General features: G+C 40.3%; 56 protein-coding genes and 1 pseudogene. 3 read left to right on the top strand and 54 right to left on the bottom strand.

Annotated features, from left to right (window positions below):
* Window positions 1-256 precede the first annotated feature (256 nt).
* The 18 genes and pseudogenes from WKT17_RS06430 to xerA form a co-directional block, all read right to left on the bottom strand.
* Window positions 257-742: pseudogene (locus WKT17_RS06430) on the bottom strand (lysine--tRNA ligase); the annotation flags it as partial.
* Between the two features lie 274 nt (window positions 743-1,016).
* Window positions 1,017-2,258, bottom strand: a complete 1,242-nt coding sequence (locus WKT17_RS06435; protein WP_022146408.1) for a tyrosine-type recombinase/integrase — start codon at window positions 2,256-2,258, stop codon at window positions 1,017-1,019.
* A gap of 11 nt (window positions 2,259-2,269) precedes the next feature.
* Window positions 2,270-2,524 carry an excisionase gene (locus WKT17_RS06440; protein ID WP_024853349.1) on the bottom strand — a complete coding sequence of 85 codons (255 nt, stop codon included), beginning with the start codon at window positions 2,522-2,524 and terminating at the stop codon, window positions 2,270-2,272.
* 11 nt (window positions 2,525-2,535) lie between these two features.
* Window positions 2,536-2,754: an excisionase gene (locus tag WKT17_RS06445; protein WP_022146406.1), complete on the bottom strand. Its 219-nt coding sequence runs from the start codon at window positions 2,752-2,754 to the stop codon at window positions 2,536-2,538.
* Window positions 2,755-2,766: 12 nt separating this feature from the next.
* Entirely contained in the window at window positions 2,767-2,985 is a 219-nt protein-coding gene (locus WKT17_RS06450; protein ID WP_022146405.1) for an excisionase, read from the bottom strand.
* A 93-nt stretch (window positions 2,986-3,078) separates the two neighbouring features.
* Window positions 3,079-3,300 carry an excisionase gene (locus tag WKT17_RS06455; protein ID WP_022146404.1) on the bottom strand — a complete coding sequence of 74 codons (222 nt, stop codon included), beginning with the start codon at window positions 3,298-3,300 and terminating at the stop codon, window positions 3,079-3,081.
* A complete protein-coding gene (locus WKT17_RS06460) occupies window positions 3,293-3,853 on the bottom strand; it encodes a type II toxin-antitoxin system PemK/MazF family toxin (RefSeq protein ID WP_066559579.1) in 561 nt (186 codons plus the stop codon). The genes WKT17_RS06455 and WKT17_RS06460 overlap by 8 nt, the downstream gene beginning before the upstream one ends.
* A gap of 105 nt (window positions 3,854-3,958) precedes the next feature.
* On the bottom strand, window positions 3,959-4,546 hold the full coding sequence (locus WKT17_RS06465; RefSeq protein ID WP_118048425.1) for a sigma-70 family RNA polymerase sigma factor: 588 nt from the start codon (window positions 4,544-4,546) through the stop codon (window positions 3,959-3,961).
* 556 nt (window positions 4,547-5,102) lie between these two features.
* A complete protein-coding gene (locus WKT17_RS06470; RefSeq protein WP_118048424.1) occupies window positions 5,103-5,828 on the bottom strand; it encodes an ImmA/IrrE family metallo-endopeptidase in 726 nt (241 codons plus the stop codon).
* 130 nt (window positions 5,829-5,958) lie between these two features.
* Window positions 5,959-6,534, bottom strand: coding sequence for a transcriptional repressor LexA (gene lexA / locus WKT17_RS06475; RefSeq protein ID WP_227572943.1), 576 nt, complete (start codon window positions 6,532-6,534; stop codon window positions 5,959-5,961).
* Between the two features lie 251 nt (window positions 6,535-6,785).
* A complete protein-coding gene (locus WKT17_RS06480; protein WP_118048423.1) occupies window positions 6,786-7,886 on the bottom strand; it encodes a PDDEXK nuclease domain-containing protein in 1,101 nt (366 codons plus the stop codon).
* A gap of 31 nt (window positions 7,887-7,917) precedes the next feature.
* The gene (locus WKT17_RS06485) at window positions 7,918-8,901 is read right to left on the bottom strand and encodes a helix-turn-helix transcriptional regulator (RefSeq protein WP_118048422.1); all 984 of its coding nucleotides are present in this window, start codon (window positions 8,899-8,901) and stop codon (window positions 7,918-7,920) included.
* A gap of 38 nt (window positions 8,902-8,939) precedes the next feature.
* Window positions 8,940-9,260 (bottom strand): TfoX/Sxy family protein, encoded by a 321-nt coding sequence (locus WKT17_RS06490; protein ID WP_118048421.1) that lies wholly within the window; start codon window positions 9,258-9,260, stop codon window positions 8,940-8,942.
* Window positions 9,261-9,286: 26 nt separating this feature from the next.
* Window positions 9,287-9,763 (bottom strand): hypothetical protein, encoded by a 477-nt coding sequence (locus tag WKT17_RS06495; RefSeq protein ID WP_087203444.1) that lies wholly within the window; start codon window positions 9,761-9,763, stop codon window positions 9,287-9,289.
* The gene (locus tag WKT17_RS06500) at window positions 9,763-10,419 is read right to left on the bottom strand and encodes a GyrI-like domain-containing protein (protein WP_087203443.1); all 657 of its coding nucleotides are present in this window, start codon (window positions 10,417-10,419) and stop codon (window positions 9,763-9,765) included. The genes WKT17_RS06495 and WKT17_RS06500 overlap by 1 nt, the downstream gene beginning before the upstream one ends.
* 48 nt (window positions 10,420-10,467) lie before the next feature.
* Window positions 10,468-11,262, bottom strand: a complete 795-nt coding sequence (locus WKT17_RS06505; RefSeq protein WP_173867650.1) for a hypothetical protein — start codon at window positions 11,260-11,262, stop codon at window positions 10,468-10,470.
* Between the two features lie 38 nt (window positions 11,263-11,300).
* Window positions 11,301-12,596, bottom strand: coding sequence for a restriction endonuclease subunit S (locus WKT17_RS06510; protein WP_340271958.1), 1,296 nt, complete (start codon window positions 12,594-12,596; stop codon window positions 11,301-11,303).
* 9 nt (window positions 12,597-12,605) lie between these two features.
* Window positions 12,606-13,589: a site-specific tyrosine recombinase/integron integrase gene (xerA, locus tag WKT17_RS06515; protein WP_087203441.1), complete on the bottom strand. Its 984-nt coding sequence runs from the start codon at window positions 13,587-13,589 to the stop codon at window positions 12,606-12,608.
* A 200-nt stretch (window positions 13,590-13,789) separates the two neighbouring features.
* Between xerA and WKT17_RS06520 the strand changes: the two genes are divergently transcribed.
* Window positions 13,790-14,413, top strand: coding sequence for a restriction endonuclease subunit S (locus tag WKT17_RS06520; protein ID WP_087203440.1), 624 nt, complete (start codon window positions 13,790-13,792; stop codon window positions 14,411-14,413).
* Here WKT17_RS06520 and WKT17_RS06525 read toward each other — a convergent pair.
* The 6 genes from WKT17_RS06525 to WKT17_RS06550 form a co-directional block, all read right to left on the bottom strand.
* Entirely contained in the window at window positions 14,392-14,967 is a 576-nt protein-coding gene (locus WKT17_RS06525; protein ID WP_262624093.1) for a restriction endonuclease subunit S, read from the bottom strand. The genes WKT17_RS06520 and WKT17_RS06525 overlap by 22 nt on opposite strands.
* Window positions 14,960-16,594: an HsdM family class I SAM-dependent methyltransferase gene (locus WKT17_RS06530; protein ID WP_118048417.1), complete on the bottom strand. Its 1,635-nt coding sequence runs from the start codon at window positions 16,592-16,594 to the stop codon at window positions 14,960-14,962. Before WKT17_RS06530 ends, WKT17_RS06525 begins: the two co-directional genes overlap by 8 nt.
* Window positions 16,595-16,605: 11 nt before the next feature.
* Window positions 16,606-19,791: a type I restriction endonuclease subunit R gene (locus WKT17_RS06535; protein WP_182279737.1), complete on the bottom strand. Its 3,186-nt coding sequence runs from the start codon at window positions 19,789-19,791 to the stop codon at window positions 16,606-16,608.
* A 17-nt stretch (window positions 19,792-19,808) separates the two neighbouring features.
* Window positions 19,809-20,015 carry a helix-turn-helix domain-containing protein gene (locus WKT17_RS06540; protein WP_008789334.1) on the bottom strand — a complete coding sequence of 69 codons (207 nt, stop codon included), beginning with the start codon at window positions 20,013-20,015 and terminating at the stop codon, window positions 19,809-19,811.
* Window positions 20,016-20,202: 187 nt separating this feature from the next.
* The gene (locus tag WKT17_RS06545; protein ID WP_117537645.1) at window positions 20,203-20,418 is read right to left on the bottom strand and encodes a hypothetical protein; all 216 of its coding nucleotides are present in this window, start codon (window positions 20,416-20,418) and stop codon (window positions 20,203-20,205) included.
* A 155-nt stretch (window positions 20,419-20,573) separates the two neighbouring features.
* Window positions 20,574-20,909, bottom strand: a complete 336-nt coding sequence (locus WKT17_RS06550; RefSeq protein ID WP_002594686.1) for a helix-turn-helix domain-containing protein — start codon at window positions 20,907-20,909, stop codon at window positions 20,574-20,576.
* A 226-nt stretch (window positions 20,910-21,135) separates the two neighbouring features.
* Here WKT17_RS06550 and WKT17_RS06555 point away from each other — a divergent pair, with 226 nt between their 5' ends.
* Window positions 21,136-21,588 (top strand): hypothetical protein, encoded by a 453-nt coding sequence (locus WKT17_RS06555; RefSeq protein WP_008118497.1) that lies wholly within the window; start codon window positions 21,136-21,138, stop codon window positions 21,586-21,588.
* 64 nt (window positions 21,589-21,652) lie between these two features.
* Here the strand turns inward: WKT17_RS06555 and WKT17_RS06560 are convergent, their stop codons facing one another.
* From WKT17_RS06560 to WKT17_RS06640, 17 genes are all read right to left on the bottom strand, one after another.
* Window positions 21,653-23,356 (bottom strand): lysozyme family protein, encoded by a 1,704-nt coding sequence (locus tag WKT17_RS06560; protein ID WP_221710506.1) that lies wholly within the window; start codon window positions 23,354-23,356, stop codon window positions 21,653-21,655.
* Between the two features lie 39 nt (window positions 23,357-23,395).
* Window positions 23,396-24,163 (bottom strand): class B sortase, encoded by a 768-nt coding sequence (gene srtB / locus WKT17_RS06565; protein WP_340271975.1) that lies wholly within the window; start codon window positions 24,161-24,163, stop codon window positions 23,396-23,398.
* A gap of 6 nt (window positions 24,164-24,169) precedes the next feature.
* Entirely contained in the window at window positions 24,170-24,571 is a 402-nt protein-coding gene (locus WKT17_RS06570) for a DUF6075 family protein (RefSeq protein WP_002594682.1), read from the bottom strand.
* Window positions 24,572-24,584: 13 nt separating this feature from the next.
* Window positions 24,585-26,915: a VirB4-like conjugal transfer ATPase, CD1110 family gene (locus tag WKT17_RS06575; RefSeq protein ID WP_340271978.1), complete on the bottom strand. Its 2,331-nt coding sequence runs from the start codon at window positions 26,913-26,915 to the stop codon at window positions 24,585-24,587.
* Window positions 26,908-27,273, bottom strand: coding sequence for a PrgI family protein (locus WKT17_RS06580; RefSeq protein ID WP_161209649.1), 366 nt, complete (start codon window positions 27,271-27,273; stop codon window positions 26,908-26,910). Before WKT17_RS06580 ends, WKT17_RS06575 begins: the two co-directional genes overlap by 8 nt.
* A 135-nt stretch (window positions 27,274-27,408) precedes the next feature.
* Entirely contained in the window at window positions 27,409-28,245 is an 837-nt protein-coding gene (locus tag WKT17_RS06585) for a hypothetical protein (protein ID WP_002594677.1), read from the bottom strand.
* Window positions 28,246-28,318: 73 nt separating this feature from the next.
* The gene (locus WKT17_RS06590; RefSeq protein WP_340271984.1) at window positions 28,319-28,681 is read right to left on the bottom strand and encodes a glutamyl-tRNA amidotransferase; all 363 of its coding nucleotides are present in this window, start codon (window positions 28,679-28,681) and stop codon (window positions 28,319-28,321) included.
* Window positions 28,682-28,700: 19 nt separating this feature from the next.
* Window positions 28,701-30,509, bottom strand: a complete 1,809-nt coding sequence (locus WKT17_RS06595) for a VirD4-like conjugal transfer protein, CD1115 family (RefSeq protein WP_055303987.1) — start codon at window positions 30,507-30,509, stop codon at window positions 28,701-28,703.
* Window positions 30,496-30,699 (bottom strand): hypothetical protein, encoded by a 204-nt coding sequence (locus tag WKT17_RS06600; RefSeq protein ID WP_008789327.1) that lies wholly within the window; start codon window positions 30,697-30,699, stop codon window positions 30,496-30,498. Before WKT17_RS06600 ends, WKT17_RS06595 begins: the two co-directional genes overlap by 14 nt.
* A gap of 12 nt (window positions 30,700-30,711) precedes the next feature.
* Complete coding sequence (locus WKT17_RS06605) at window positions 30,712-31,596, bottom strand: LtrC-like protein (protein ID WP_340271990.1); 885 nt, start codon at window positions 31,594-31,596, stop codon at window positions 30,712-30,714.
* A 6-nt stretch (window positions 31,597-31,602) separates the two neighbouring features.
* A complete protein-coding gene (locus WKT17_RS06610) occupies window positions 31,603-32,397 on the bottom strand; it encodes a PcfB family protein (RefSeq protein WP_118143150.1) in 795 nt (264 codons plus the stop codon).
* The gene (locus tag WKT17_RS06615; RefSeq protein WP_340271998.1) at window positions 32,381-33,766 is read right to left on the bottom strand and encodes a relaxase/mobilization nuclease domain-containing protein; all 1,386 of its coding nucleotides are present in this window, start codon (window positions 33,764-33,766) and stop codon (window positions 32,381-32,383) included. Before WKT17_RS06615 ends, WKT17_RS06610 begins: the two co-directional genes overlap by 17 nt.
* Window positions 33,757-34,098: a plasmid mobilization protein gene (locus tag WKT17_RS06620; protein WP_340272000.1), complete on the bottom strand. Its 342-nt coding sequence runs from the start codon at window positions 34,096-34,098 to the stop codon at window positions 33,757-33,759. The genes WKT17_RS06615 and WKT17_RS06620 overlap by 10 nt, the downstream gene beginning before the upstream one ends.
* The gene (locus WKT17_RS06625) at window positions 34,061-34,219 is read right to left on the bottom strand and encodes a DUF3789 domain-containing protein (protein WP_087203228.1); all 159 of its coding nucleotides are present in this window, start codon (window positions 34,217-34,219) and stop codon (window positions 34,061-34,063) included. The genes WKT17_RS06620 and WKT17_RS06625 overlap by 38 nt, the downstream gene beginning before the upstream one ends.
* 135 nt (window positions 34,220-34,354) lie before the next feature.
* Window positions 34,355-34,774: a DUF3846 domain-containing protein gene (locus WKT17_RS06630; RefSeq protein ID WP_118175063.1), complete on the bottom strand. Its 420-nt coding sequence runs from the start codon at window positions 34,772-34,774 to the stop codon at window positions 34,355-34,357.
* Entirely contained in the window at window positions 34,771-35,733 is a 963-nt protein-coding gene (locus WKT17_RS06635; RefSeq protein ID WP_109710634.1) for a DUF3991 and toprim domain-containing protein, read from the bottom strand. Before WKT17_RS06635 ends, WKT17_RS06630 begins: the two co-directional genes overlap by 4 nt.
* A 129-nt stretch (window positions 35,734-35,862) precedes the next feature.
* Window positions 35,863-36,429 (bottom strand): flavin reductase family protein, encoded by a 567-nt coding sequence (locus WKT17_RS06640; protein ID WP_054754268.1) that lies wholly within the window; start codon window positions 36,427-36,429, stop codon window positions 35,863-35,865.
* A gap of 120 nt (window positions 36,430-36,549) precedes the next feature.
* Here WKT17_RS06640 and WKT17_RS06645 point away from each other — a divergent pair, with 120 nt between their 5' ends.
* Entirely contained in the window at window positions 36,550-36,888 is a 339-nt protein-coding gene (locus tag WKT17_RS06645) for a winged helix-turn-helix transcriptional regulator (RefSeq protein WP_054754266.1), read from the top strand.
* A gap of 107 nt (window positions 36,889-36,995) precedes the next feature.
* Here the strand turns inward: WKT17_RS06645 and WKT17_RS06650 are convergent, their stop codons facing one another.
* The 13 genes from WKT17_RS06650 to greA form a co-directional block, all read right to left on the bottom strand.
* On the bottom strand, window positions 36,996-44,180 hold the full coding sequence (locus tag WKT17_RS06650) for an N-6 DNA methylase (protein ID WP_445291965.1): 7,185 nt from the start codon (window positions 44,178-44,180) through the stop codon (window positions 36,996-36,998).
* 15 nt (window positions 44,181-44,195) lie between these two features.
* Window positions 44,196-44,495: a hypothetical protein gene (locus tag WKT17_RS06660; RefSeq protein WP_023920502.1), complete on the bottom strand. Its 300-nt coding sequence runs from the start codon at window positions 44,493-44,495 to the stop codon at window positions 44,196-44,198.
* Window positions 44,476-44,736, bottom strand: a complete 261-nt coding sequence (locus WKT17_RS06665) for a hypothetical protein (RefSeq protein WP_023920501.1) — start codon at window positions 44,734-44,736, stop codon at window positions 44,476-44,478. Before WKT17_RS06665 ends, WKT17_RS06660 begins: the two co-directional genes overlap by 20 nt.
* A 12-nt stretch (window positions 44,737-44,748) precedes the next feature.
* The gene (locus tag WKT17_RS06670) at window positions 44,749-45,045 is read right to left on the bottom strand and encodes a hypothetical protein (protein WP_055062735.1); all 297 of its coding nucleotides are present in this window, start codon (window positions 45,043-45,045) and stop codon (window positions 44,749-44,751) included.
* A 161-nt stretch (window positions 45,046-45,206) separates the two neighbouring features.
* Window positions 45,207-49,457 (bottom strand): SpaA isopeptide-forming pilin-related protein, encoded by a 4,251-nt coding sequence (locus WKT17_RS06675; protein ID WP_340272024.1) that lies wholly within the window; start codon window positions 49,455-49,457, stop codon window positions 45,207-45,209.
* A 284-nt stretch (window positions 49,458-49,741) separates the two neighbouring features.
* Entirely contained in the window at window positions 49,742-50,689 is a 948-nt protein-coding gene (locus WKT17_RS06680) for a ParB/RepB/Spo0J family partition protein (RefSeq protein ID WP_055215103.1), read from the bottom strand.
* Window positions 50,646-51,470 (bottom strand): ParA family protein, encoded by an 825-nt coding sequence (locus tag WKT17_RS06685; protein WP_054754259.1) that lies wholly within the window; start codon window positions 51,468-51,470, stop codon window positions 50,646-50,648. Before WKT17_RS06685 ends, WKT17_RS06680 begins: the two co-directional genes overlap by 44 nt.
* A gap of 534 nt (window positions 51,471-52,004) precedes the next feature.
* Window positions 52,005-52,184 (bottom strand): hypothetical protein, encoded by a 180-nt coding sequence (locus WKT17_RS06690; RefSeq protein WP_087203436.1) that lies wholly within the window; start codon window positions 52,182-52,184, stop codon window positions 52,005-52,007.
* Entirely contained in the window at window positions 52,181-53,566 is a 1,386-nt protein-coding gene (locus WKT17_RS06695) for a zinc-ribbon domain-containing protein (protein ID WP_117525932.1), read from the bottom strand. Before WKT17_RS06695 ends, WKT17_RS06690 begins: the two co-directional genes overlap by 4 nt.
* Before the next feature lie 145 nt (window positions 53,567-53,711).
* On the bottom strand, window positions 53,712-54,140 hold the full coding sequence (locus tag WKT17_RS06700; RefSeq protein ID WP_055291182.1) for a hypothetical protein: 429 nt from the start codon (window positions 54,138-54,140) through the stop codon (window positions 53,712-53,714).
* A 49-nt stretch (window positions 54,141-54,189) separates the two neighbouring features.
* A complete protein-coding gene (locus tag WKT17_RS06705) occupies window positions 54,190-54,726 on the bottom strand; it encodes a VanZ family protein (RefSeq protein ID WP_049946793.1) in 537 nt (178 codons plus the stop codon).
* A gap of 292 nt (window positions 54,727-55,018) precedes the next feature.
* On the bottom strand, window positions 55,019-56,962 hold the full coding sequence (gene lysS / locus WKT17_RS06710) for a lysine--tRNA ligase (RefSeq protein ID WP_340272048.1): 1,944 nt from the start codon (window positions 56,960-56,962) through the stop codon (window positions 55,019-55,021).
* A 37-nt stretch (window positions 56,963-56,999) separates the two neighbouring features.
* On the bottom strand, window positions 57,000-57,482 hold the full coding sequence (greA, locus tag WKT17_RS06715; protein WP_173749266.1) for a transcription elongation factor GreA: 483 nt from the start codon (window positions 57,480-57,482) through the stop codon (window positions 57,000-57,002).
* Between the last annotated feature and the right edge of the window lie 189 nt (window positions 57,483-57,671).

Here is a 57,671-nt window from a genome sequence, read left to right on the forward strand (position 1 = left end):
TATTTTCTGTTTTCAAATCTGTTTCTCCTTTCAGCTTTTACTCAACCACAGCGGACATTGTTAATGAATAAAAAAAAGGGCACTCTCTGAAAGTTTTTTCTTTCAAAAAGTGCCCTCAACAATCCATATTGTTGGAGTAGTATTACTGACAACTAATCACCATTCTTCATGATGATTCATGTTGGAATACGAATTTGTTGTCAAATTGTTGTCAAAGAAAATTTTTGTTGTCAAATTGCGAAGTGTTTTTACTCACTTAGTACAGTTTTGCTCCTGCTGGAATCTTATCATCAAGAATCAAAACATTGAGTCCTTCTCTTCCTTCTACAAGGTGTGTCGCGGAGATGATCATACCGCAAGAATCAATTCCCATCATCTTACGTGGTGGAAGGTTTGTGATTGCAAGTAATGTCTTTCCTACTAAGAATTCTGGCTCATAGTAGTCGTGAATTCCGCTTAAAATCACACGATCTACGCCACTTCCGTCGTCTAATACGAACTTCAGAAGCTTCTTAGATTTTGGAACTGCTTCACATTCTTTTACCTTTACAGCACGGAAATCTGACTTGCTGAATGTGTCAAAATCAACCATATCTTTGAATAATGGTTCCACTTCTACATTAGAGAAATCATATGTTTCTTTCACTTCAGCGATTGCTTTTTCCACTGTTTTTTCAACCGGCGCAGACTGTGCAGCATTATTAGCTTCATTCTTTGCAGCGCCCATGCTCTTCATTGTCGGGACTTTCTCCGACGCAATTCCGAAGCCACTCATATTCCTGAGCAACTCCCTACTTTGCTTTTTTCAACCAGATAAAAAGCCTTGTTTACCTTTAAAATTGATTACTTTCCGCATAAGCAGTTGTATTATTTGATGTATTTGATGTAAATCCCGATTGAGAGAATGGGTTTTTCAATCGGATTGCTTACTAAATTATAATCTTTATGATTGAATAAGTCAATCAGACCCAAAAAAGCAGCGTACCAATTTTCATTTTAAAGTACGCCACTTTTTCCTACGCTATTGAATTATTAAAGTATTTATCCAATCCATCAAACTCGGTTCTTTTTAGTTCCTTTGTTACATCAGTATAGATATTTAAGGTTGTTGTTATATCCTTATGTCCGAGTGTATCCTGAATAACTTTTATATTTACACCTGCTTCACACATTCTTGTTGTAAATGTATGTCTGAGCGAATGACAACTAAAATGTGGTAAAAGCACTTCTGGGTTTTCTGTTTTCAAAAACTGCTCATCGTTGCAATCACGGATTATGCGTCGGATTGCCTTATTCAAAGTCGATTGATGTTGTGGCTGTCCGAAGCGATTGAGAAATATAAAATCTGTATATCCATCTATGGTCGCTTCGCAGTGAACCCCTAGCAGTTCTTGTCTTTCTTTTTCCATAACAAATGCTTCTTTAACAAAATCGAGCATCGGAACTTGTCTATTTCCTGCTTCTGTCTTTGGAGTATTCACATTGAAATAGCAGCCCTTTTTTCCTTCAGAAGTTCTGTGGTCATAATAAACCAACGTGTGATTAACATCTATAATCCCATCTTCCAAATCAATATCACACCATCTGAGTCCAGTAACTTCTCCAACTCTTAACCCCGTTCCAAGCATTACTGCAAACACCGGATACCAATACACTGCTGTATTAGAGTTCTTCAGATAATCCATAAACAATTCCTGCTCAGGTCGAGTAAGTCCCCTGCGTTTCTCTGTCTTGAAGCAATGAGCTTTTTTCAATTCCCTTAAAACATTATTTGTCGGATTGTTTCTGATATAGTTATCATCAACCGCCATATCAAATATCTGATGAAGAATGTTGTGGACACCATCAACCGTTGCTGGCTTCAATCCTCGCTCATCAACCAGATAATTATAAAATCTCTTAATGTCAGATTTCAAAAATGTTGAAACTCTCTTAGAACCAATTTGCCGACGTACAAAGGTTTCATAAATATATTTGTAATTCTCAAAAGTGTTGTTTTTCAATCCTCTCTTCAGGTCTTTCCACAACTCATATAAATCATCGAGTGTAACATATCGTGCTTCCGCTTTTATGCCATCACTTTTGTCTTTCTCAATCGCTTCCTCTTTAATCCTGAGTGCTTCAAGCGTTTTTGAATAAACATATCTTCTTTTATGGTTTTCATCAGTCCAACTGTACTGATAACTTCCATCACTTCTTTGAAGTTCTCCCGTGCGAAGAACTGTCCTTGTTTTATCTTTTCGTTTTGGTCTTGCCACGGCTGTTCCTCCTATATTTCATTCCTGCTATTTAAAAATTCCACAAATTTGTCGATGATGACATACACCTGATAACCGTCTGTCGTCATAAAATTGCAGTCTTTCCTTTTCATCAACTCTCGTATTTTTCCCCTTCCGATACCTGTATAAGCAGCTGTTTCATTTACCGACAAACATTTCTTTTTCCAAAATGGCTGCTCTTTTTTCTTTTCTATAAGGCTTTCCCGATAAGCAATCATTTCTTCATCTGCAAAATCCACATTCATCGTTCCACCTCCTAAATCTCATACATTTTTTCAATGTACTCATCAAACAATTCTCTTTTTATCATTCGGCGTTTTCCCACCCATAACACAAATGGACAATCAGCAAACCTTGTCATTTCACGAAGTTTTTCTCTGCCAATGCCGGTATAGGCAGTAGCTTCATCAATGGTCAGATACGGCTTATGCCATATCGGTACTTCTAATCTTTCTTTTTTTACTGGATTACTCACAATAATACCTCCTCATATCGAATACTGCTTTTTTATAAATTCAACAAATTCTTCTCTCTTGATAAGTCGCTTTGAGCCATTCCATAAAACGAACGGACATCTTTCATTATCGGTAAGCTGTCTGATTTTTCTGCTTCCAACACCTGTATAAGCTGCGGCTTCATCAATTGTAAGCATTACTTTCTCCCAAAGTGGGACATTATAGATTGTTTCATCTTTTTCGTTGTTCATATGCTGTAACCTCCTTTGCGTGGTTACAGCATACTTAAAAATCTACACTGAGCCAACGATGCGAATTTGCTCATCGCAGATTTGACTTTTTCATTAAATAGAATACTGATTTGCAATATATTCCTCAAAAATTTTTCGCTTTATCATTCGGCGGCTTCCTATCCAAAGTACAAACGGGCAATCTTGCTTTTCCGTCATTTCATAAAGTTTTCCTGTTCCAATATTGGAATATATAGATGCTTCTTCAATCGACAAATTAGGCTTATGCCAAAGAGGTACATTATAACTCAGCTTCTTTACACTGCTATTAGACATTCTTACACCTCTTTTCTTTCTTTGATGAATATCTGTCGGTAACAACATAATCCCAACCATCCCCATCGCACTTATCACATCTATCTTTTCGCTTTGCAAATGGGTCAAGTCGCCTTACAATATAGTCTGGATTGTGAATGTAATCATTCAGGCACTTCGGGCATAGGCAGCGAATATTTTCTTTTCCCTCTGGCTTGTAAACCCAAAGTCCAAAAGTCTTTTTCAAAGTTGCATTTATCTGTCTGAAAAGTTTATCGTCATCTACCGTACCTATGTATTCACGTAAATCCTCTCTATTGACTGTCCGAATCTGTTCCAGAAGAACCATTGACGGTTTCTTCAGCCCAAACTCCTCGCCGAGAATAATGTGCGATGGCAAATATCTTTTCTTGATTACACTTGTAACTGCCGCAACAATAATCGTCGGAGCATTCTGATTATAATCATCCGCCTGAACGACAAGCACCGGACGCTCTCCGCTTTGTACTGAACCACTGTTATCTCCAAAGTCATAGTAGAATAAATCCCCACGACAAATCATTTTTTCTTTCATATACATAACCTCACAAGAATCTAATTTTTAAAGTGTCATTCGTATCCGGAATGAAATAACCCCTTCACTCATTTGGACAAAGGGGACTGAAATGCACACCCAAAATCAGAGATTTTCATAAAATTTGATAAAGTTTTTCTTTGCCGCAGCAATAGACTTATCCACGGAGCTGTAATATACGCCCTCCTGCTTTGCAATCGCTCTGGAACTCAGACCGCAGCATACATTCTTCATAAGGCGTTCCCTTTGAAGTGGCTGCAACATTGAAAGTGCTATCCTTGCTTTCCTGATTTCACACTGACGCAATTCTTCTCTTTCCAGTTCAAGCCTTTCTTCCTCTGCTCTTTCAAACGGGTCGTCAAACATAATGGCAAGCTCTTTATGAAACTGTGAGGACATTTCATCGTCATATCCATAGCAGTCAAGTGTGCGACTGCTTCTCTTTGCATACTTGTTCTCATTTCGGTTTGCATCGTCAATTACCTCTCCCTGAGCAATGGAAAGATGAACAAACGGAGAATATCTTTCTATAATAAGTGGATACTTCTCCCAAAGCTCTTTTACAGACAATTCCGTAATAATCGCCCATTTCTCATCTCCGGTATAACCGTTATATTCGTATTTAAGGTTTATCAGTTTACAATCCTTTGCAAATAATTCTTCTTGTTCTGTTAATGTAAGTTTGTTTTTCATTTCCGTAATCTCCTTTGAATTTTGAAAAATTGATAAGTTTCAAAATTCGGAAATTACGGGTACTCAGCTATCTGGCACTGCCATGCGTTATAAAACATAAAAGTCCTTTCCCAAGTAAGGGAAAAGACCTAATACTGCACGAAGCATAATCGAATAAAACAGCAACAAAAAAAGCACCGTCGAATCTGGACAGCAAAGAATACTTCTATTCTTCACTTATCCGGCTTCGTACGGTGCTTGGTAGTTTAGCAAATAAATTGCTTATCTCCGCTTACTCGATTAGAAATCGTTTCGATATTTACTTGTAATCTTCATCGCCTGCAATTCCTGCCATATCCGTTCCTACGGATTCTGCGGAAGTAAGCAAGATTTAAAATGTGGACATTCTTGCATTTCTGACACTTCACACTCAAATGTCCGGTTGCGTCTGAAAAAACTCTCTGTATCCTGAACCCGCAAGTCGGGCAGAGAATATCACGCTCTTTCAGGCTTTCTGCTTCTACTCTTGACAGAAGCAATCTCTTTTGTATTTCAGGTGCTACCTGAGTCTGTAACCTCATTGCGAAACACCTCCAAGATTTAATTCATTGGAAATGTATTCAAGGATATTGTGATACTCAAATAGTCCCATATCTCTCAATCTGATAACCAAGGCTGTATAAGATACTCCGATATAAGCTGCCATTCTACGAATAACTGCTTTTTCCTTTGAAGCAATGGTATTATCACCATAAACTTTTATCGGATTTGACTGATTATATTTCGCCAAGGCATTTTCAATAATCCTTCTCGGCATAAGAAGCGAAGCTCCCATTGTATCTGCCTGCCACTCAACAGACGCAAACATCTGAGCCAGTTCCTCTTTGGAATAACTACGCTCAATGTCATACTCTGCATGAAAGCGTCCTTCACTCGGCATTGCATACATCTTACTCAAGATATGATGTGACGCTTCGTGTGCCATTGTAAACCTGCGACGTCCTTGCTCCTTTTCGGCAAGAAGAAATTTATCAAGTACGATGGTATCTTTCGGGAAAACAAAGGGAATAATTTTTCCGTCCTGATGTACCAGCAGTGGTGTTGCTCCATCTGCCAGAAAGCCAATCCTGCCTGCATCATCTTCTGCGAAAGAAGCGTATTCAATTCGTAACATAAGAAATTCTGTAATGAAATGTTCTATGTCGATGGATTGAATCACTCGATTGCTAAACTTATTAGCGTAAGCTGTTATCAAGCCTTCGCTGATTTCTTCCAACTCGGCTCTTGACATATAAATACTCAAGTTGTGTCCACCTCCGACTCCACCTTGTCCGGCGGTGCAACTCCTCCGGCAAAGTTCTGTTGTATTTCCGCACTATCCAAATTGATTAGATAGCGAATTCCTTCAAGTGTTCTCATTCGTCTGTCCTCTGTTATAGTTCTTTGATGATGTGACAAGCCACACCCTGAATGCAGCACTCATCTACAATGATGTCTTTCATCTTCTTATTTTCCGGGTGGAGAATGATTTTCTTATTCTCATCATCTCGGAAGTAGCGTTTCAATGTATTCTGATTATCCACAAGGGCAACTACTATATCGCCCTCTTTGGCTTCTACCTGCTTTTTGACAACCACAAGGTCGCCGTCATCAATCCCTGCTTCAATCATAGACTGACCGCTTGCTCTTAATATAAAGAAATCTCCTTTGCCGAAAATAGCAGTAGGAAGTGATACATATTCTTCAATATTTTCTTCCTCATACTGAGGACTGCCACAAGGAATAGAACCTACAATCGGTGTCTGTGTCTGTTCGCCACTGTACTTACGTGTCACATTGGTGCGAATCTCCTGCCCGTCGTACTCAATCATATTCTTCTCAGCCATCTCTACTAAGTATTTATATGCTGTACCTCTGGCAATGCCAACAGCTTCAGCAATTTTTGTAGTCGATGGGGATTGTCTGTTTTGCAGGTAATAATCCTCGATATACTTTTTTATTTCACTCATAAGTTCAGGACTCTTGCTTCTCATACCTGCACCTCACTTTCTTTTCTATCGGAAGCAGTTTGCTTTCGATAGTCTTATTATACCTGATACGAAGAATTTTTCAAGTAGGTTTTTCGTAAAAGAAAAGAGGTGTCGCAATTTGCTAACACCTCAGTATCTTTCAATATTTTCATTGAAAAATTTCGCCCATAAAGGCTTTTTTGTTCAATGAACTTAGATTTTGCAATTTGTGCAGACCGTCTGCACAAATTCTATTCTGTTTCCTTTTCTTCGTTATCCTGCTGCTGAAGATAAAACATTGCCTTTTGGGTTTCAATCTCCGCTTTCAGTTCTTCTTTTGTCGGTAAGTATAATTTGTACTTGGAAGCAAATAATTGTTCATTGCCGTGCATAACAGAATAACGGGCAATATCATCATCTGTATCGGAACAAAGGACAATACCGATTGTTGGGTTATCGCCCTCGCTGCGTTTCAGTTCATCATACATACGGATATACATATCCATCTGTCCTACATCTTGATGTGTTATCTTCTCTGTTTTCAAATCAATAAGGACAAAGCATTTCAGTATGTAATTGTAGAATACTAGGTCGATATAGTAGTCCTGCTTCTCCGTATGAATATGCTGCTGTCTTGCCACAAAAGCATATCCCTTTCCAAGCTCCATCAAGAATTTCTGCAAATTGGAAAGGATACTTTTCTCAAGGTCACTCTCTGTAAAATCTGTATTCTGCGAAAATCCTAAGAACTCCGCAACTACCGGATTTTTGATGAACTCCAACTTATCATTCTGATACGGTGTAGTCAGTTCCTTCATTTCACTTTCTACAAGCTCTTTTTTCTGAGTCCCCAGCATACGATAATAATACTGAGAAGAAATGTTCCTCTGCAAAGTACGAACACTCCAAGTCTGTTCTGCGGCTTCTTTCTCATACCAGTCACGAACTTCAGGGTCTTTGACCTGTAATAATGTTCTATAATGCGACCACGAAAGCAGAACGCCGGATTGTCTACACGCCGTGTCGACAATTTCAGGAAAGGTTTTATAAAACTTCAGACAATGATATAAATTACTTCTATCATATCCTTTTCCATATCGCTGAGTCAGTTCTTTAGAAATTTTCTTTATTACCTCTAGCCCATACTCCGAACGTTCATCTCCACCTAATTCTTCTTCTGCTATTCTGTAACCAATCAACCAATTTCTCTGCACGAGCAATGTATTGACAGCCTGATATGCAGCTTTTTGTGAGGACTCGATAATCCCACACATATCCTTTAAGATGTCATCGGTTTTAACAAAATTATCCATAAAACTATTTTGACCGATTTTTTCTAATTTATTCTCCATAGCTACCGCTCCTTTGGATTTTATTTTCAAATTATTCGCTTTCCTGCATACCCTCATCGGCTTGTGAAATCATCTGTCTGTATTGTTCTTTCACACTCTCAGGTGCAAGTATCTGTACTTTGCCGTTGAAGCCAAATACCCAACCGAAAAAAGTAGGACTGGCTGATATTTCGGTCTGTACTCTGAAAGACGTCATATCATATGCAAGGGTTGTCACATCTTCTCCGAAACGGTCTACCATTGTTTTCATCAGACTGTTATCACACCGTAAATCCACAAGAACTTTCTCGCCTGAGAACATAAAGAAAACTTCCTTTGTGTAATTCTCAATATCAAAATCATCAGGCATAGGAACAATATCTTTATCCAATATCTCCGGCTTGGAAGCAATACGGTCTACCCTGAAATTGATAACCTTGCTTTTCTTCTCTGAATATCCGAGAACATAATAATAGTCCCCACACCAGAGAAGTTTATACGGACTGAGCTTATACACTTCTCCTTTATTCTTCAGAACCTTTTTCTTTAATCCGGTATAATCGTAATACTGGAAAGAAATCTGCTTGCCTGCGTTGATGGCGTCATTTATAGCGTCGATGATATAATATATCTGCTCATTATCCGGCTTAATGCGATTGACCACATAGTTATTACGCTTCAGCTTTGCCACCTGCCCCGGACTGGTCATTGTATGTATCTTCTCAATCAGAGTTTCGCTTTTCTTCTTTGTAATGAACTTCGATGACTCTACTGCATCTATCAGCAACTTCAGTTCCGGCAATTCAAACTTACGACTGGCTACAAAGTATTTGCTCTGAGTAGAATGGATAGTAACAATGTCCATTCCAAACTCCTGAAGTGCAGCAATGTCTTTCGTAACAGTAGTTCTATGTGCAGATATTCCATATTCATCATTCAATATATTGATTAACTGTGTTGTGGAAAGAGGATTTTCTTCATCGGTTCTTTCCAGTAAAATCTTTTGTAAATATAAAATTCTTGGCTTTGTTTCCATAATTTTTATATACCAATCGCTCCATCAATAGTATCTGTCTACTTTTTCTTTTTAGGCTTAGGTGCTGGCAATTCGTCATACATCGCATTAAACAACCCTGTTAAAAACTCCTTACTATCAACATCTTCCACAAGCAGCATTTCCTTTGCCCCATCATACGGCAATTCATAGGTAGCTGTCGGCATATATGAAATTGCTGATTTTATCGGTTTTACAAGTAATCTGTCATCATAAATTCCGCCGACAATTTTACCATGATAATAAATAATATATTCGCCCATCATCGCACGGAAAGTAATCTCGTCCAATTCTGCCAACTGTTCTAATATAAATTTCAAATATTCTTTACTTGATGCCATTAGTTGTCCTCCGACCTAATTTCATTTTACTCGATTTCTTTTTTATGATTCAAGTGTATTCCAATATGTCCAATCCCCAATATGATTGCTGCAACAAATAAAAACGGGTTTTTGCCATATATACTCAATAGACAAAATGCACATACTGGCAATGTTGCACCTGCCACCGGAATACCCAGTAAGCTGCTGTACATATCCTTCATTGTCTTAGCACTTCTGAAATATCTAATCCAATACACCTCATATAAGACCATCAAAACAAATGCAATTAAAAGTATTACAGTCCAACCGGATATTTCATTGATATTAAAATCTCTGAATATCAATGACAAGCAGGTTACAGAAATTTCTCCCACTCTTTCAAATAACAGCAGTACCCTGTTTTCATTTTTCACATACTTATCATAATCTTTCGGCTTATTTTTACTCCATACAATATTTGGTAGCATCAGCATCAATAAAAATATTAAACCTATATATGAAAATCCAAAATTTACATTCATTATTGTATCTCATTTCCAAGCAATTTACGCCTTTTTATTGGGTGTCTTATTACCGTTTTGCATTTCTCCGGTGCAACTTTTCTTGGGTCTGATAAATAGATTTCGTGATGGCGTCGCTCATCAGTAAAATCATTTACATAACCGTTTTCTTCAAGATATTTATCCATCATCGCCACGGTTGCAGGTTCATCATCAAACGCTCCTATATGCATTATCTGTACGCACAAACCTTCGTCAATACTCAAGAACTCTGCACCAGAGCAATCCATCTTTTTCTTTTTTGAAGCAGTTTCCACCGCCCAATCAAAATCTTTCTTTGTAATAAAATCAGGCAGACGAATAACAGAAATCCAGTTGAAAGCTGATTTATCAGTATAATCTATACTTTCAACATTGTCCTGCCACCAAAAGCCCTCAAGCGGTGGTACAACATATTCAAAAAATCCTTCTATTTTGTAATCCGTCTTATAGCTCATCTTGAGAGTATATGCAACAGCATACAAAACACCAATAGCAGTTTTATATTCTCCGCCTTCTTCATTAGGATTTCCTTTACCTCGTACCGCTATATAATTTGCCTTTGGAATTGTCACAATCTGCGGCTTATTCTTCGGCATATAGAACTCTTTATATTCTTTCTTAAAATCGAATGCCATTTGTTTATCCTCTCTGTAAAATCATTTTTACTTACCTTATAATTCAATTTATAAAACACAATTTGTATATATTTCAAATAAGGCTAAAAGGAATAAATCTTCCATTGTTTCTATAACTTCTCCATCGTATCCGCCCGGAGAACCGTATGATTTGTCAATGTTTTTATTTTTATTCCCATAGATTGCTGCAAACTCTGCTATAACAGTAACCAACTGGCACGCCTCTATTTCTTTGCAACTTCCAAAATTATATTCCACCGACAACTGCTGAATTGGTGTTTTCTTTTTGTCATTGCTGTTAAACGCATTAGCCAAAACATCTGTAATATGATTTTGATACTCAAACTCTTGATGTGGAATTGGTTTATCAGCATAATATTCTAAGCTACGAGCAAAATACTTCCCTCCATCGTAAAAAACACTTTTATCATCAGGGAAATGTTTATTTAGCACACTTTCTATTGCAGCCAAACACTTTTCATAAATATTGTACTCACTGACTCGTAAATCCAAATCACAATATTCCAAAATTCTATTTTGAACCTCTTTAGTACAACAGCAAAACTCTCTATACATCTCTCTGTTGTAATAAAACAAATCATTATACATCGTGGCTATTGCACATAACGGAATAAGTCCTCTGTCCTTATAATATTTAGAAATAAATGATACCGCTTGTGCTTTTACACTTTCTTGATGACGTTGCTCATCACGCTTGTCCTGCCTTTTTTCAAACCTCTCCATACGGTTGCTTTGTCTTATTTGCAAGACTGCAATAATAACCGTGACTATTAAAGCAACTCCCGCACAAATAATACTTATCCAATCTGAAACACTCATCATATAGTTTCTCCTTCTACTGTAAACGATAATTTACCACATCAATCACTGATGGTAGCCTGACCGTTCATCAGCATAGGCAACAGCCAATCACGAAGCTGAATGAGAGTGTGAGTTTCCCTATCTAATTCCTTTTGTAAAGCCAAAAGAGGTTTGATTTCTTTAGAAAACTCTTTTGTAACGGATAGCGGTGGAAGAATAATTTCACTATCCATCAAGGAATTGATACGAATACCTTTAAAAATGCTACCTGTTGAACACGCAGTTGCTCTTTTGACGAAAGTTTCACTTTGGAGATTCATATACAGATATTCTGCTGTAAGGACTGAGCTATTATAACGAATGGAAAAAACAGACTCGTTAATATCCCAGTTGGTCGGATTTTCTTGTATAAGATAGCATCTACCCAATGGGGCAATACTTGCAAACAAAATATCATCTCTCTGAATATCAGAGCGACGATGAACGATTTGTCTTGCCTGTTCATCAATAGTATCACAACCAGAAAAATCTAATGAACCATTAAGGCATAAGTTTTTAACAGTAATATACTGTATATTACCATTGCCCAATTGAAAATTATTTCTGGGATTTAATCCGGTTCGGACAGCTTCAATAGCATTTTCCATTTTGGAACATATCCAAGAAAACGGGATTTCCATTTTTAACTGTTCATTCCAAACCATCTTACCGCCTGATGAACGGTATGGTTTTCCGTTCTCATCTGGAAAATCAAACTGAGTGAACCAATAATCGTAAAGAAGCTTAGCTTGCTGCTCTAAATTATCGTTTATTGCATTATTGATAAGTATCTTTCTATCTATTGAAGAAAGTATCAATACTATCATATCCTGATACTTTTTCTCTGGTATTTTAAAATCTAAAGACATCAAATATTCAAGATTTATGTTATCTTGAATACTACCTGTCGCAGCATTTTGTATAGACTTTTTTATATACTCAAAAATATAGTACATAAATTCTTCTGATGATTTTTCGGGATATGCTGAAAAACCTACAATACTATCTGGAAAACACATTGGATAAGCCAAAATTGCTGTTTCCGCAATATTGGCGGCAATAGTAATACACAATGTTCCTGTATTCCACAATTTACTTTGTTTGAGCCCGAAATCGCCATATTCTTGTTCATGTTTACTCAAATAAAGAGTTGCTTCTTTAACATCTCCCGTTTGAACTAATGGATATTTCCCATTTTCAAACAATTTTGGGTCGTTTCTCGGTCTATGTTTTGATACTCCTCTTGCAAATGTTCCTAATTCAGCCAATTTGGAAATTTTCCAATTCTCATTATATGAACTTCCATTATAAATCATATTTTTCTCCTAACCTATATACTTTCTATGAGCCAATTTAACATTGCTCTGTTTAACCATTGCATACTGCAAAGTCGTATCTATTTTTCTATGTCCCAAAAGCTGCTGTAACTGTTCAATGGGCATTCCTTTATCTATTGCCATAGTCGCAAGAGTACGTCTAAATTTATGTGGATGCACCTTACTAAGACCTAATTGTTTTCCAAAATTTCGTAATCGCACTTCAATACCACCAATTTTCAATCGTTCATAAGGAGCTTTTAATGATACAAACAGTGCCGGATTATTATCCCTTCTGCTCTGTAAATAATTCTGCAAATGTATTTTTGTTCTGGCGTCAAAATAAACGACTCTCTCCTTATCGCCCTTTCCAAAAACAACACATTCACGCTCATTAAAATCTATATCTTCTCGATTTAGCAGAACCATTTCGCCTACTCGCATACCTGTTGATGCCAACATATCAATCATTGCCAAGTCCCTGAGTTCTGTGCAATTATCTCTCATCAATTCAAGTGCTTCATCTGAATAAGTTTCCTTAATATTCGTTCCAGTTTTAACCTTATGTATTCTTCTGACCGGACTTTTCAAAATATAGTCCTCGTCCTCAAGCCAAGAAAAAAAGCTGGAAAGTATTCGTCTTATATTATCAATCGTAACTTTACTTGAATTTTTATTTGACTGATATTCAGTAAGGTAACAGCGTATATCATCGGTTACAATATATTTAATACCTTTACCTATACTATCAATCATTGCCTGTATAGTTGCTTTGTAATATTTCAAAGTTTTCTCGGAACAGCCCTCAATTCTCTTTGCCGATAGAAACAGTTCAACCAAGTTCTGCTCCGATAATCCTTTATCACTTTCCGTTTTTGCAACTTCATAATCAAAAAGCGTATGTTGCAGTACCTCCTGCAATCGCTGTGTTTGTGCATTGTTCAAATAAGGTAGCATACCCTGAACAATATCCATAATTAAATTCTGTTTCATAGTCAATTCTCCTTTTATTTAATTTAGAGAACAACTATGGAGCGGTAGTCCCCTGCTTTAACTCCTGCCACTCACAAGAGTTATGGGATATATTAAACGATAATTTAGAGCAACAAGCCAAGCTACTTTACGATTATTGGTTCACTCAGTTTGATTTTCCAGATGAAAACGGAGAACCATATCGTTCATCAGGCGGTAAAATGGTTTGGAATGAGCAGCTAAAGCGTACTATTCCTGACGGTTGGACAACAAATCCATTGTCAGATATTTTCACATTCAAATCCGGTTATTCCTTTTCCTCGGATTTGTATGAAGTATCTGGCAAATACAAACTACTAACAATAAAAAATGTTCAAAACAACGGCATAAATCTTAATGTCGATAATTATATAAACGTACTGCCTGACAATGTACCGGATTATTGCTTACTAAAAGCACAAGACATTTTAATGTCATTAACTGGCAATGTAGGACGTGTTGGAATTATGTATGCCGATAATTGTTTATTAAATCAACGAGTAGCTTTGGCTGAACCAGTTAATATAAATCAACGAGTTTTCGTTTACTTTTTGCTTAAAAGTGATATTATTCATAAGCAATATGAAATGATAGCAAACGGCTCATCACAACAAAATCTGAGCCCAATTGAAGCCGAAAAAGTCATTATTGCATATAATCCTGAAGTTGCAACAAAATTTTCGACTTTATGTAATGAATATCTGAATACTATTGTTTCAAATCTTGCTGAAAATCAGGAACTTATAAATATACGTGACTGGTTGCTACCTATACTGATGAACGGTCAAGCCACCATCAGTGATTGATACGGTAAATTATCGTTTATCTTATTATTTGTTCGGATTTTCATTTCCATTTTATATAATAAATCGCCTATTCTTACCTGTTCTTCATAATCAGGCAAATATAAATACAAAAATGAAAACATATCCTCATTAAAACTTGCTCTCAAAGTCATTATCGTATTGCAATCTAATACTTTACGAAAATACTTACTTCTCAAAAAGAAAGCAATATACTTTGAGTACACTATTCCCGTTGTTTTCGGTCTTAGTCTTTTTACAAAGCCACTAAAAGTTGCTTTCGGATAGTCTTTAACAGCAACACAACTCATTGCCAAAGCATCAACGGTTTCACTTGTTCTTGTAATAAACACATCATCTTTTTTTACAGAAAATATTTCTTGCTCTTTAAGAGATGTATCCATCAAATCTGGTAATTCTTCAGGCAAAAAATAATTATTAAACACGGTGCTAAATGATATAAACGGGGAACCGTGTCCTGCTTGTTCTTTTGATGAAGATATACCTGAACTCATTTCATATAAATCACTAAATTTGTACTTTGTAAGTTTACTCATACTTTACCTTCTTTAACTGCTCCATAATTTCCGTTTTCAGTTTGTCGCCCTCTGCAAAATATTCCTGTAACTTCTCTGCATAGGCATTCATACGAGCATTAAACTCGTCCTGTGACAATTCAACATATTCGATTTTTACATCAAAATATTGTCCAGCCGCAAGCGAATACTTCTTTTCTTTGATTTCATCATAGGTAACAGCAACTGAAAAATCATCAACAGCTTCTTTATTAAGGAATGTATCGACAATTTTATCAATCTCAAAATCACGAAGTCTGCGTTTCTGATTATTACCGTCTTTATATTCTTCTCCCAGTTTTGAAGCATCTATCAATACAACCTTATCTGTTTTTCTTGAATTATCAAAAAATAATACTGATACATTAGTTCCGGTATTAGCAAATACATTGGAAGGCATACTAATACAGCCATAAACGATATGTTCATCTACAATATGTTGTAGTATCTTCTTTTCTACACCTGACTTTGCGGTTACAAATCCGGTAGGAACTACAATCGCACCTTTTCCGGTTGATTTCAATGAATTAAGAACGTGCTGAATGAACAACGTATAAATTGCCATACTCTCTTTCTTCTTGGCTGGTACTTTCGGAACTCCCGCCCAAAAACGAACAGGCATTGCTGCTATACGTTCTCTTGTATCTGAGAAATCCATCTTAAAAGGCGGATTTGAAACTACATAATCAAAAGTTCTTAATTCCTGTCCATTATCACTCTTGTGATACGGAGCAATCAGTGTATCTCCCTGAATTGCGTGGTCAAGAGAAGATACCAAACTGTTCAGGATAAGATTAAGTTTTAACATTTTATTGCTTCGCTGTGAAATATCCTGAGCAAAAATAGTACACTTATCTTCGCCAATTTTATGGGCAAGAGCCATCAAAAGTGTTCCTGTTCCGGCTGATGGGTCATAACACTCAATACTATGTAAATCAGCTGCATTTCCAACAAGCAATCTTGCCATAATCGTTGCAATAGCGTGAGGAGTATAATACTCTGCATACTTACCACCGCCTGCGGTATTGTAGTCCTTTATCAGATATTCAAATATATCTGCGAAGAAATCATAGTGCTTCTCAAATGCTTCTTCAAAAGAGAAATTTACTAACTTGTCAACCAACGCACGGGCAAAAGGTGCTCTTGCTGTATCGTCTGTTACATACTGTGTCAGCTTTTCAAAAAGCGGTATTTTCGTGTTCTGAGCAGTTTGTGTTGAAAATATATCAATATTCTTATCTGCTATATCTGTCATCGTGCTGTCAAAGATTAAATCAAAATCACCTTTTGCCTGCTGATTCCATAAGTTGGCAATAAGATGTTCCGGATTAAGTAATGGAATATCTGACGGTAAACTATCAAAAATATCCAAGCGGTCATCTTCTGACATTTCTGCATAAGCAAGTTCCCATTTTTCGGCATTTTTAAGAGCCGTACTTACTTTTTTTACTTCATATCCGAATTTGTCATTAAGGAACTTATAAAGGAAAACCTGAGTGATAATTTTATATTCGTTACCATCGTTTCCCATACCATAGGTCTGACAAGTTGCTTTTAAGGCATCTATCAACTCTATGGTTTTTTCTTTTATCGTCTTTGTTTCTTCCATTGTGTTCTCCTTTATGCCACTGAATAAGTCTGGTTGTACTGGTCAAGATACTGTTTTGTAATCCTGCTCTGTATAAATACTCTATCCTCACGAGCACTTGCTACTCCCAACTTATCAATGCCTGCTTTTATTTGTGTCATAACTGTTCTCTCAAAATATGCGTCTTTCTTCAATATATCATTTCTGTCATACACTTTCTGGTCAATATCAGACTTAATAGAAAGCAAAACATTCATAATAGACATATCATACTCTGAAACAATCGGCTGTTTATTTGCTGCTTTTCGAGCAAGATTTTCTTCCCTGATTCTTTTATGAACCCTTGCGAATTTCGCATCGCCATTGTATTTTCTCAGCAGAACCGTGTTTTTCTTCTGCAATTCATCAAGCTTTTTCAGAATATCTTCCAGTTCTTTTCCTTGCTCCTCAATCTCACATACACTCTTAGGTTCAAAACCGTGTTGCTTGAAGCGAAGCAAAAATGCTTCCTGCAAAGTAATAAACTCAGGGTCATCAGGGTCGATATTCTGTGTAAAAGCACGAACAGTCTTTTTATACTTTTCTGTTACTGCGTCTTTACCACCGACGATTTTCAATTCTTCTTCACTGATTTTGCTGAAATTAAATGTAATATCCTCCATTGCTTCATTGACAAGCAATTTCGTGGTATCATCACTTGCAAAAAGTTCTTTCTGATTTATATTATCAATATGATGTTGCACCTCTGAAATCAATGAAGGCAACTTTGTTAATTCCATTTTTGCAAATGTTTCCTTCAACTCATCATCGCCAAAGGTTCTTACCAAATTACAACAGTCACGAGCAGCAATAAGAATTTTTTTAAGTTTGAGCAATTCCTGCTTATCCTCAATCGTGGATATTTCCGAGCTAAATTCTTCCGCATTATCTGTGGTATAGTTAAAAAGAACCTGCTGCACTTCCTGCATTTGTTTAATAAGTTCTGCCGGGTCTTCAATAACCTGTTTGAATGTATCTGTTTCATTTCCCGCACCAACTTCATTCGGGTCATTAAAACGGTTCAGCTCTTTAAGGTACGCTTCATTTGTTTCCTCAAAGTTCCTTTTTATATTGGCAAAATCAATGACATATCCATAATGGTTTTCTTTATATGGTCTGTTGACTCTTGTAATTGCCTGCAACAGATTATGGTCTTTCAATTTTCTTCCAAAATACAGACGTTTCAATCTTGGTGCATCAAATCCGGTAAGAAGCATATTGAAAACGATAAGAATATCAACTGTCATATTATTTTTGAAGTCGTCAATAATCTTATCTCTCGTATCCTTATCATCACTATCGTGAAGTATAAGTCCAGCTCGCAAATGACTTTTCATAGAAGCGTCTTTATTTAGTTCCGCTTGAATTTCATCAAAATATGCAAACAGCTTCCTTGCCTGCTCACTTGTTTCACAAATGACCATACCGCCGAGCGTATTATCTCCCTGAATTTGTCTAAATCTCTTTAGGTCAGAAATAATATACCTAAGCAACTCTTTGACATAATTATCGTGTTCAACAATCTGACTTTTCTTTACATCTTTCTTTTCTACCAAGGTTTCAAGTTTTTCGTAAATTTCAGAAAGTCGCTCTTTATACTGAGTTTCTATATCCTCACGGATAATTTTCAAAGTATATCCATCTAAAATTGATTTGTCGTAATAGTATGTATGAATATAATTACCAAAAACTCTCCAAGATTCTCTTTCTTCTTTCAAAAGCGGGGTTCCTGTCAAAGCAATCTTTATAGCATTTTTATCCGCATCAAGAAGATTAGCCAAGAATGAGCCTTCTGGTTTATACCCTCTATGTGCTTCATCAATAATAAACACTCTCTGCAAATTCGTTGCATACGCAGGAAGGTCAACTTTTGACCTATCTTCAGCAAAACGCTGTATATTTACAACTGTAATTTCAGGTTTTCCCGTATTTCCCTCTTGTGCCTGATTGTTACGGAACTGCTCCATAAGTTCAGCACGGGAACTTGCCGTTTTTACAACCAATCCACGTGCTTCAAATTCTTCTGAAGCCTGTTTCAACAAATCAAGACGGTCAACAATGAAATAAAACTTTGCAACTTTATTTTGCTTGCTGAAATAGTCAGAAAGAACATAAGTAAGATAATAAGAAAGGGCTGTCTTTCCACTACCTTGAGTATGCCATATAACACCTGAATTGACACCTTCATCAATCTTACTTCTTACTGTTAAGGCAGCAAACATCTGTTGATAACGCATTATATGTTTCTGCTCAATAAACTCTATCTTGCCATTTATTTCTTTATGAAAACGAACATAGGCAATTCCATATTTCAATATAAATAGCAATCTTTCAGGACTGCACATAGATGTCAGTACACGGTTGGTCGGTGTATAAGTATCTAAATTTGTTTGATATTCCGGAGAAGTATGAATAACCTGACAATTAAAGTCAGTCAATATCTTCTTTTCAACAATCGGGTCAATATCCTTATATGGGAAATCTGCATTATAAGGTGCAATATCCAAATTAGTAGGATTTTCTTCTCTAAAACAGTTGAACGGTGCAGACTGTTTTGCTGTCGTACAATAGAATGCTCCCTGAACCGGAACAATACCACCCATAGTGTCATATTCCATATTATTAGAGAAAATCATCAACTGTGTAATATTCAAAAATCTCCTAAATTTTTTATTAGGAAATCTCTTTTGGTTCATTCTCTTGCTTTCTGCAACCATACCACCGTGATTATTCGGCTTCTTTACTTCAATAAATACAAGCGGAAGTCCATTCACAAACAGTGTAATATCCGGTCTAAATTCATCTTGGTCACGCTTACAGGTGAACTCGGCGGTAAAATGATATGTATTATTCTTTGGATTCTCAAAATCCACCAATCTAACAGGCGAAACAGACGATAAACGCTCGTAAAAACTACGTCCTATATCATCATTATCTAATTCCTGCCTAATAGTTTTCAATGTCTGTTCCGCTTCTCCTGCGTGGGTAGGATTAAGCCGTGCGAACTGCTCCTTGAAAACGTTAATTAAAATATTGGTATCAGGGTCATATACTGTGCTTGCCACATCTTCAGTTATTTTCCCGAAATAGGTATAACCAAGGCGTGTCAAATGAACCATTGCTGGCATTTGAACACGGGTAGCTTCGTTAAACATATTTTTCTTACCACTTGCCGCCATCTTCAGACCTCCTCATATCATTCGTCTAATATGACTTCACATACATCGCCAATATCACAATGAAATACTTTGCAAATTCTCATAAGCACATCAAGGGATACTGTTTCATTCTTATTTAATTTTGTTGCAACAGACGATGAAATCTCCGCAGCACGCATTAAATCTTGTCTTTTCATTTGATTATCAATCATAAGTTTTTGAAGTTTGTTGTAGCTTATTCTCATCTGTAACGCTCCTTCGTATTCTCCGTTCCTTTTGGTTACAGTTACTCATTTGACATTATACTATGAATAATCTATTTTTTCAAGATATAGGGGTTTATTCGCAACTCCTATCCGACAAGGTGTCACTTTTTACAGACACCTAATACAACTCTTTTAAAGAATAATAAAAAAGAGATGCCGAAGCACCTCAATTATACATTCTATTATTAACATTCAATGCAATCATTGCTATGACCTTTTCTATCGGCGGCTCTTTTCCGTCCGGTGCAACTACTTTCCAAAAAGCTATTGCTTCCGGTTCAGCACTTTTCATTGCTTCCCGAATGGCAAACTGCATTTCCTCTTTTACTGCTTTTTCAGTTGTTCCATTTTCTTTCGCTATTTGTCTGAAAATGTCGTTCACTTCTACTTCCTCCTATGTCTATTAGTATGTGTCTATCACTAACAGTTGTTGTTATAGCATATTCTCTCTGTCGAAGTCCCGAAAAATTTGTCGATAGCAGAAATTTTTTATACTGAAAAAAAGAAAGCTCGTCGATTAGGACGAACTTCTGTGTTTTATGGAAGTATTTGCTTTGATTGCTTCACAAGTGTATCTATAACTTCATAAATTCTGTTTCTATCTTCAGGAGCAAGTTTTTCAAGCTTCTCATTAAGCATTGAGTTCTTGACTGTATATCCCGTTTCCAGAACATCTGTAAGAACCATATCTGATGATACACCTAAAGCATTTACTATCTTTATGAAAGTTTCGAGTGACGGAATTTTCTCTCCACGCTCAACCATACCAATATAATTTGTTGTCAAATCTGTTTTCTCAGCCAAATCTTCTTGGCGTAATTTCCTCGCAAGTCGGAACTTTCTTATATTCTTGCCGATTGTATCGAGCTTCATCACATCACCTCCCTTAGTGTGTTTCCATAACTAATAGTATAGGTTAAATCGATTTCAAATCACACGCACCCAAAGGAAGTCAAACCAACTATTAGTGATGATTCCCAACTATTTTTATGTTATACTATAAAAGCAGTAATTCACGATTGTTAATGGCGAAAGACAAATCACAACCCAAGAGCCAAGTTAAACAATCTCCATAGAATAAACTTAGGGGTAAAAAGGAATGGACGAACAAAAGATAATATTCAGTAATCGGTTTGAAAAAGAGAAATTTGAGGATTACAAAACAGATTTGGGAACTGGCAACACAATCACTCCTGACTTTACGGAAGCTGATGATTTTTTGAAATTCATACAGAAGAACCGCAGAAGTGTTCCAAGTAAAGAACGAATTGCTGATAAGGACAAATTTATCAAGACCGTTTACGAGTTATCCAACAGCTTTGAAATTGACGCTGACCTGATAGAATTTGCCGAGGGATATATCGCTAACATCTATGTAGATTATGCCTGCTACACTGGATATATCAAGAAGCTGTTAGCAATTCTTTTTATCCTTGCCGATGATATTTCCTTTTTAGACGGCAGTAAAGAAAATGCCGATATGCTTTTCAGCTTCACTTATCACACACACCATATTTTCCTGAATAACAGAGAAACAACTGATTTCTCATAATGTACCCGATGGCTACTCAACTGAGCAGCCATCTTTTCAATTTTCCAGACACCGTCTGGAATTTTTAATATGCCGGAATACCGTATCCATAGATATTGCTGCTTCCGACTGCGTACTGTCTTTGCTTGCAGGCATCGCCTGAGTTGCCCTCTACGGTATAAACTGTGCCATTCTCACACTTCTCTACGATACCAACGTGGTCTGTTGTACCGTCGCCTTCCCAATCAAAGAAGATAATATCTCCTACCTTTGGTTCATAAGTGCGGTCTTGCCATTTCCCATTTGACTTAAACCAGTTTGCACCATCCACGCAACCTGCAAATTTCGGAACAAGTCCGCTTTCAATATACCCGCATTGGTCAGCACACCAAGATACGAAGCAGGCACACCATTCCACTCGACTGTTAAAGCCGTACCAACTCCAGTAAGGTTGTCCGCCCTGATTGCCTAGCTGTGTCAAGGCAACCTCAACAATCGCCTGATTACCTCCGGCAGTAAAGGCTCGCCCATACGGATAGTACCTCAGAACGTGAGCCGGATATTGGGTATCTCCATAACTGTCCCAACCAAGCCTTTGTGCCTGCTGAGTGGAAAACTCCACTGCATTGGCATAAGAATAACCGCCGTAATTCGTTTTTGCCCAAGAAATATACCCATTACCGAAGTTGTAGCCTTGCAAGGCAAGTTTGATATGCTCCATATCTATCGGACTTTCCACTTCTGCCGAAGTAAGAGCTGCTTTCAATTCCTGAACTCCACACTGGATAGAATATTCAGGGTCTTTAATTCCATTAGGTTCGTGCGGATACCTTGTATTGAAACTTCCCTCTGCTGCCTGCATAGGGTCAAGTCCTCTGCCGCCGCTTTCCTGCATCATAACCGCCTTGATAAGTTCTACATACTCAGGAATGCCGTACTCTTTGGCATACTTCTGTATGATGGGTTCATAGGCTTCTACCTCTGCACTTACCGGAGTATAGGAATTACTGTCACTTCCTCCTCCAAACATTGCTACGGCAGCACCAAACAATACGACAATCATAATAATCAGCACCGCTATCCAACCGCCTGCTGCGATTGCTGCTACAAGTGCTTTTGTCCCTGCAATAATCGCTTTGACTGTCGCAACAGTAGCTTTCACTGTCGCTTTAACGGTATCTGCTGTGGCTTTCGCCGCTTTCTTTGCCGTTTGAGCCGCTTTCTGTGTTGCTTTGGCTGTTGTTTTTGCAGTTTTCTGTGCTATAATGGCGGCTTCTTTTGTGGTCTTAATAGAAGTCTTTGCCGTTTGTTCTGCGGTCTTGACCGACCTTTGAACAGTATTGGTTGTACCTTTCGATACGGTCTTGACTGTCGTATTTCCTGCTGACCTTGCAGACTGCTTAATTGTTTTCTCCGTATGTTCTAGAGTTCGGATACTCTGTTTTCCGACAGGATTGACCGATTGTTTTTGAAGCTGCTTCTCTGCACGCTTGGTCTTAAAATTCTCAATCCCCGTTTTGGCTTTCTGATAATTCTGCCTTGTTTCACGCACACCCCATCTGCCGACTTTATCCGCACGGTATGCAGTTTCGTGAACAGCCCTATCCGTTGCCGCTTCGATTTTATCGGAAGCATATTCCTCTGCGGAATGTTCCGAAGCATTCGTGGAATGTTCTGCCTTATCTTTCGTCATCACATAGGCTTTCTTCATTCGCTCCGTGGCAACTGCTGCCTTATTTATGGTCTTGATTGTACCTTTGCTTGTATCTCTTGTTTTTATATCAGCCATCGGTTTCCTCCTTTCTCGAAAAATAATAGAGAGTGGGGTTTAATCCACTCTCTTAGCGACAACAACAAGCCTGCCATTGTTTCTTGAATATTCACAAGTAGAAAGAGAAATAAGCTTGTCGCCATACTCTGCCGATACTCCGGTATCATACAAAGAAAGTTCCTTGCACTTAGCAACATACGCATCAAACTCTGCCGCATTTTCTGCGTCCGTAAACTCATAATACTTAAAGCTATCGGAGCTGTCTGTATAAACGACTGTCTTAAAGACTGCAATCACTTCATAATGGTGTCTGTCCGTCAGTGTATCAAAGGTAATCGTCTTATGACCTTCCCAAAAGCTCTTGTTTCTGTACTTCATCAGTCCCGTAAACATAGAACCGTCATTCATATGGTGTCCGTATATAATGATGTTGTCTGAAGGTTTCTGCACATCACAATTTTCCTGCACATATGGACAGCCATAAGCGGAATAGGTCTTATCAAACTTGTGCTTCAGGTAGAAGTTCGGCTCATTTACAGACTGCACGACCGGATAGTTGATATTGGTATCCTCAACCTTTATCCAACCCACCATATCTTCATTCTGCCGATAAAGTTCAAAATATTCCGCAAGATAGTCCTTATCTTCCGAAAACGTCACGCCCTCATTTTCCTTTGGCGGCTCGTCCTCCACAATCTCCGCAAGGTTATCATAGACTTCATTCTGCTTGGCAGAGTCAATGTGATTACGGATAATAAAGAAGGTGCTTACAGACAACACTACCGTAAACACCATCGCAATAACAATATAGATTTTTCTGCTCATTTTCTCTTACCTTTCCATATCGTTTCTCTTAGGTGGAGTCAAATCTCTGCAATACTCCGGATACCTCAACTTGATACCCTCCATAAAATACGGAGCATATCCGCAACAGAACAGTTCCTCCGGTGTATAGAGATTTTCCCTGCCTTCTTCCGTAAATCCATTCCAGAGATTAAAGGCAAGGTGGCAGACCTTGACTGTGCCACTTGTCTGCCAACCGCCATGCATACCTTCCGGTATGATACAGTCCCTCTTGAAATCAAACATCTTTCCGATATTCATTCTCGTTTCTTCTGAAATGCCCATCACATAGAAAAATGCTCTGTGATAGCAGTCGTTGACTTTGCACTTATCCAGATTTTCTAATACAAAATCTCTGTGTGCAGCATTGCGAAATTGAATTTTAGACATTGTAAATCCCTCCTTACGCTTCGCCCGGCTTGGTCGTCATCAGTTTATAAAGTTTCGTGTTCTTAGGGAATTTGTTTGCAAATGGTACAAGAGAACTTCCCACCTTGATAAGTCCGTGTCCTGCTTCCACATTCGTGATATAGGACATCTGTAGGTCGGAAATATTCAGAAGTTTTGCAAGCTCAAGCCTGTCTGTGGAAGCCTGATTCAGCATAATGATGAACTCTGAGTTTGCAAGCATTGTTCTCGCTGTGTGGCTCTGCAAAAGGTCATCGACATTCTGAGTGATTCCACTTGCGTATGCACCGTATTTTCTCACACGCTTCCACAAGGTAAAGAGGAAGTTTGCAGAGTATTCGTGCTGGAACAGAAGATAAATCTCATCAATGAAGATAAAGGTATTCTTACCCTTTGCACGGTTCTGTGTGATACGGTTCAGGATAGAGTCAAGGACAACAAGCATGCCAATCGGCATAAGCTGTTTACCCAAGTCAAGAATGTCATAGCAGATAAGGCGGTTATTGGTATCCACATTCGTCTGCTTTGCAAAAGTATTCAGAGAACCGTGTGTAAAAAGCTCAATGGCAAGTGCCAGTTCCTTTGCTTCCGGTTCGTCCTGCTGCAAAAGTTCTGCCCTGAAATCCTGCAAGGTCGGTATATGTCCCTGATAATCATTCTGCTGATAACTGCGGTACACGCTTGCCGTACATCGGTCAATGATAGACTTCTGCTTTGCTCCGAGATTTGTACCTCCGATAAGCTGTTCACAAAGGGACATAATAAACTCAGATTTCAAAATGACAGGGTTTGCACCGTCGCCGTAATCCTTATTCATATCCATTGCATTGATGTGATTGTCGGAAGTAGCAGAAATATTGATTACTTCTCCGCCCATCGCATTGACAAGCTGTGAATACTCTCGCTCCGGGTCGATGATGATAATATCCGCATCTGAAGAAAGCACCTGATTGATGATTTCTCCCTTTGCCGCAAATGACTTACCGCCACCGGATACACCGAGAATAAAGGAGTTACCATTCAAAAGCTGCTTACGGTCTGCGATAATCATATTTTTGCTGATAACATTCTGACCGTAATAGATACCGTTCTCGTGGAAAATATCCTGCACCCTGAATGGGATAAATACCGAAAGGCTCTCTGTTGTAAGTGTTCTGAAGGCATCAATCTTTCTTGTTCCAAACGGCATTACCGTGTTGAGTCCATCTACCTGCTGAAATCTCAGTGTTGCAAACTGGCAAAGATGTTTTCTTGCTGTGGTAAGCAATGCTTCCGTATCATTCTCAAGCTGTTCTTTGCTGTCTGCTGTAATAACCATCGTGATAACAGCAAACATCATTCTCTGGTCACGGGTCGTAAGGTCATCGAGGAACTCTTTCATTTCTTTCTTCTGCTGCTCCATATCATACGGAACAGTTGCAGAGAAGTTGTTATTGGCATTCTGCCTACGCTGCCAGTTTGTGATATTGGTTTCCACACCAAGCAGACGGTTCTCTGCTTCCTTTACTGCTTCATCCGTTGGAACGGGAACAATATCAATGGACATCATCAGATTTCTGTTCATATCCGTAAGTTCCGCTACCATACTGTCTTTGATATAGGACGCATATTCACGAAGAAAAAGGACTCTTCCATAACGGTTTCCCATCTTGAAATAGTCCTTTTCAAATTCCATTGTGTCAGGGCAGATATAATCCTTAAAATCGTGTCCCTTTTTTCTTGTTTCCTTAATATCAAAATGGAAAGAGCTTTCCTCTCCCACACGATAAAAGTCGTGAAAAATACGAAGTCTTTCGCCTGTTTCCAGTTCCACACACTTACTTCCGAGCCTGCCGAAGTGAGCAATCAAATCTGCACCGACACGGGCAAAATAAGTTCTTGCGTCCTCCACACTCTTTTTGTTGATGGAAATGGTAATATACTTATCCTGAACAATGGAGTTTGCACCCGTTGCCTTATCAAGAAGCATTTTATTGTATTCCTCTCGATATTCGTCCAGATTATCTCCGGTTGTCGGAATAAGAATTGTCTGCTCAAAATCCAGTCTGTTGAGCCGACGGTTATTGATTGTGATTTTTGTCGTTGCACCACTATCAAGGGAGTTCAGAAGTTCGGAATATTCAAGGAACATCGCTTCCTTATCCTCACGACTTGCCACTGCATAGTTAATATCCGTAAAGCGGTAGGTCTTTGAATATTTATCCTTTCCCACTTTGAAAATGCCATCATCAAAGATAGCTGCCACGGGAATCACGTCCTGCACCCCTTTCGGTACAACAAATTTTTCTTTATCCTGCTTAAACAGGTTCGTAAGAGTCTTAATCATTTGACTTCAATACCTCCTTCTGTTTCTGTTCAATGCTTGGCTTCATCAGTTCGTAATACACATTGGTGGAGTGAAATACCAGCTTCTTCGGCATCAAAAACTCCGACTTTATCCACGCATAGATTGCTTTCTCTGCGGTCATACCGTTGTACTTCACAAAACCAAGTGCCGCAAACGGAGCAGCACCCAAAATGCACACCCACGATACGGTTTCCGTGCCAACATACGGTTTGAGCAAAAAATACAGTCCTACTGCAACGCCACAAGCGAGAACAGAAAAAATGAACTGTCTGAGCGACAGTCCAAAAAACATTGACTCTGTATAATTTCTGATTTCTCGGTTAATTTTTACTTCCATATCTGTTCCCTTTCCTGCGATTTCGGTCTTTCTCCCTCACGCATTTATCATTCAGGCAAAAGACTTTGCCCTTCCGTTTACCGCCATAGTAAACACATTTCTTACAATCTCTTTGGTTCATCTCAAAATCTCTCCTTAAAGTCCCATCATCTCTCGGATAATACGGTCAGACATTTTCACTGCACCGACAAGAACAAGCATATTAAATACCAGTTCCCCGATATATGCCCAAACCTGCGTAACTGCTGCTGCATCAGGATTCACTACTGGCGGCGATGAAGCAAATACAGAGAAAATAATACAAGCAAGTACAATGACTGCCCCTTCAAGCAGAACTGCACAATAGCTCTTGATAAAACTCTTGCCGACATTCTGTGTCGGTTCTCCTGCAAATGTGGAAAGCGGTATCGGTGCAAGTGCTGTGTACATATAAAGTTTGAAAAATCTTCCGTACACCGTCATTATCAGAATGAACGAAAGCACTGTGATAAATAATCCCCCAATAAGCGTTACCGCCCACAATGGAATACTCTCGAAAAATCCGCAATCCTCTATGGTCGTTACCATCTCTGCGGGCAAGGTCGTCTGTTCCGGAGTTCCAAATCCGGCAGCATTCATAATGGTTGAAATTGTCCCTTGCACGATATTAAATAGTGCAAGCATAAGCTCCATTCCGTATGTGATAACACCTTTCGCCAGTGCAAAACGAACAAAGAGTTTTAAAGCGTGTTCCGGTTTCTTCACATCTGTAAAACTTCCGCAGGTCTTTACCATACCTATCACGAAAAACAACACAAGTAAGGCAAGCCCGATAGCCTGAACTGCACCGTTGATGTCAACGATAACCTTCCAGATATTCCCGCCCTTAAAGTTCTGCGGTGTAGTTGTGATGAGCGTCCATATTTCCGACAGTTTTTCATTCCAAGTTTCAAGGGCATTTTCAAGATTTTGAACTACCCAGTTATCACTCATTCAAAGCACCTCCTTACAATTAAGGGGTGTACCTTAACTTGGCACACCCCTCGATAACTGTGTAACTCTTATCTTAGCCTGTGATAAGAGTAAGGATTTCTTTGGCGAAAGTAATAATGATACCACCCGCAAGAGTCAGGAAGCCATTGGCTCTCTGAGAAGGGTCGTGAGATTTGAGTGAAAGACCGACCTGCACGATACCAAAGCCGAGCAAAATCATACCGATGGCACGGATAAGTCCGAAGATAAAATCGGACAGATTGTTGACTACGGTAAGCGGGTCATTCGCTGCAAATGCAGTCGTTGTCATTCCAAGTGCCAACGCACCGACAATGACCATTGTGCAGTAAGCACGGAAGCCTTTCTTAACCTTTCCAGTCATAGGCAGTTTCTTTGTTTCCTGAATATCAGTTGCTTTTTTCTTAAAAATAGTCATAGTTGAATACCTCCAAAATTTAATTTGTTTGATTGTTTATGAACAGAGCTTCCATCTCCTCATCGGAAAGAAGTTCCCAGTTCGTTTCTTCCATTTCCTTTTCAGGAAGTGTTGCAGGGTCAATGTCCCAAATGGCAATCGAAGCAATATCTTTCGTGACTTCTCCGTGCTTATAAGGACTTGCCTTTCCGTCTGTGGTAAGTGCCACATTCGGGTGTTTCATAATGTCATATTTGAAATCCATAATGGGTCTTTCCCCACGGATAAATAAAATAGCGTACTGATTATCGAGCATACGCACCTCATCAGGGGTAAGTAACTCTCTGCCGCTAATCTGATAGTTGGTGGAATAATTACCGCTTCTTCCGGTACTCTTTCCGAACGTGTTGGTATCAATGGTTTCCTTACCCAACAGCTCCGACACATATTTATGGGTTGACTGCTCATTTCCACCAAGGTAAAGAAATTCATCGCAGTTACCCACAATGCTCTCCCACTGTTTTTCAAACAAGGCTTTAAGCTGTGCCAAGTTCTGTAAGATGATGCTTACCGATACCCCACGGGAACGCATAACCGACAGTATCTTGTCGAAGTCGTCCGGCAGTGAAACATTGGCAAATTCGTCCATCATAAAATGAACAGGCATCGGCAGACAGCCGCCGTGGATATGGTCGGCTGCATAAAACAACTGCTGAAAGAGCTGTGTGTAAAGAATGGATACCAAGAAGTTGAAACTGGAGTCGTTGTCCGGTATCAGTGCAAACAGTGCCACCTTTTTCTCTCCGAGTGACTGTAAATCCAGTTCATCGGCAGAAGTAAGAGCAGCAAGACTCTCCAAGTTAAACTTTTCAAGCCTTGCTGCAAGGGTTATCTGTATAGATTTTAATGTTTTGGAAGAACCGGAATGATAAGAGTGGTAATACTTCAAAGCAATGTGGTCAGGGTTATCTATCATCAAATCCGAAAACAGATTGTCAAGCGGAGAAGGGCTTGGGTCGTCCTCGTCCTCAATCGCCCCGGCTCTTAGCATTTCCATTACCATTGCAAAATTCTGTTCTTCCGGCGGTGCTTCATAATGCAGATAAAATACAAGTGCAAGCAGAAGCATTGACGCTGCCGTATCCCAAAACGGGTCATTGCTCTGTGAACCTTTCGGAGTGGTACTCTTGAAAAGATTTGTCACGAGCTTCTGCACATCATTGTCATTCTGCAAATAAACAAACGGATTGTAACAATGGCTTTTCTCCATTGAAATTAAATCAAGCACACGCACTTCGTAACCTTTCTTCTCAAGCAGATGTCCCGTATCTCGCAGGATTTCCCCTTTCGGGTCTAATATCACATAGCTGTTTCTGGCAGCGTTCATAATATTAGGCTTTGCATAAAATCTTGTCTTACCTGCACCGGAGCCGCCGCACACAAGCGTATTCAGATTTCGTCTGTGCTTCTTGGCATTAAGTCCAATGCACACATTCTGAGTCATCAGCTTATTTTCTGACAGCGGCTTTTGTCGGTACTTTTTATCAATTGCTCTGACATTGCCCCATTTGGCAGAACCGTGTTCCTCTCGTCTTCGGTAATTCTTTCTTGTCGAGAAATAAATCCCGATACCCATTCCATAGCACAAAAGCAAAATGAGGACAGTTTTCAGGCTGTCCTCACATAATTTTATGGAAAATGGATTATCAAAGAGTGTCGCAAGATTGGCTGCTATCTCTGGCAATCCTCCGCTTATGGAAGGTGCAATCAGAAGTGCCAGCCATATGACCGGAACGATACCGACAATGGATAAAATAATGGCAGTCTGCCTGTCATTATCTCGCTTCATCTGAGCGTTTCCTTTCAATTACTTTGAACTTTTTCAATGGGGCATTTCCGACTTTTACAAGCAGGTCGTCTACTGCATCTGCGGACTTGCCTTCCTCCATCAACTTTGTTTTCTCATCGTTTAAGGAGCGAATGACAACACCGTGTTCGTAATCGTCCAAAGCAATGTGGTAGAGTTTTTCTTTTTCCATATCTGCCCTCCATTATCTCTCATAGTCCTTTGAACGCTCCTGCTTCTTGCGGAACATTTCATCAGAGATATGACTGTGAATTTCTGCCATTGCATTTCGGGTCTTGGAAAGCTCCGCACGGATTTCTTTCGGCTCTTTGGAAGCCAGTCCATCCGGAATACGGTTAATCGCAAAGTTCTGTGTATCTACTCCATACTTCTTGCAAAGCATATATCCGATACACACTGCCTGAAAGCCCCTATCCCTGCGGCTGTAACTTTCGCTGTTGATGGAAAGCTGTGCGTGTCCAAGTTCCTGAGCGACACACTGAGCAACTGCTACGCTGTCGCCCACATTACGCTTCACATACAAGGTCTGCTTTTCATTATTATAAAAAGCTGCCATATTCGGATACGGAAGTTCATCGGTTGACGCAACCTCCACCGGAGATACATCAAGCATTGTCGTGATAAGTGCTTTCGGGTCACGGTTTGCTGATACCGCCGGAGCTTTTCTTCCATTTGTCTGCGTAACATCAAATACCTTTTTGACATTGTAGGAAATACCCGGAGAACCATCTGCTCTTGTATATTCCACTGGTTCAAGAATAGAAATACTCTTTGCCCCTTTGGTAATCTTCACATTGTCCTTACCCCAATCATCAAAATCTTTAAGCTGTGTCGCCTGCGGATACTGACTGTAAATAAGGAGAGCATTTGCTGCGGAATATCTGTCCATTCGACTCTGCGTATCAAGAAAGCTCTTGAACTTCTCAGGGTCACTCACAATCTCACGGGCAGCGTCATCAATCATCTGATAGACCTTTTCTTTTTCTGCTCGCTTCTTTTCCGCATACTCCTCTTTGGATAATCTTGGCTGATTACCGCCAGCCTTTGCGGGTTTAAAATCATTTGTCATAGTGAATTACCTCTCTTTTGTTTTGGGTTTCTTCTTCGGCTGACGGTGTACCGTCTGACCGTTTTTCTGCTGCGGCTTCTTGCCGTCTTTCTTAACCTCCGGCTCTTTACGCTCTGCTTCTTTTTGCTGTTTTGCCTGTGCCTTGTAACGGTCAAGTTTCTCTCTGACCGATGGTTTTTCCACTGGCTTTGCAACACCCTTATCAGATTGCGTTTCTACCGGCTCTGAGTTTTGCCTTGACAGAGGGCTTTTGTCTGTTTTGGCGACTGAGGGGTTTGCGTTTGCTCGCTCCTCTTTCTGCATTGGATTTCTGACCGCTTCTTCCATAATGATTTCACTCTTGGATTTAGTCGGCTTTTCTTTTTCAACCGCTTCACGGTCTGCGATAGCCTTCTCTGCTTCACTGACAATCGAAGCCTTATCCACCTTGCCAAGTTCAAATCTTTCAACGATACGCTGAATTTTAGAAGCGTCCTCTGCTCTTGCAATAATATCTACCGGAGCGTTCTCTCCCTTTGTGTTCTTATCTCTGAGGACACAATAAAGAACGCCATAGCGTTTTGCCTGTTCGGTAAACTTCTTCAAATCCTTTTGCGGAATGGAAAAGACTTTCAGCTCCTTGCCTGACTTAATCATATTGGTAAGCCTTGCTTTGCCCTTCGTCTTTTGTTCCTGCTTCAGAACCGATACCAAAAGCAATGCGATATTCTTCGCCGCCGAACCGCTTAATCTTGCAGCAACTTCAAATCCTTCAAGCGAAAGCCTAACGACCTGCTCTGCTGCGTCACCACCGTTGTTCATAGCGTGATTTCTCCTTTCTCTGCTGTTTTTGTTCCTCTGTTTCGATATGCTCAAGGTTTTCTTCCATAACCTTTGACCTCTCCGCAATATCCTCGCAGAGTTTTACTTCCCGTCGGAGTTTTTTCAATTCTCCATTGATAGAAGCGATTTCATCTTTTGCCGCCTGAAGCTGACCATCATCAATATTTGTTCTTATCTTTTTTCGGAGATGTGTTCTTCCGGCAATCAGATTTTTCATCTGCTCCTCTAAGGAAGTCTTATATGAAAAAAGCTGTTCGTCCGTGGAAATATTTTCTCGTCCGAGCAGCCTTACTTCATCAGTAATCTTATCGAGCTTCATCAAATCATCTTTCAAAAGATAATGAAGCCTTGCGTTATTCTGTTTCTTATACTTGGGCAGATAACCGAGTCTGTAACAGTAATACAGATACAACCCATAAAGTCCGCCTTTCTTTTTCAGCTTCTGCCCTCTGGTCTGCATACGGTACTGTCTTGGTTTATAAGTCGCCCTCTGGAACGGCTCAATCTCTGCCCATCTGTCACGATTTTCTTTGATACGCTCTACAATCCGGTCATTGGTATAATCTGCTCCGAGGTTTTTCAGTCGTATCGGCTTATCGTATCCCTTTGGAATGACCGTCCAGTATTTTCGGCTTGGACTCAGGTTATAGGCATATCCCATTTCCTTGAGAGCAAACTGAAATTCTTTCAGGGTCTTGCTATGGTCAATAGCATAATCAATGGCTTCTTTTGCAACCGAATAGCGTGTCGGCATACCTGCCTTTTCTTTCATCGTCAGATAATCCGACTGCTTACTGCGGTTCGGATTCGGGTCATAGTAAAGTCCGTACTTCTCACAAATTCTGTCTGCAACTTTTCGGAATTTGAACCACGCTTTTTCCTCTCCCCACAAATGTTTCCCATCGACGAAAGAAATAGAGTTGATGACAAAATGGCAATGCAGGTGCTTTGTGTTCAGGTGGGTTGTCACAACGACCTGAAATCTTTTACCCCACACTTCATTTGCAAATTCCATTCCGATTTTCTGTGCCATCTCAGGAGATATATCTGTTTCCTTGAAACTCAAATATCCGTGATAGGCTTGGATACCGTCTGTCTTTTGGTACTGTTCCTTAACCGTTATGAATTGGTCACGGGCAATCGACACATTACAGTTGATACCCTCAACATAAAATTCTCGCTCTGTTTTTTCTTCGTCCTTTGCATAAGCAATAACATCAGCAAGAGCCTGATACTGTTCCGATGAAAACTCCCTTTTGATATTTGCAGAAGTCTTTTCGGGATTGGTTGCATAGTCAATGACCTGACCGAGCCTTTCTGTTACCGACCACAACTTTGTTACTGCCATTTCATTTCGCTCTGATTTGGACGAAGATATGTCCTCTCAATCTCTGACTGGAACTTATTCCACTTTACAGCTTCATTCTTCAGCATAGGTGCGTCAATGAAACCAAGTGTATTCGCTTTAGCCGCAAGCTGATTGATGTTATTACCGATAGAGGACAGTTCCCTCATCACATCATAGAAGCGGTCATCGGGTTTCTCTTTCGGCTCGTAACCTCTGATAAGTAAACGGATAAGTCCTGCTTCGGAAAGACAAGTCTTCTTTGCCTTTGCTGCCAAGTCCTGTGCTTCCTTGCGGTTAAAGCGTACAATCTTCTGAATGTTTCTCTTTCTCATAATCGGTATCTTCCTTTCTCTTTACTCTGCAATCTTTGTTAATCTGGAATAAGCACATCATCGTAACGCCAAGACAACTGCCGAGCAGTGTTCCGGCGGCGATAAGTAATAACTCTCTCAAATCAAGTTCTCCTTTCTCACGGGGTATTAGGGGCAACCCCTAACGAGCCTTTTACCGTTTGGAAAACTGTGTTTATCCAAATGGTCTGCTCGCTAAGAATAAACATCTCCTCCGGGTTGCCCCGTTCTCAGTCTACTATCTCTCATAATCCTTTGATTTCGGCTTAAAAGGTTCAGCCACGATATTGCCGCCCACTTCCTTAGAAAAGCGTTCGGGATACTTGAACTGTTCCTTGTATTTCTTCATCATATCGTCCGGCAAGCTCTGAAAGCTCTCACTCTCAGGCGGTGCATAACAGATAAAGAACTTGCCGCAGATAATATCTACCATCTCTTTCTTATCATTGTCCTGCACATAAACTGCACGGTTAAGCGGAAGTCCTCTCATCTTTCCTTCCTCATTACAGATGATTGCAACGTCATCGTCATAGGGCATATATTCCTCAATATCCCCGCCGACAATCTCCTGCATTGCTTCCAGACTGTCGTCGATTACAATTTCCTTCGGGTACTTTTCCGGTTCTACCAAAAGAACTTTAATCTTAGAATCATTCATCGTTCTTCATTCCTTTCGTGTGTTTTTTTATTGTAAATTCCCATCCGCATACAAAGAAAATCGTTGAAGTCCTTACCTGCTTTTGGTGGCTCATCAACGATTTCATACTTATCCGGCAGAATGGTTTTTAAGGTCTGTGCTGCCTTTCTGCCCGCTATATCATTGTCAAAATGGATACGGATTTTCCTGACAGATGGGTTACTGCCAAGATACTTTTCCAGTGCAATCGGCACTTTACTGTCCTCAATTTTCTTTGCCGGAGAATACACCCCGGACAGCGAGACAAAGCTCATTTCTTTCCAATCCTGCCCGTTCAGCTTCGCAAGCGTGGCATAGGATAACAAGTCAATGGCACACTCAAAGAGGTGTACTTCCTCCAAGTTTTCCTTACCAAGCCGAAAAGAATAATCTTTTTTACTGCCACTGCAATCGCCCATAATCCTACGCTTATTCGTGGAACGGTAGGCTGCATATTTCGGTTCTTTCTTCTCGTCATAGCCTACAAACACAACATTGTGATACGGCAGACTCTCAAAGATAAGGTCATTGGAAATACAGTAATTGATGATTTCAAAATCTATTCCTCTCCCGAAAAGATACTCTGTAATCACTATGTTGGAAGCACATTTTTCAGGGAGAAGAAGTGGTTTGTTTTCCTCTTTTGGCTGTGGCTTTTCATAGACCGGAGCCTGAATCGCTGTGTGTCCGATAATGGTTTCCACCGCTTCAAGGAAGCTGTAACCTTTGACCTTAATCAGATAATCCAAAGCACTCCTGCCGCCAATACCTCTCGACCACCATATCCATTTCCCGTTTGAAATCTTCAAACTGTCGTGGGTTCTGGTGCAATAGGTGTTACCTGAAAACTTAACCAGCTCATACGGTTCATAATTTCTCAGGTAGGTTAATAAGTCCATCTGCTTCGCCTGAATGATTAACTCAGGTGCGATAAAAGGCATATCGACCACCTCCTTAAAATAAAAATAGCCACCTGATTTTTTGAAAACCAAGTGGCTATATAATATTAAATTTTGTGTCTATGTTTTATGAAAGAATCTTCTCTTAATCAATTTTTCTTTCCTGTAGCTTTACTTTTTCAGTTTTAACCCATCTTTGAAAGCTTCACCCACACGCTCTGTAACCTTGTAGTAACCATGAGTATAAGGGTCAAATGCAATGGCATTTACCTTGGAAATATCAATTTTACCGTCTACCATAACGCTCTCATCGGCAGTTACATTCACTACCTTTCCAATAACGCCACAACCGTATTCATTATCTTGATACTCAATAAATTTACATTCTAAACAAATTGGAAACTCATTGATAATAGGAGCATCTACGACTTCAGCCTTACTTGCAGTCAATCCGCTACGTGTAAATTTATCTGTTACACGATTACCAGACTCTACGCCAAAATAATCTGCTTCTACCAAGTGTTCTACATCTGCGATACTAACAGTAAATGCACCTCGTGCCTTAATATTTTGCACGGTTTTATGTGTTTCGGTAAGATTCAATGCAACTATGTCCCTTGCTTGCATTGTCCCCCAAGCAGCATTCATTACATTCACACTGTTGTCCTCATTATAAGTTGCCACCATCAACACTGGCATAGGAAAAATTCCTTCCGTAATTTTCAACTTTGTTCTCATAATAATCTCTCCTTAAAATTAGATTGACAGAATTATTTATCCTGCTTATAATTATATCCAATCAATTCAGAATTTCAAGTACTGGTAAAAATGATAGGTACTATCCAAGGAGAAAGTATAATGATACAAAACTACATTGAAAATGCCAATTTTGAAGATACAGGCTTTGCTTACACCTTGTCCCTGATTTCCGGCAAACATAAAATGGTCATTCTTTATTGTTTAATGGAATTTAAAACTGTAAGATTCAATGAGCTGAAGCGTTATCTGAAAACAATTTCCGATAAAACATTAAGTAGCAATCTCAAGGAACTAGAATCTGACAAACTGATTATCCGTACTGAATATCCTCAAATTCCACCCAAGGTGGAATACTGTCTTTCGGAACGTGGCAAGTCACTAATGGTAGTGTTAGATCAGCTTTGTGTTTGGGGTGAAGAAAACAAACTGACAGATTAACATCTTCTAATTTTTTTGAAAATATTATTTCTGACAGTATAACTTTGTACCATCTTACCTAACATACTATCTGCGGTATGGGATTTTTCCATACCGCAATTCTAAACTCATCTTTCAAAATTTCTTGACTTCTTTTCAATCATTTCGCCCTCATCAGGTTCTCCGCCGACAATCTCATTTTCCTTTTTATCCATATTGAGCAGGATATTCAGCTCATCAAGTCGGGCAGTTTTTGCCCTCAATTCTTCCTCCTTTGCAAACGGCTTTTCGATTTCCTGCTTCGCTGTTTCAAACTGCTTTTCCGTATTTTCAAGACTGTTTTTCGTATCAGCAAGTGTTTCTTCGAAGCGTTCAATGCCGTTATCTATTCTCACGATATTACCGTGAGCATCGTCGCCAAGCGGTATATCTCTGCTCGTTTCGCCTTTCAGTTTCACAACATAATTACGCTGCACCGTATCAAAATACAGTTCCATTTGAAAGCCACGGTACTCGCCAAGTGGTATCGCATCGGGACTGTTCATTGACTTGCAGGCATTGATGATTGCCTGACCTGCTTCGGCTTTTTCGGAATAAGAAACACCCGATACCATCATTCCAAGCGGCTGCTCGTCTATCGGTTTCGGGTGTAATTTTGCTGTTTCAACATCTTTTGTAAGTCCCTCTACACGGGATTTCAAGTAAGCAATCTGTTGTGGGTAGAACTTGATGACCTTATCCTCCAGTCCGTATTTCTCCGATAAGAAATTGGATTTTAACATCTTTAGCTTCTGCACCTGAATGTCTAAGTCCATCTTTTCTTTGATATATGGATTACCTGTTGCAAGCATTTTTATCTCTGCATAGGACAGTGCGGTTTCATCAATATCCTCTGCCGACCTGACCGGAGATTTGCTCGTCATAATCTGACTTGCGAACTTCTGCTTACCTTCCACAAGCTGATAGAGGTATGCATCAAAGGTCTGCTCTGTTACATAGCGGTAAATATCTACCTGCGGATTTTCATTGCCCTGACGGACAATTCTACCGGAACGCTGCTCCAAATCTGAAGGTCGCCACGGACAATCCACATCGTGAAGTGCGATAAGTTTGTCTTGCACATTCGTTCCTGCTCCCATCTTCTGAGTAGAGCCAAGAAGCACCCTGACTTCTCCCTTGCGGGTCTTTTGGAACAGTTCTTTTTTCTTCATATCCGTGTCGGCTTCGTGTATAAATTTTACTTCACTTTCAGGAATACCTCTCTCAATCAGCTTTTTCCTAATGTCGTTATAGACGGAAAATGTTCCGTCATTCTTCGGCGTGGAAAGGTCACAGAACACAAGCTGTGCCGATTTCTTGTCGGCATTTTCTTTCCATATCCGATAGATGTTATCGACGCAGGCATTGATTTTACTGCCCTCAAAATCAGGCAGCATATCATTTAGCATACGCTGGTCAAGAGCCAGTTTTCTTCCATCATTCGTGATTTTCAGCATATTATCTACGCTTGAATCCACACCGCCGCCACGCACCTGCTCGGCTCTCTCTGCAAGGGAAGCAACCATTTCCTTCTGTATTTCCGACGGCTTTACTGCAATGTTATGGTACTTTGCTTCCGGTACTGGCAGGTTCAACATATCTGCTGTTTTAATGTCCGCTATCTCCTTGAACATCGCCATTAGTTCAGGCAGGTTATAGAATTTTGCGAACCTTGTCTTTGCTCTGTATCCCGTTCCTTCCGGTGTAAGTTCCACTGCCGTAATGGTTTCTCCGAAAGTGGAAGCCCAGGCATCAAAGTGCTGCAACCCATTTTTCACAAGCGTGTTGTACTGCAAATATCGCTGTATCGTATAGAGTTCCACCATACTGTTTGAGATAGGTGTACCCGTTGCAAATACGGTTCCTCGTCCTCCGGTAATCTCGTCAAGGTAACGACACTTCATAAAGAGGTCGGAAGATTTCTGTGCTTCCGTCTGTGCGATACCTCCCACATTACGCATTTTTGTATAAAGATAAAGGTTCTTGTAATAATGGCTTTCATCAACAAAAAGCCTGTCTACACCAAGTTCCTCAAAGGTTACAACATCATCTTTTTTCGTCTGGTCATTGAGTTTATCAAGTTTCTGCTTGATGGATTTTTTTGACTTTTCAAGCTGTTTTATGGAGAAGTTTTCCCCTCGGTTTCGCTTGAGTTCTGCAATTCCTCCAGTTATCTCCTCAAGCTGCTGTTCTAAGATTGCCCTCTGTCTTTCAATGGACATCGGGATTTTTTCAAACTGTGAATGCCCGATGATAACTGCGTCATAATCTCCGGTTGCAATCCTGCCGCAGAACTTTTTACGGTTCTTGGTTTCAAAATCTTTCTTCGTGGCAACAAGGATATTCGCCGCCGGATAGAGCTGCAAATACTCTGCCGCCCATTGTTCGGTCAAGTGATTTGGTACAACAAACAGTGACTTGTTACAAAGCCCAAGCCTTTTCGACTCCTGTGCTGCCGCTACCATTTCAAAAGTTTTTCCTGCTCCGACTGCGTGTGCAAGAAGCGTATTTCCTCCGTAAAGGATGTGGGCAACTGCATTTTTCTGATGTTCCCTGAGTTCGATTTCAGGGTTCATACCATTGAAAATAATATGGCTTCCATCATACTCACGGGGTCTGACGCTGTTGAACTTCTCATTATAGAACTTGCAAAGCCTTTCCCTTCGTTCAGGGTCAGACCATATCCAGTCCTGAAATTCCTGCTTAATCATTTCCTGCTTCGACTGAGCAATCGCAGTTTCCTTTTTATTCAGGACAGCCTTTTTCCTACCCTCATCATCTTCGATATAATCAAAGATACGCACATCTTTTAAGTTCAGCGTTTCCTCGATAATCTTATAGGCATTGATGCGGGAAGTTCCGTAAGTGTTATATGCCCTTACATTTCCTTTGTCGTAAGATTTACCCTCAATGTTCCACTCACTCGTAAAAGGAGAGAAGTGAACTTTGATATTCCACTGTGCATATCGTGGTGTTTCAAGCAAATGAAAGATAAACTCCTGCACATCGTCCGGCGGCAGCCAAGTTGCACCAAGTCGTACGGAAATTTCACTTGCAGTCAGGTCTTTCGGCTGCACCTTTTGAAGTGCTTCCACATTGACCTTATAATCTTCCGGATAGAGTTCTGCCGAGTTCTTTGTAATCCTCAGCTTCTCCCTGACATTACCCGAAAGATATTCATCAGCCATCAGATACTTCGGTTCGTAAGAGTTTCCATACTCATAAAGCGGATTTAGGAAGATAACACCCTTCAAATCCTCAAAGATTTCATTCTCCGATTTACCGGAAAGCTCCATCATATAGTCCATATCAATCGTGGCTTTTTCTCCAAGCGATACCGCCAACGCTTCGCTTGCCGTATCAACAGAAGTAACCGGAGTATGCGGCTTAATTGTCCTTTTAGAAAACATATCAGCCTTACGTTCCAGTTCTCCGTCCCCTCCGATTATCTCCAATGCGGAAAGCAGAGAGAATGAACTGTCCTGCGAAAAAGCAGAAGTATTTGCACGGCTGTTAATGAGTCCGTACTTACCTGAAAAGGTATCATAAAGTCTGTTTAATCTCTCCTGCTCCGCTTTGATTTCGCTGTCAGGGTAATCTTCTGTCTGCAATTCAATCAGCGTTCTGACGGAATTTCTAATAGCAATCATACCCTTAATTCGGTTCTCTGCGGTTGCCGATACCTCCACCGGAGTCATACGGGAATTTTCACGATAGTAGATTTTACCGTCCACCACCGTATAGGAAAAGTTTCTCACTGTCGGGTCTGCCGGAATAGAATTATCTTCCTCCTCCAGTTCTTCCTCGGCTTCATATTCCGTGATTTCCCCGTGAATATTTGCGACTGCTTCATCAAGCTGTGCTGCAAGGTCTGCATTTTCATACGGTACACAAGTTGCTTCCATACCGAAACGCCCCGATACCATTTTCATTTCTCCAAGTATCATTTCGGGGTGCTGCACAAAATAAGAGTTCATCTTAATTCCGTTCTCATCGGTATCAAGATGAACCCAATCCGGCTCAATATCTATCAGTCTGTCACGCTTTTGCAGGATAAGAATATCCGAAACGACTTCCGTTCCTGCATTACCCTTAAAGGTATTATTCGGCAATCGAATTGCTCCAAGAAGCTCTGCTCTCTGTGCAATATACTTTCGTACTGCTAAAGTTTCCTTATCCATTGTGCCTTTGCTCGTTACAAGAGCCATCACACCGCCGGGTCTTAACTTATCAAGGGACTTGGCAAAAAAGTAATCGTGTATCAGGAACTTATGCTTGTCGTACCTTTTATCTAACACCTTAAAATCTCCAAAAGGCACATTGCCAACCACTCCATCAAAGAAGCTGTCCGGCAGATTGGTTTCTTCAAATCCTTGTGCCGCAATGGTTGTTTTCTGATAAAGCTGCTGTGCAATCCCTGCGGAAATCGTATCAAGTTCCACACCGTAAATCTTACTGTCTTGCATTGCGTCCGGTAGCATACCGATGAAATTACCGATACCGCAGGACGGCTCTAACAAGTTGCCTTCCTTAAAACCCATCTGCTCCATTGCCTTATAAATGGCTGTGATAACTTCAGGCGGCGTGTAGAACGCAGTCAACGTGCTTTCTCTTGCCGAAGCATATTCCTCCGGTGTTAACACCGAAGAAAGTTCCAGATACTCCGTTGCCCACGCTGAATTATTTTCATCAAAGGCTTCTGAAAGCCCACCCCAACCGACATACTTTGATAAGATAATCTGTTCTTCAGGAGTGGCAAATCTGTTTTCTTCCTGACATTTTTTAAGAAGCTGTATCGCCATAATATTTCTGCGGAAGCGTTCCTTTTTACCAACCGTTTCAACCTCATTTTCTCTAAGATTAAAGGTGTGACGGTCTGCCATAGGCACATCAGGGTGCAAGTCAAAGCCTTTGACTTTTTTCTTCTGCTCCCAAGCGGGAACTAACGGCTCAGGCTCTTTTTCATTTCTTTCTTCGGCAGGTTCTTCCTTTACAATCAAATGCTCATTCATCGGATTCTCTCGCACTTTTCTGTCAAACTCTGTGCGTGAAAATTCCTTATTGAACAGTGGCACATCATAGTCATAGAGCATTACTCTCTCATCATCAACAGATAAGATTTCGTACTCAGAAGCACCGATATACACCTTATCGCCAAGATGATATTCATATTTCACATCTTGCAGCTGTTCCGCTTCTTCAGGTTCTTTTTCGGCTAGTTCGACCTCCTGCTCCGGTGGTGCATTAGAGAGTATCTCACGGTTTCTTTTCGTTTCTTCGATTTTGGCTCTGCGTTCCTCTTGACTTTCAAGCCACTGAGGATAGTGTTCTTTTTCCTTTGGATTTAAGTATCTGTCTGTTCGGATAAGTTCCCCGATACGTTTCTCCACCTGCGACCACGAAAGCGTGATATGTGGATTTTCTTTACCGATACCTTTCGTAATCGTAATACCTTTTCCATCGTGACTCTCATCAATTCCTGCTCCGATTATTACTGGATAAGAGCCGCCCCAACCGTACTCATTTTTTAAGAAGTCTGCGTTTTCTTTTGCTGAAAGGCTTTTTTCAAACTGCTCATAGATACGCATTTTACCCTCAGAAAATCCGCTTCCATTCGCAAGAATAGCGTCGATAATCTCCTGAGAAAAAGTAAAGGCAGAGGTTTTCTTTTCCTCTGCCCGACCGTCTAATATGAATGTCATCTGACCGTCCATTGACGGTAATGGTTTTATGCTGTCACTTAATTCTCCCAGTAATCGCATAGCTTCAAAGTGTCGGGCAATAACAGCCCAATCATAAAAACTCTGTGCGGTTCTGCTGTCGTATTTGCCCTCCCACAAATGCAGAACGTTTTCAAAGGTCTTGTACCCTACTGTCCTGCCATCCTCTAAAGTAAGCTCGGTATAATCATTATTGAAAATACTCTTTATATACTCTGTGCGGTCTTTGTTATCAGGATTACGTTCATAATAATCTTTGATTTCTTCCAGACTAGCCGACAAATGTGGTGTCGTTCTGAGAATTTCATTGATTACTTCATCACGTCCAAAGAACGGAAGGCTTTTATCCTCGTGCGTTCTGTCGTAATACTCTAAGCGAATATCACTTCCGCTTTCACGATTTCCTGTGCCGAACTGCGAAGAGAGTTCATCAGACGAACCCATTTCATCATATCCTCCGCTTTCATCTGTTCGGTCACTCCCTCTTTCTGTGCCATCTGGCTCAGGATTGTTTCCTCCATCTTGCTGGCTCTCTGTTCCACTTCCGCCAAGTGCTGTGTCAGTTCGCCCCTCGTCAGGAGATTGTAGTAAAGGACTCTGTGATGTTCCTTCAGAAACTCTCTCCTCATCTGAGCGTACCTGCCCAGCGTCACTTCCGGCTGCTGTGGAAGTTTCAGGTTCGGAAGGCTGTAATCGCCCACCATCGTGTAGGTCAGTTCGTTCATTGTCCAAACTCCTTTCGTCGTTATTTTCAACCTTATTGTATTCATTTCTGTCCTGACCGACAATTATGCGATTTTGACGGTTGAGTGCAGTAATTGTTTTAGATATTTCCGTTAATCCCATTTCTGCAATATCACTGGTAGCAAATCCAAGTGCATTGAGTGTTTCCTGCGTATTGAAGTTAGTAACATCTCTGAAATCATCAAGTTCAAAATAACCGTCCGTATCAACGCCAAGCCTTGACATCATCATATATGCCACACTATTTGTCACGACATTTTTATAAATGAAAGCCACAATATCCTCTTCCACTTCCTCAAAGGAACTGCCCTCGGTTGCATAGTAAAGGTCTTGCAGATAATCAGGGATATTATCCTCTGCCGCATTTCTTGCTGCTCCCATAATTGCTTCGGCAAGACTGCTCTTATTCTCAATCTCTCCGAAAGTGCTTTCCAATGTCTCAATCACATCTGCTTCGTATTCCTGACGCATATCCCAAATCGGGACTGTTCTTGAATATCTGCTTTCGTGAGTATCTGAAATGTCAAAGTAATGTGTCAGTCTTTGCCGTGAACGGTTTTCATCAGCAAAAACAGCAATACCTCTTGCACCTCGGTTGACCCATCTGCCAAAAATTTTGTTCCACTGCTCTATCTCAAGAACCGCTGTTGCATCGGGTCGCTGTGCATATACAAGAAGCTGTTCGTCATAGCGTAACTTATAATTTCGGCAAGCTGAAGCTAAGAATGCCTGCCAGTTCTGAGGATTTGACACAACCGTTTTGCAGGTGCGGTTGTAAAGCTCAGAAATAAGGTCATATTTTCGTGCCATTACTCTTGCACCTCCTTATCGCTGTTTTTCTCTGTTTCTGGTCTTGTTTTTTGACGGTTCGGATTGATTGACAGGTTCAACTTTACTTCCACTAAGCTCCATTTTTTCAGCAAACTCGCATATATGATAGCAGCAATTTCCGACATACAAATGGTAGTCATCAATATACTTGCATACTTTGTCTGCTGTGTGTCCATCACGAAAAGTAATTCTGATTTTCCCTCCATCGGGAATATAGAATTTCAAATTGTAATGACTGTCTATAAATCGAATTTGCTTTTCCTGCGGCTCTGCTCTATTCTCCTGTTGCTTCATTTTCCTTACCTCTCATTTTTGTTGCTTCATCAGAACCGCCGCCCAAATACGAAAAGAGTTTACCGGACTTTGTATTCTTCTGAAGCTCCATAATCACACCCATATCAGGAATCGTGATATTCGGGATTTTCAGGATTGCTTCCATATCAAGCTGCTGCAACTTTTTCTCCGTATCACAACCGGAGTCAAAGAGTTTATTCAGCACCTTGACCTTATTCTGAAAAGTTGCTTTGTCTTTCACGAAAATACCTCCTTAGCTAATGTTGATTACAATAGAAATACTGCCGCTCTGTTCTTCTTTCTGCGGATTACGTGAATACTCAGGAAAAAGGGACTGTACTCTCTGCCTTGCCCTGCGTATGGTTTCAAAACAAGGAAGTCCGTATGCTCGGTAATTAAATACAATATCCTCAAGCGGAAGATTTCCGGCTGGTATATATCCGTACCGATTGTAATAATGCAGAATGAGAAGCATATCATCATACCTCGACATCGGGCATTCCTTTAAGATTTCAAGCACTCGGCTCTCCACCGTTTTCTGTTGTTTCATAATGTTCCTCCAAAAATTAAAGGGACAGAGTTTTTTACGCTCTGCCCCGACTGGTTAATGTTCGCTTGTTACTTACTTCTTACGGTTTTTAACCTGAAGAAAGATAAAGCCGCCGACAATAACGGCGACTAATGCGATAGCGATAATTGTCTTTGCTTCCATTACTCGTTACCCTCCTTTTTCTTCTTTTTGTGTGCAACAACAGAAGTTACGGCGATACCGACAGCAGAAAGTCCGGCAAGGACATACCAAAGTTTCATATTGGTATCATCTCCTGTTTTCGGAGTATCCCTCAACTCATTGTGCATTTTTACAACGGCTGTTTCATCAAGTTTGATAGTAACATTCTGGTCGGCAGGTGTGATATATGCGGCAGAGGCATTGTTTGCCACTTCGGATACGGTATATTCGCCAATACGAAGTCCCTCAATCACAATTTCGCCGTTCTTATCTGTTTCAAATGTCATATCATAGCCGTTTGCTCCGGTTACTCTGAACGCAAAACCTTTGACCTTACCGTCTGAAGATGTCTTAACGATTTTCAGTGTTCCACGCATAGCTTCATTGATAAATCCGACACCTGCCTTATTCTCAACGGAATAAGTTGTTTCGTCTTTCTCAATGAAAACAGAGTGTTCTCCCTTATCAAGCAGGAAGCCCTCCGGTGCTTTTGTTTCACGGACAATATATTTTCCGTAAAGCAGTTCTTTCATCTCATAAATTCCGGTTTCAGTTTCTTCAAGATTTCCGATAAGTTCATCTCCATCATCAATCTTTCCGTTCTCATTGGTGTCCTTATATACCTCAAAGGTTGCACCCGTAAGCTTGTTATCCGGATATTCAGCGTCCACCTTCGTGAGTCTGATATTGCCGTGAACATACTCATTGACAATCTCAATTTCAACTACCTGCTCGGCTTTGCTAATATTGACCTCATACGCTTTTTCATCAAGAACAAATCCCTTTGGCTGCTCGATTTCTCTTACAATCCATTTGCCATAAGGTACTTTTTCAAAAGAAAAACTACCGTCTTTTGCAGAGGTAGTCGTCATAAGTGCAGTATCCTTTGTAAATTCTGTTTCTTCGGCTTTGAAGATACCGATAACAGCACCCTCAAGTGCTTCTCCATTCTCGTCAATCTTCTTACCTGATACAGAACCATAGATAAGTTCATTCTTGATTTCTTTTCCGTCATTTACTTTAATTTCAACCGTTGCGGTATCCTGACCTGCGTATTCAAACACAACCGGATACTTCGTATCAGAGAGAATATAATGCTCATCGGTTGCAATCTCTTTGACATAGTATTTGCCAAACGGAAGGTCTGACTTCATAACAGCAGTTCCATTTTCATTTACGCTGATAATCTCAATCAGTCCATCAGCCGGAATAACTGTACCGCTTGCAGATACAATATCTTCTGCGGCATAAAGACCAAAGCTGATGTTTTTGATTTCTCCGTTGTCGCCAATACCAAATGTCTTATCCTTTTCAATGACTTTTGCAAGGCTTACCTGCACTTTCTGTCTTTCGTTATAGAACGATGTGGAAGTTTCGGTAACAGAGATATTCTGACCTGCATAAGTAAGCTCAACCGTATGTGTTTCGCCACTCACTACCATTCCATCAGGTGCGGTAATTTCCTTGACCTCGTATTTTCCGAGATAAAGTTCTTTGCTCTTAACAAATCCATCGGAACTCGTTGTGATAGTATCTACCACTTTGCCCTTTGAATAGCGGAGCGTACCGTCCGGTGTGCTAATATCTTCCGCAGCACGAACTTCATAAACTGCACCCTCAAGTCCTGCCACTTCATAAACAGGCTGATAGATAACATCACTGTCCTCAGAACCGCTTACATTGACACCACTAAATACTTCTCCGGTCTTTTCAACCGTGATAGTACCTTTCTGTGCCATATTCGGCTTATTGACTTTCACAACAGTTACGCCGCCTTCCTCTGTGGAATTTTCTTCAGTAATATCAAAATATACCGGAGTATCATCAAGCACATATCCGTATGGAGCTTGTACCTCTACGATGGAATATCCCTTGCCGTAATCCAGTTTCTCAGGTGTTACAAGAGAACCATTTGCGTCGGTATAGAACACATCAATCGTGGTCGGTGTCGGATAAGTAAAGGTCATTTTGACCTGATTGCCCTGCGGGTCGTAAATCTTAAATCCTGCTCCTGCATACGGAATACTCTTTCCGCTTTCTGCGTCCACCTTGACTACATTGACAAAGCTCTCAAAGTTACGGTTATTGATGAGATAACGATAAGTCTGTGCGTTCTGTGAAATGAACACATCAAAATCGTCCATCATCTCACGACCTTCCCAACCGGAAGTCTGGTGTACGGTATAAATACCATACGGCATATCTTTTGTCTGACCGAAGCCATTTTCATCGCAAACGATAGTATCTCTCTCATCTTTATTTGCTGCGTCATAGCTTCCGGCAGATTTCAAATAAATCTCAAAGGAAGCACCCTTTTCAGGAGTTTCAATCTTTGTTTCTCCATCATCAGTGTGTTTAATGATAGCCACGTTACCTTTGATTACCTGCTCGGTTACATCATTGGAAGTAAGGTTGTGTTCTACCTCATAAAGTTTCGGGTCTGCACCCACTTCATGGATAGTCTTATCAAGCAAATATCCCTCTGACGGTGTAATTTCTCGGATTGTCCAGTCGGTATCACAAACATATTCTTTAGTAGTGAACTGACCATTTTCATCAGTAACATACTTATCTACAAGCGTTTCTCCCTTATAGATACCGTAAACTGCTCCCGAAAGTTTGGCATTGCCCTGTGCTTCGCCTTTCTCAGCATCGCTCTTGGTTACTGTTACAGTAAATTTCTTCAAAATGTTATTGAAGTTTCTTGTGGTTACTTCTTTCCACTTCACTGGTGCAATCTGATTTTTTGGCACAACATAACGGATAGCTGTGTCTACTTCTTCAAGGATATATGGTTCAGAACCACTGATAAGCACATCTTTGAAAGTTGCCACACCGTCTTTGTCTGTAACTGCATACTGGTCAACAGCATCGCCGGAAAGAGAAGTACCAAAAAGATGGAACTTCACACCTTCAACAAGGTTATCTTCTGAGGACTTCACTACCTGAAGGTCGCCACGCTTCAATTTGTTATTAAAATTGACCTTTGCAACCTGTCCTGCCACAACAGTAACTCTATGTGTTTCCTGCGGCTCGTACTTATCGTATGCCTGCTCGGTTACAGTATAGATACCCGGCATAAGATTATCAATCTGGAACTTACCGCCATTAGCTGTTGTAACTGTCTGATTGATACCGTTTCCGGTAATCGTGAAGTTGATACCGTCAACCTTGCCGTCCTCACTGGTCTTTACAATCTGACAAGAACCATAGCTGACTTTCATCTTCACATAACCGTTGATACTGTCGCTTACTTCCTGAGCATAGCTGACAACATCCTGCACACTGGAGTTCTGACCGTGTTTGCCCTCTGACCATACAACCACACCTCTGCGGACTGCATTTTTCTTCGTTGCGGTAATCGTAAATTCCTTACTCGGTGCAGTATCCATAGAAACCGTAAGTTTGTTACCATTCACTGAAAAACTTACTCCACTGATACTTGCCTTGAAATTATATTTGGACAGCACATTATTGGAATCTGTCAGAGTAGTTGTGTACTTACTTCCGTTCCATTCAAGCTCTATTGTCTTTGCCGAACCGGATGATTTATTACAAAAACTCGGTATGGTCGCATGGTTCTGTACACTCTGCACCATACTGTTGTAATAACTGAAAATCTTATTGCGGAGCGGATGCTTTGCATTGATGACATCTTTCACATTGCTGCAACCACTGGCTGCTACATGATTGAAGTTCGCATCACGCTCTCCGATAACAGTTTCCCAGATAAGAAGCTGTGTAGCATAAGCCTGTGCGATGCTGTTTGCTGCCGCTTCATTCTGTGACCTCCAAGATGTCGAGATTGCCCCACGATAGCCATACTGTAAAATACGACCAACGAAAAGACGTATTTCATCTCCGGAAATAACCCCATTGGCTGCAAGGTTATTAAAATAATTTTCGTCATACTTATTCATTGTTTGACCGACCTTGAGCGAAATTCCCGGCTCAATACAATATGCAACATTGCCTGAGTATGAACCAATAGCCTTAAGATTGGTAAAATTGGAACGTCCGGTATGCCAACCATTTTTCAAGGTCAAATTACTGTGTCCCCATACCCCATCGTAATTAGCATCGCCATCACGAGGGAAATCGACCATATAAACATCGGCTTTTTCTCCCGAAGCAGCATATGCTGTTGTCGAGCCAATGCCTGCAAAAGTGGTCACACACATAAGGGTCGCCAAGAAAAGCGACGTGACTCTTTTGAATTTTGACTTTATCATTGCGTTTCCTCCTGTAAAAATTGAAAACACACCGTATCTCTACGATGTGCCTTTGTGGATTTTCTCTTACGGCAGAATTTACCTGCCGAAAAACAAATGCGGATTTTTCGTTAATTTTTCATTTTACCATACACCTCCAGTCCGTTCATACTGTACGATTTCCCCTTAGAGATAGACATATACTTTGAGATAGTTATATTCAAGTGAGATAGTATATATCATTTTCGGTAGGTAAAAGTATAACTAAGGGGTTAGAGTGTGAGAAAGGGGAACTGTAAATCAGGCTATCTGCTGTCACGCTCTGCACGATTACGCAAAAACTTGTTGTAATGCTCCAATGCTTTGCAGACAAAATCCTCCGTCTGGCTGACGGGAATGTTTTTCGGGATAAGCTGTCTTACTCTGTCGCCCCTCAACACGATTTTTTCCTTTTGGTTCGGTTTTTCCTCAGACATAACAGCGTGGATTGCTTCTGTTGTAAGGTTGCCCTCGTTGAATAACTTTCGCATACGGATTGTCTGGTCGTGTGACGGAGTTGCGTCATTCAGGTCGATTTCATCAACCACATCACGCTGGCAATCTTCATCAAGATAGGAAAGTTCCACGGCAGGACGCATTTTAATACGCCCCTCATCAACAAATTCAAGCAGTTCAGGAACAAGGTTTGTCAGGCGGACATATCGCTGTATTTGTGTGTTACTGTCCTGACTCTCAGAAGCTAAAATCTCTCTTGATTTACCCACAATAGAATTGTGTCCCACTGGGACTCCATTTTCTTTGCTCGGTCTGCCTGCTTGTCTTTTCATTGCTTCCAAACGCATTTTATAGGCAAAGGCTTTTTCACTTGGCAATATCTCTGACCTCTGAAAATTACTCTCAACCATTAAAATGGTCGCTTCATCTCTGTTCAGGTCTACAATCTCGCTTCTCAGTGTTTCAAATCCTGCCAGTTCACACGCTCGCTTTCGTCTGTGTCCTGAAACAAGTTCATATCTGCCGTCCTCTTTCTGCCTTACCGTTGCCGGAGTAATAACCCCTCTTTCCTTGACACTCTCCACAAGCTGCATCATATCTTCATCGTCCCTGACCTTAAACGGGTGGTCTGGGAAATCATCAATCAGCTCCAACGGAATATCTCGGATTTTTGAAAGCTGTTCTTCATCTCTCTGTGCCTGAGTGGTAAATAAATCATCGAGCTTCGTGAGAGTGAAGTCGCTCTTTCTTCCTGCCATCGGCTAACACCTCCTTTGTAAATTCAGCGTATGCCTTAGACACTGTGCTGTTTGGCTCATAAGCATAAATGCTTTTGCCTTTAGAAGAAGTTTCTGCGGCTTTTACAGCAATTGGGATTTGTGTTCGATACATTCTTATCTGATTACCGAAGTTTGCCCTGAGTGCTTCCACCGTACTCTTTGCAAGGTTTGTTCGGCTATCCACCAAAGTAAGTAGCATACCGTCTATCTTAATATCCGGATTGATATACTTCTTTACTTTTGAAATGGTCTGCACAAGCTGTGTCATACCCTTTGCAGGCAAATACTGAGCCTGAACCGGAATGATAACACTGTCTGCCGCTGATAAAGCATTGAGAGTAACCATACCAAGTGAAGGCATACAGTCTATAATTACATAATCATATCTGTTCTTCACTTGACTCAGATAATTCTTGAGGGTAGTTTCTCTGCTCATTGCGTTCACAAGGTTAAATTCCATTGCTGAAAGCTCAAGGTTTGCCGGAACAAGGTCAACACCTTCTTCGTGGTGCAGGATACCAACCATAGGGTCTGTCATCGTTTCATTGATTACATCTGTGAGTTTCGTTGCAAGCGTGATACCCAAGCCATCTGTATCCTGCCAACCAAGACAAGTCGTTAAATCTCCCTGCGGGTCTGCGTCTATGAGCAATACTTTCTTGCCCTGCATTGCAAGCCCGACTCCGAGATTAACTGTTGTGGTGGTCTTTCCGACTCCGCCTTTCTGGTTACATACGGAAATCGTTTTGCAGTTTGACACTTCTTTTTGCCCTCCTTTCTGAAAATTCATAGCCACCGCATTATGGCTATGTACCTGACCGACTCATTTCCTAATCGGTCATAGCAATATTTGTTCTCAACACCCCTTGCCAAGCAAAACGCTCACGGGAAGTCACTAAGGAACAGACTGCTTATCTGTATCATAGGGTTCTAACCTCTGCCGGGTACTCCGCCAGCTCCGTAGAGAAGTATCATTATCATTCTGACTGTCCTCGCCATATCAGGGGCAACCTGATACTCATAGCCGGAGTTCTCGCTATTCTGAAAAAGAGAAATTACGGCGTACCTGCTAAAGTGGCTATCATCAGAAATAAAGTCTTAGTGAATGACTTATTCAATTTTCAAGCGAAAAGGCTTCCGTTTTTGCTATCCGGAATGAACCCCTTCACTCATTTGGACAAAGGGGTATGAAATGCACACCCAAAATCGCCGCTTTTCCGAAAATATTTCAAAAAATTTTTGAAACAAAAAAAGCCGCCTGCTCCGGTTATGAAACAGACGACAAATCAACGTTCTAAATGTATTCAATTTTCAATTTCTTTTTCTTTGCTCCAAGCACTTTACAAAGGACATCATCTACTGCGTCGGTGTATCGTCCCTGGGCTGCTAAATTGTTCTTCAGTTCGATGAGCGATTGTATCACTCGGCTTCGTTCTTCTTCATTTAAGTATATATGATAGGTTTTCTCTCTCATTGGCTCTCCCTCCATCTTTCAAATGTATTTTTGATTATCTCCACATCTTCCTCAGTATCAGAAGAAATAAATATATGTACACTCTGAAAAGCTTTCTTTAAGCTGTCAGCATAATCCAGTTCAGTACCTTTCATCGGCAGCTTAATCAGCCTTATTCCTCGTTGCTTACACATATATGCTTTCATTATTTCTATATTCTCATCAGCACTTCCTGACTCAATAGCCAACTTTTCTGAAGCTATGTATGTTTCAAGCGGAACTCCAAGCAATCGGTCAGAACCAAGTTCTGCTTTCAAGCCCTTCCTATTAGAATAATAACTGACAGCCAAAGCAGGAAATAAAGATAAATACTCCTGCTCACAAATTCGACAGCCTTTATTCAATATCGTTCTTTCATTTATCTTCATACTCCATGAATGACCGTGCCTGCACTTCCACCACGCTCTCTTTGCAGAATTTCGTGATACTTCTGTCGGCTTCCATTTATTCTTTTCATAATCCCATTCGCTAAGAAGCTGACTATCTGTTGTCGCCAAATCATTATATCCGGCAAGGACTTCTCTCTCCGCACAAACAGGGCATACCGTACCTTTCACACGGGCATTGATAACTGATTTCCACTCGTTACCGCATTTACTGCATCTCCACCAAACATTTTTCCTCGACTTTGCATTTACTTCATCAGGCTTCAATGACAAGTTCTTCTCCGACCACTCAGACGCAATTTCAGGGTGTGTTGTCTGCAAATCGTTAAACCCTTTCAGGAATATGTACCCACTGCAATACGGGCATTTGCTCCCACCGGAACGGGTAGAAATAAGGGTGTTCCACTCTCTGCCGCAATCCTTACACTTCCACCAAGCCTTACGATTGGCAAAGACCGTAACCTGAGTTGGAAGTAACGGATAATTTCTGTCCGACCACTCGGCTGCTATATCCGGCAGAAGTGTTGCAAGGTCATTAAATCCTGCCAACACTTTATTATGGGAGCAATACGGGCAACCTGTTTTATTTATTGTTCTGCTCTTAACGGCAACTTCCCACTCGTGTCCTTTCTCACATCTCCAAATCACTTTCTTATGAGAACCAATAGAAACCTCTGTCGGTTTTATCTTATTCTTTTTCGACCACTGCTTTTCCAGTAGCGGCTCTAATGTCGCCAAATCGTTAATGCCTGCAATCACTCTTGCACCGGAACATATCGGGCATTTTTCTCCATTGGAACGAGCCTTAACGCTTGTCTGCCATTCGTGACCGCAAGCACCTTTCCACCATACCTTTTTATTCGAGCCGAAAGTTATGCTGTCCGGTGTCAGTGGCAAATTCTTTTCCGACCACTCGGCAACCAATTCCGGATGTACTGCCGCTAAGCTGTTACTCATATCAAATCCTCTCCTTCCTTTGGCTTTATTATATGAAGAAAAGGTACTTGCCCCAAGTTTGCGAATATGCGGATAAATTAAAAAAGCCCTTTGAGAAAGGGTATTCCTCTCTCAAAGGGAGTTAATCAAACTGAAATTTGTCGCTTTAATACCCGTGGTCAACATGTTCCCAATTCCCACTGTCATTCCTAATTAGAATCCATTTCCAATCATCATATGTTGAATCCGGATTAAGCGAACCATCCCCGCCTGATGAGTCTACATCGAAAGATGATAATATTACGATTGCTTCATCCGCGTCATATTGTTCAGCCCATTCATCAAATTCATCGGCGTATGTATCTCCGGGATAGGACAGTTTTGTCAGTGTGCAGCCGTCAAATTCGTTGCCGAAATAGTCTTTTACTGTTTGGAAAGCCGCCTCAATATCACTGTCTGAATATATTTCCGATGGTTTCCAATCAGGAATTTGAACATTGTCAATATTCCCACCACTATTCTTTCCACTACAGCCGGCAAGAACAAAAATCATTATCAAAGCTGTCAGAAAACAGAATAAAGTTTTCCTATTCATTTTTCGATACCTCCTACGAATTCAAATTTTCATCCCTACAGACTGAAATTTATTTTTTCCTTGTGGTTATACGAAGTAACAAGCATCCTATCAAAAATCCAACGAGAGTCCCACAAGTATTCATAATCACATCATCTAACTGTGCAAACCTTCCAATAAATGTTTGCAAAAATTCTATACCAATCGAAAATACTGCTCCAAGTATAACGCCATTCCACCAATGCTTGTGGATATTCTTAAAAATAAATACTGGCAAAAATCCATATGGAATGAATAGACATATATTCAAAATAGTTGCCGCATTAAATCCATCCTCAAATAATTTAAAACTAATATAACTATCAAGTGGTGAGGATATTCCAAAACTACCACCAATAATTCCTGTAATTTTTAATATTGATACAACTATTAGAATCCATAAGAATTGACATAACCAATTTAAAATCTTAACTTCAATTTTCTTCTTCTGGATAAATTCAATACCCACTTCGATAATCATAACACCTGCAAAAATAATAAGTGCCATTGGAAATAATCTCACTAATATCCATATTCCAGTCCATATTTCCATTGTAATATAACTCACTATCATTCCTCCATAACTTCAAATTTGTCGTTTTCTTTTATCCCCATTATAACTGTTCTCCATAACCACTGCAATGAAAACCTAATCGGTGATTTACATTTCTCTCTCTTCTAAAAATGGGCAATCCCATTAAGGACTGCCCATTCATTCTGCTTATTATGCGATTTTTTCTTGCTTGCACCGATTTCTGCATCAAATGATGTAAGTTTGATGTAAATCGCTGTTTTTTCAGTTTTTTATCAAATGAAGTACGTTCCGTTTATTTGGTAAAACGGTACATCTTTACATCATCTTAATAGAGCTTTGCACCTGCTGGAATGTGGTCATCAACCATCAGAAGATGAAGCTTTTCTTCGCCTTCTTCTTCATGAATAGCACTGAGGAGCATACCGCAAGAGTCAATGCCCATCATAGCTCTCGGTGGAAGATTTGTGATAGCAATAAGAGTCTTTCCAACCAGTTCTTCCGGCTCATAAAAGCTATGAATACCGCTTAAAATGGTTCTGTCTGTGCCTGTTCCGTCATCAAGAGTAAACTGTAACAGTTTCTTTGACTTCGGTACTGCAACACACTCTTTAACCTTTACCGCACGGAAATCTGACTTGCTGAATGTATCAAAGTCTACCATTTCCTCAAATAAAGGCTCTACCTTTACCTTAGAAAAATCAATCTTTTCAGACTCAGTTTTTACATTTTTTTCAGGTGCTTCAGAAGCTGTATTATTTACATCATTTTTCTTATTTACACCATCTAAGGACTTCATTGTCGGGAAGGCCAGAACATCACGAATTGCTGCAGAATCTGTCAGTAACATAACCATTCTGTCGATACCGAAGCCGATACCGCCTGTAGGTGGCATACCGATTTCCAGTGCATGCAGAAAGTCTTCATCTGTGGTATTGGCTTCTTCATCACCCTGAGCCAACAGTTCTTCCTGTGCTTTAAATCTCTCTCTCTGGTCAATAGGGTCATTGAGTTCAGAGTAAGCGTTTGCCATTTCCCAGCCGTTCATAAAGAACTCAAATCTCTCTGTATATTCCGGATTTTCCGGTTTCTTCTTAGTCAGCGGAGAAATCTCGATTGGGTGGTCCATAACAAAGGTTGGCTGAATCAAATGCTCTTCTGCAAACTCTTCAAAGAACAGAGACAGAATATCGCCCTTTTTATGGCGTTCTTCGTACTCTACATGATGTTCCTTTGCCACAGCTCTGGCTTCTTTCAGTGTATGAATCTCGTTAAAGTCCACACCTGCATATTTCTTAACCGCGTCTACCATAGTGATACGTTCAAATGGCTTTCCTAAATCCATTTCCACGCCATTGTAGCTGATTTTTGTTGTGCCCAGAACTTCCTGCGCCACATGACGGTACAGATTTTCCGTCAAGTCCATCATGCCGTGGTAATCCGTGTAAGCCTGATATAATTCCATTAAAGTAAATTCCGGATTGTGTCTGGTGTCCAGACCTTCGTTACGGAATACACGTCCGATTTCGTATACTCGCTCCATACCGCCTACAATCAGTCTCTTCAGATACAGTTCCAGAGAAATACGCAGCTTAAAGTCCTCATCCAACGCATTGAAATGTGTTTCAAAAGGACGCGCTGCCGCACCGCCGGCATTGGCTACCAGCATAGGAGTTTCCACTTCCAGGAATCCCTGTCCGTTTAAATAGTGACGAATACTTGCAATGATTTTAGAACGCTTGATAAAAGTTTCCTTTACATCTTCGTTCATAATCAAATCCACATATCTCTGACGGTAACGCAGGTCTGTGTTTGTCAGGCCGTGGAATTTTTCCGGAAGAGGATTTAAACTCTTGGAAAGCAGTGTCACTTCTGTGGCATGGATGGAAATTTCACCGGTTTTTGTCTTAAACACCTCACCCTTAATGCCTACAATGTCACCAATATCCATTTTTTTGAAGTCTTTATAGGAATCTTCCCCTATATTATCTCTTGCTACATAAGACTGAATTGCACCCTGTAAATCCTGAATACTGCAAAAAGAAGCTTTTCCCATAACACGCTTGGACATCATACGTCCTGCCAGGGAAACGCTCTTGCCTTCTAATTCTTCAAAGGCATTTTTCACTTCCATACTGTGATGAGTCACATCATACTTGGTAATCTGGAACGGGTCTCTTCCTTCCTCCTGAAGCTGGGACAGCTTCTCACGGCGTACCTTTAATAACTGGTTCAAGTCCTGTTCCTGTGCTTTCTTCTGCTGTTCTGCCACTTTGTACACACTCCTTACGTTTATTTGTCTGGTATCCTTAAATATTTCTTTCGATTTCAAGAACCTTGTATTCCATAGTGCCTGCCGGCATTTCTACGGAAACGGTTTCACCTTTCCTTGCACCGATAAGCGCCTTTCCAACCGGTGATTCATTGGAAATTTTACCCTCCAGGCTGTTGGCCTCTGTAGAGCCTACGATTTTAAACTCAATTTCTTCCTCAAATTCCACATCATAAACCTTTACTTTACAGCCAACACTGATTTTGTCCAGGTCTACTTCATCTTCTACTACAACTTCGGCATTTTTCAGAATTTTTTCGATTTCTTCAATTCTGGCCTCAATATCTCTCTGCTCATCTTTTGCTGCATCGTATTCTGCATTTTCAGATAAGTCACCCTGTTCTCTTGCCTCTTTGATTTTTTCTGCTACTTCTTTTCTCCGAACGACTTTTAAGTCATGTAATTCTTCTTCCAGTTTTGTCAGTCCCGCATACGTCAGTATTGTTTTCTTTTCTTCCATTTTAATTCTACACCCTTTCTCATATATTCATAATGGAATCCAGGGATTAAAAAAAGCCCTGTCCACATAAATACCGCTACTTAACAGTCATAATATTATAAATAATAGATATGCAGATGTCAAGCCAAATAGCCCTTTCTTCCTAAAATCAGGGGCAAAATTGGCAAAATCCCCATTTTTGAAAGTATT

Origin of the sequence: Blautia sp. HCN-20427 (assembly GCF_037890365.1) — a bacterium.
GTDB lineage: Bacteria > Bacillota > Clostridia > Lachnospirales > Lachnospiraceae > Blautia.

Bases quoted from the DNA above. Each gene is read 5' to 3' on its own strand.
- WKT17_RS06440 (WP_024853349.1), bottom strand. From the start codon at position 2,524: ATGAATGTGGATTTTGCAGATGAAGAAATGATTGCTTATCGGGAAAGC.
- WKT17_RS06450 (WP_022146405.1), bottom strand. From the start codon at position 2,985: ATGAACAACGAAAAAGATGAAACAATCTATAATGTCCCACTTTGGGAG.
- WKT17_RS06455 (WP_022146404.1), bottom strand. From the start codon at position 3,300: ATGTCTAATAGCAGTGTAAAGAAGCTGAGTTATAATGTACCTCTTTGG.
- WKT17_RS06460 (WP_066559579.1), bottom strand. From the start codon at position 3,853: ATGAAAGAAAAAATGATTTGTCGTGGGGATTTATTCTACTATGACTTT.
- WKT17_RS06465 (WP_118048425.1), bottom strand. From the start codon at position 4,546: ATGAAAAACAAACTTACATTAACAGAACAAGAAGAATTATTTGCAAAG.
- lexA (WP_227572943.1), bottom strand. From the start codon at position 6,534: ATGAGTGAAATAAAAAAGTATATCGAGGATTATTACCTGCAAAACAGA.
- WKT17_RS06480 (WP_118048423.1), bottom strand. From the start codon at position 7,886: ATGGAGAATAAATTAGAAAAAATCGGTCAAAATAGTTTTATGGATAAT.
- WKT17_RS06485 (WP_118048422.1), bottom strand. From the start codon at position 8,901: ATGGAAACAAAGCCAAGAATTTTATATTTACAAAAGATTTTACTGGAA.
- WKT17_RS06490 (WP_118048421.1), bottom strand. From the start codon at position 9,260: ATGGCATCAAGTAAAGAATATTTGAAATTTATATTAGAACAGTTGGCA.
- WKT17_RS06495 (WP_087203444.1), bottom strand. From the start codon at position 9,763: ATGAATGTAAATTTTGGATTTTCATATATAGGTTTAATATTTTTATTG.
- WKT17_RS06500 (WP_087203443.1), bottom strand. From the start codon at position 10,419: ATGGCATTCGATTTTAAGAAAGAATATAAAGAGTTCTATATGCCGAAG.
- WKT17_RS06505 (WP_173867650.1), bottom strand. From the start codon at position 11,262: ATGATGAGTGTTTCAGATTGGATAAGTATTATTTGTGCGGGAGTTGCT.
- WKT17_RS06510 (WP_340271958.1), bottom strand. From the start codon at position 12,596: ATGATTTATAATGGAAGTTCATATAATGAGAATTGGAAAATTTCCAAA.
- xerA (WP_087203441.1), bottom strand. From the start codon at position 13,589: ATGAAACAGAATTTAATTATGGATATTGTTCAGGGTATGCTACCTTAT.
- WKT17_RS06520 (WP_087203440.1), top strand. From the start codon at position 13,790: ATGGTTTGGAATGAGCAGCTAAAGCGTACTATTCCTGACGGTTGGACA.
- WKT17_RS06525 (WP_262624093.1), bottom strand. From the start codon at position 14,967: ATGAGTAAACTTACAAAGTACAAATTTAGTGATTTATATGAAATGAGT.
- WKT17_RS06530 (WP_118048417.1), bottom strand. From the start codon at position 16,594: ATGGAAGAAACAAAGACGATAAAAGAAAAAACCATAGAGTTGATAGAT.
- WKT17_RS06535 (WP_182279737.1), bottom strand. From the start codon at position 19,791: ATGGCGGCAAGTGGTAAGAAAAATATGTTTAACGAAGCTACCCGTGTT.
- WKT17_RS06540 (WP_008789334.1), bottom strand. From the start codon at position 20,015: ATGAGAATAAGCTACAACAAACTTCAAAAACTTATGATTGATAATCAA.
- WKT17_RS06550 (WP_002594686.1), bottom strand. From the start codon at position 20,909: ATGAAGCTCGATACAATCGGCAAGAATATAAGAAAGTTCCGACTTGCG.
- WKT17_RS06555 (WP_008118497.1), top strand. From the start codon at position 21,136: ATGGACGAACAAAAGATAATATTCAGTAATCGGTTTGAAAAAGAGAAA.
- WKT17_RS06560 (WP_221710506.1), bottom strand. From the start codon at position 23,356: ATGGCTGATATAAAAACAAGAGATACAAGCAAAGGTACAATCAAGACC.
- srtB (WP_340271975.1), bottom strand. From the start codon at position 24,163: ATGAGCAGAAAAATCTATATTGTTATTGCGATGGTGTTTACGGTAGTG.
- WKT17_RS06570 (WP_002594682.1), bottom strand. From the start codon at position 24,571: ATGTCTAAAATTCAATTTCGCAATGCTGCACACAGAGATTTTGTATTA.
- WKT17_RS06575 (WP_340271978.1), bottom strand. From the start codon at position 26,915: ATGATTAAGACTCTTACGAACCTGTTTAAGCAGGATAAAGAAAAATTT.
- WKT17_RS06580 (WP_161209649.1), bottom strand. From the start codon at position 27,273: ATGGAAGTAAAAATTAACCGAGAAATCAGAAATTATACAGAGTCAATG.
- WKT17_RS06585 (WP_002594677.1), bottom strand. From the start codon at position 28,245: ATGAGTGATAACTGGGTAGTTCAAAATCTTGAAAATGCCCTTGAAACT.
- WKT17_RS06590 (WP_340271984.1), bottom strand. From the start codon at position 28,681: ATGACTATTTTTAAGAAAAAAGCAACTGATATTCAGGAAACAAAGAAA.
- WKT17_RS06595 (WP_055303987.1), bottom strand. From the start codon at position 30,509: ATGAAGCGAGATAATGACAGGCAGACTGCCATTATTTTATCCATTGTC.
- WKT17_RS06600 (WP_008789327.1), bottom strand. From the start codon at position 30,699: ATGGAAAAAGAAAAACTCTACCACATTGCTTTGGACGATTACGAACAC.
- WKT17_RS06605 (WP_340271990.1), bottom strand. From the start codon at position 31,596: ATGACAAATGATTTTAAACCCGCAAAGGCTGGCGGTAATCAGCCAAGA.
- WKT17_RS06610 (WP_118143150.1), bottom strand. From the start codon at position 32,397: ATGAACAACGGTGGTGACGCAGCAGAGCAGGTCGTTAGGCTTTCGCTT.
- WKT17_RS06615 (WP_340271998.1), bottom strand. From the start codon at position 33,766: ATGGCAGTAACAAAGTTGTGGTCGGTAACAGAAAGGCTCGGTCAGGTC.
- WKT17_RS06620 (WP_340272000.1), bottom strand. From the start codon at position 34,098: ATGAGAAAGAGAAACATTCAGAAGATTGTACGCTTTAACCGCAAGGAA.
- WKT17_RS06630 (WP_118175063.1), bottom strand. From the start codon at position 34,774: ATGAATGATTCTAAGATTAAAGTTCTTTTGGTAGAACCGGAAAAGTAC.
- WKT17_RS06635 (WP_109710634.1), bottom strand. From the start codon at position 35,733: ATGCCTTTTATCGCACCTGAGTTAATCATTCAGGCGAAGCAGATGGAC.
- WKT17_RS06640 (WP_054754268.1), bottom strand. From the start codon at position 36,429: ATGAGAACAAAGTTGAAAATTACGGAAGGAATTTTTCCTATGCCAGTG.
- WKT17_RS06645 (WP_054754266.1), top strand. From the start codon at position 36,550: ATGATACAAAACTACATTGAAAATGCCAATTTTGAAGATACAGGCTTT.
- WKT17_RS06650 (WP_445291965.1), bottom strand. From the start codon at position 44,180: ATGGCACGAAAATATGACCTTATTTCTGAGCTTTACAACCGCACCTGC.
- WKT17_RS06660 (WP_023920502.1), bottom strand. From the start codon at position 44,495: ATGAAGCAACAGGAGAATAGAGCAGAGCCGCAGGAAAAGCAAATTCGA.
- WKT17_RS06670 (WP_055062735.1), bottom strand. From the start codon at position 45,045: ATGAAACAACAGAAAACGGTGGAGAGCCGAGTGCTTGAAATCTTAAAG.
- WKT17_RS06675 (WP_340272024.1), bottom strand. From the start codon at position 49,457: ATGATAAAGTCAAAATTCAAAAGAGTCACGTCGCTTTTCTTGGCGACC.
- WKT17_RS06680 (WP_055215103.1), bottom strand. From the start codon at position 50,689: ATGGCAGGAAGAAAGAGCGACTTCACTCTCACGAAGCTCGATGATTTA.
- WKT17_RS06690 (WP_087203436.1), bottom strand. From the start codon at position 52,184: ATGAGAGAGAAAACCTATCATATATACTTAAATGAAGAAGAACGAAGC.
- WKT17_RS06695 (WP_117525932.1), bottom strand. From the start codon at position 53,566: ATGAGTAACAGCTTAGCGGCAGTACATCCGGAATTGGTTGCCGAGTGG.
- WKT17_RS06700 (WP_055291182.1), bottom strand. From the start codon at position 54,140: ATGAATAGGAAAACTTTATTCTGTTTTCTGACAGCTTTGATAATGATT.
- greA (WP_173749266.1), bottom strand. From the start codon at position 57,482: ATGGAAGAAAAGAAAACAATACTGACGTATGCGGGACTGACAAAACTG.